Below are 57,671 nucleotides of genomic sequence, written 5' to 3'. Positions count from 1 at the left end.
TGTTTCGCAGAACGGTCAGCGCATGGCGGATCTGGACAGCCGATATGCCAATGTCAGCAAAATGCTGGAGCAAATCCCGGACACTCTGAAGACGCTGGCCTCGGCCCCTGAGCGTCCCGTACCGGATCTCAAACCGCTCCAGGTCTCCCTGGATCAGCTGAACCATGCCGCCGCAAGCATTCGTGAAGCACTCTGCGCCAGGCAAGAAGCCGAGGTCCTGGAGCAAGCATGAAGGACAAACCAAACGAATGGGTATCCATCTCTGACCTGATGGCCGGAGTGATGGCGGTGGTCATGCTGCTGCTGGTGGTGTCGGTACTGCAGAACCAATTTGCGGAACTCAAGCGCCAGGAGGAAAAGAACAAGAGCCTGGTGACCGACCAGGAGCGGCTTAGCGGTCTTTTGCAGGAGATGCAAAAGGCACTTGCCGACCAGGGGGACGCCGGGTTGGTTTCATTCGACCTGGCGGGCGGCAAGATCACCCTGGGTGACAAGATGTTCGCTCGCAGCAGCGCCTGTGTCACCGATGAAGCTCATCGTGAACTCAAACTCTTGAGCCCGAAAATCGCCGCTTTCATCGACACTTCCAGTCAGGCCCAGATTTTGGTCGAAGGCCATACCGACAACATCCAGGTGGGTCGGCCAGTGACTGACTTCGCGAAATACTGCACGGTGTATGACGATAACTTCACCCTCTCCGCCGCTCGGGCACGCGAGGCGCGTAAGTTGTTGATCGAGATGCTGGGAGAGCAACAGGCCAAACGGGTGATCGTTGCCGGCTACGGAGACTCACAGCCCTTGCCGAACATCGATCCTTCAGACGAGAAGAATCGCCGGGTTGAAGTTCAGTTTGTGAATAAACCCGAACATCAGGCCAGACTCTAGTGGCGGTTGTACGGGCTCAACCCCGGTGAGAGATATCTGAACGAAGAGTGCGAATCGCAAATCAGGCAGCGCACACACCCGTCGATGGCCCCCTTCAGGGCACCGTTCAATATCCCTGTTGAACGGTATCCTGCCCCCCCGACTTCACTGGGATTCTTTAACGCCACGGGCGCAGCTCCGCCCATTTCCCCTCCAGCCACCCTGCCCTGCGCACGCTCAATGTTTGGTTGCCGCATTTCGGGCACCGCTCGTACCAATCACCTGGCCCCAGGCAATCGCTCTGGGGCGCCGTGACTTTCTTCCAGCCGCATTTGCCGCATGCAAAAGTGAACGGCTTGGGCTTTATTGGCATCCTCTGTCCCTCAAATAGTCATTTCATTCCAGCGCTCGACTCAGCAGCGAGCGCCATGATCCCCAGGCAACGCCTGCGCCCTTACGTCTGCGGGACCAGCGCCTGCAACAGCACCAGCTTTCGCGTCAGTTGCTCGACGTGCGCTTTTTCTGCGCGCAGGGCGGAGCGAAGCTCCTTGTTTTCCATTTCCTGGATCCGCGCCCAGCGCATCGAACTGCGGCAATCGAGCATCATCTTCCAGATGCCGCGCAGTCTCAGATACTGTAGAGACAAGGCCAACAGGATCATCCCGAGTAACGCCAGAGCCAGCAGCGAAAACATGTCCAACATGTCCATATCCATTTCCTTCATGAGTCCAATCAACGTCAAAGACAGGAACAAGATATGTAGTGTTTGGCGACAGGTCTAGAATGTAGACTTATACAGGTAAACAATTCGAGCAGATGAGGTGACCATGAAACGCATGCAAGACATCAAGCAGGTTCGCTGGGACCTGGCACTTCGCTATCGCTTGATCGAGACGGTTGCCTGGTGGGAAGGCCGGCTGACCACGGGGCACTTGATTCAGAGCTTCGGGATCAGTCGTCAGCAGGCATCGAAGGACATCAATACCTACATCACCGAACATGCGCCCAAAAACCTTACATATGACAAGCACCTCAAGGGCTACGTACCGAGCAAGCAGTTCAAGCCGCGGTTCATCGACGACAGTGCCAATGCCTATCTGCATCTGCTGAACCAGACCCATTCCCGAGCGCCGCATATAGAAGGGCTCGCCCTGGCGTATGCCCACACGCTGGTCCTGGAGGTGCCCGACCGCACGATTCGTCCCGAAGTGTTGCGCCCATTGCTCAAGGCTTGCCGCGACAGCGAGGTGATTGCAGTCGAATACGTGTCCCTGGCCAACCCGGAACCGGAAACTCGCCTGATTGCACCTCACACCCTGATTTACACCGGCATGCGCTGGCATGTCCGGGCCTATTGCGAGAAAAATCGTGAGTACCGGGATTTTGTGTTGAGTCGCCTGCGTGGCCAACCGGAGTTCGAACGCAAGACCGACAATCTCATCGACGAAGACGAGGACTGGAACACGGAAATCGCTGTAGTCATCGAACCCGACTCACGTCTCAAGCCGGCCCAGAAAGCAATCATCGAAGCGGACTTCGGGATGGCGGAGGGCGTGCTGGTCATTCCCACACGCCGGGCCTTGGTCAAATACGTGTTGCAACGGTTCCAGATCGACCCGAAAAAACACGACCCCAAGGCAGCGGCCCAGCAGATCGTGGTGAAGAACCTGGATGAGTTGAAGCCATGGCTTTACGAGTGAGTCATCCTTGCCGGGCTCGCGACGCATTCTGACCACGGCTGCATTCATCGTGTCCTTTCTCATGTGTCAGGACACCTTTTATGCGCTCCACATTCACTCCGTTCGCCCCCGACAACCAGCGTGCCGCCGATACGTGCCCGCTTTCCCTGAAGTGGTGCTTCCAGCTGCTGCTGGAGCTTGGCGGTCACCGGAATTTTCTCGGTCGGCACGGTTTCAACGATGACGACCTGGCGCTCGGGCTGGGCCTGGAGAAATGGGTCGACGATGATGAGTACAGCGCGGCCGAGGCATTGACCACGTTGCGTCAGGATGCGCGCAAGTTTCAGGCCGCTCATCCACAAGCCTCCTATCCTGATCGCCTGGCAAGCAATCTCGGCGAATTGGGGGCGTTGTTGAACCTGAGCGAGGCCGAGTTGCGAATACTCGGCTTCTGCGTACTGATGCACAACGACCCGGTGCTGAGTGACGCCACCGATCAATTGGGGATGCTGGGCTTCAAGCGCGCAGTGAAAGTGTTATCGGTACTGTTGGGCCTTACCCTGCCGGAGGTGGAGGCAGGCCTGGGGCTTGATAGCCCGCTGATCCGGGCTGGCTTGCTGGAAATCGGTACCGGCCACCGCGTATCCATGGTATTGAGCTCCATACTCCTGGTGAGCAACACCCAACTGCCCGCGATGCTGCGATACAGCAAGGGCACCCCGCTGGAGTTTTTTTCTTATGCATTCCGCTTGAGCCCGCCGGGCAGCTTGAGCCGAGAGCACTACAGCCATGTCAAACGCCCCCTGGATATCGCTCAACGCTACCTCGCCAAGGCCCTGGTGCAAGGCAAAGCGGGTGTGAATATCTTGCTCTACGGGCCACCGGGCACCGGCAAGACGCAACTGACCCGCTTGCTCGCCAAGAGCCTGGACAGCGCGCTGTATGAAGTGGCCTGTACCGACCGCGATGGCGATCCGGTGTTTGCCAAGCAACGATTGTGCTCCCTGCGCGCGGCCAATAGCGTATTGCGCTCACAACGGGCGCTGTTGGTACTCGATGAGATCGAAGACATTTTCCTGACTGTCGGCGCAGACGCCAATGCCCGCTCCCATAAGGGTTGGATCAACCGCATGCTCGAAGAGAATTCGCTGCCGTGCTTCTGGTTGAGCAACAGCATCGAGGCCATCGACGCCGCCCACATCCGTCGCTTCGACTTGGTGATCGAGGTGTCTAACCCGCCACAGGCGCAGCGCAAACGGATGTTGCGTGAGTGTGTCGCCGGCAAACTCAGCGACGAGTTGGTCGAACACCTTGCGGCCAATGAACAGGTCACCCCGGCGGTCCTGGAACGCGCAGTACGGGTGGGCCACAGCGTCTCGAAACGCGCGGGCACCATGCTCGACAGCACGATCCGCTGCATCATCGACGGTACCTTGAAAGCCCAGGGTTTTGACAAGCTGCAGCAGGGCGATGGCAACGGCCTGCCGGCCTTCTATTCACCGCAATGGATCAATGCCGACCTGCCCCTCGCCGGACTGGTCGATGGTTTGCGCACCCACCCCCATGCACGGCTGTGTTTCTACGGGCCGCCAGGAACCGGCAAGACCGCTTTTGGCCGCTGGTTGGCGCGAGAGCTGGGCAAGCCATTGATGGTCAAGCGCGTGTCCGATCTGGTCTCTCCCTACGTAGGGATGACCGAACAGAATCTTGCCGGAGCCTTCGAACGCGCGCAGCAGGAAGACGCGGTCCTGCTGCTCGATGAAGTCGACAGCTTTCTGCAAGACCGCCGCAATGCACGCCAGAGCTGGGAGATCACCGCGGTGAATGAAATGCTCACACAGATGGAGAGCTATCGCGGGCTTTTCATCGCCTCCACCAACCTGATCCAGGACTTGGACGAGGCTTCCTTGCGGCGTTTCGATCTGAAGGTGCATTTTGGTTATCTGAACCAGGTCCAGGCCCTGGCCTTGTTTGCAGCGCATCTGAAGGCGCTGAACCTTGAAGACCCGGAACACTCCGCCGGCCAGCGGCTACGCGGTGAAGGGCGTTTGACGCCTGGGGATTTTGCCAGCGTGGCACGACGGGCACGGTTCAAGCCATTTTCGAACGCTGAGGAAATGGCACAGGCGTTGCTGGCCGAGTGTCGACTGAAGTCTGCCAGCCTGCAGCGCCCCATCGGGTTCATCCAATGAGTGCGCCTTGAAGGGTCACGCCGCAGTCCGGGTGCTATCCGAACGCCTGTTCGAGCAGGCGTGGCAGAACCTCTGCCGCCCTGCCGGTGAGGCTGAATTCGCGATCCCCTGCCACAGCCTCCGGTTGCAGATTGATGTGTACGACCTGTGCGCCCTGTTGCAAGGCCATGCGGGGAATCTCCGCCGCCGGCTGCACCAGTGCGGACGTCCCGACCGACAGCAGCACATCACAATCCTTCGCTGCCGACACGGCCTTGCGCCACACGTCATCCGGCAGCGACTCGCCGAACCAGACGACGCCAGGCCTGACCTTGCCGTTGCAATGCCGGCAACGCGGCGGCTCGATGCGACGCCCCTCTTGCGCTTCAACGGGTTGATCGGCACCGAAGCTGTACGATCGCGCGCAAGCAAAACAACGCGGTGAACCCAGGCTGCCATGCAAATGCAGAACGTCGGCACAACCGGCGCGCTCCAGCAAGTCATCAACGTTCTGGGTGACAACGGTCAGCCTGGGAATGTATTGAGCAAGGGTGGCTATCGCCCGATGCGCGGCGTTCGGTTGCGCCGCAAGCACCTTGGCCCGCCGCCACTCGTACCAGCTCCACACCAGGGCGGGGTCGTTGCGGAAGGCTTGGGCAGTGGCCAGCGCTGCGGGATCGAAATGCTCCCACAGCCCGGTCAGGGCATCACGAAATGTCGCGATGCCGCTCTCGGCGCTGAGGCCTGCACCGGAGAAAACCACGACGTGGCGTGCGTTGCGCAACCGTTGAGTCTGGAACTCCATCACGACCTCTTGCGGGCCATCGGCATGGCCGAATCAAGCACTCGGCCAGGACCCGGCTTCTTCGGGTGGGTGTTTGACCGCTGCCGGCAGGCAACGCACGTCATAGCCAACCATAAACAATGCACGTTCCAGCGCCAGCAAGGTCACACTCTGCTGCGCTTGGGCTCGCAGGCGGATCACCTCGCGCAAAAGGCGATTGGTCATCCGTACGAGCTCGGCCCAAGTCTGAGTCGGGTTCGGTTCCCGGGCAGTGCTTCGATACAGCTGGATAAACTGGAAGCCACCCCGGGAGGGATCGCGGGTTTCGACCTTGTTGCTCGGTGTCTTGGTATTGGGGCCCCAGCGAAACGCCAGGTCCGCCGGTACAACGCTCTCTCCAGCGGCTTCGAGCCACTGACGCGCCAACAACCCCAAGGCAGCCCCTACCCGCCCATCGTAGATGATGATGTTCTTCGGGTCAGCGGCGGCGTAGATCTTGGTCATCGCCGAGTTCATCAGCAGGTCCTTGCCATCGAACGCCTTCAACGACTGCGTGCATCCAGGCCGGAGCAATTCGACCGCGGCGAGGATCGAGCCGCACAGGGTCTTGGCCGCCGCTTGCGCCTTGACCCAGACCAGGGAAGCATCGTCCTCCTTTCGCGCGACGCCGCCCCAATCGAATATGTCCAGACAAGCCTGCAGCGCAGCCGCGTGATCGTTTTCGGCCAAAGCGGTGCGAAGTCGGGCCGCGATGCTGGCGAAGTCATGCGGTGCAGCGCTCTCAGGCCAGGAGTAATGCGCTTGCGCCTGAGACAGGGTCAGGCACCACCAATCGTCGCCTTGGCTTCGCGCTTTCCAGGGTTTCCAGGAGTGATGCGTGGTGGTGAGATAACGGTGCTTGAAAGAGCCTGGCGCGCCTGACCACAACGTCGCCAAATGACGGGCGAAGGCCTGCTGGACTGCACTCAGGCTTCCCGCCGGCGTGACGTCAGCGGCGGCCAGTATGGGCAGCGGATTGACCGAAGCCGTCCCCGCAACCGTGGTCAACCAGACAGCTGTGGGCCGACTAGGTCGGATCCCCACAACGCCCAGTTGCTCAAGAATCGGCAGCAAATAGGTGATATTTCGCGGACCGTACCCCCCTGCCGGCAATCGTCGGGCGATTTTGCACAAGGGGCCAGCCTTGCCATGATCATTGTCAGACTCAATCGTGCAGGGATTGCCCGCATGGTGGCCATTGTCGTGCAGATACTCCACCACCGCTTCGAAGGCTGCCTTGGGAATCACGATCCCTGATTGGCCGGCAAGCACCTTGACCCGCTCCGGCGTCACGCTATCGATATCGAATGTTGAGCGCCGGGAAGGCGTTCGAAGGGCTCCCAACGTCCCCATCATTGGCCACAGCGACGAGATTGTCTGGGCTGCCGATTGAATCATGCTGACTTCCTTGCCGAATACGGAATTGAGAAAAATGAGCGGGTGACATTAAGCCTCCCCGCGCCCCTTGCGCAAGAATTCGACCTGCGCCTCCATCGTCTTGTACTGCCGGAACAACTCATACCCTTTCCTGGCGATCACCGCGACGCCCACAGCAGCCAGAATGTTTTTCAGCATGACAGATCCTCCCTTGTTCGATGACGCGAGCATGCGGGTGCGGTGCGACAGATTGAGTCGTACCTTCAAAAGCATTGACGACCTGATCACCGCCAGGCCTTCATGCCTGGCGGCCCCTTCCCTCAATGCAACCCGCTGTTGCCCAGTTTCACCCGGGCATAAAAGGTGATGGCCACCGCCGGAATCAATGCCGAATAACCAGGTTTCAGAGCCGTCTTGAAATTGGTGATGACCCGCCCGACGGAGCTCCCCAACAGTTTGGGCACCATCGACAACACGTTGAAGGAGGCGGCACCGGCAATGGTTCCCATCGTCATTCCTGTGCTCACCCGGCCAGCGACCTGCGCGCCGCCGTCAGAGGTCGGCGACTTGAAATAGGAGGTCAACGTCAAGCGCTCCGCCAGCGCATCGACGTGCTTGAAGTAGTGCTCCGCCGAAAGGGTTTCCAGGACTTTCTCAGGTGAATGGCACAACACATGCCCATCCGCGAAAGCGTTACTGAAAAACGTGCGAACCAAGGCGGCCTCGAGTTCCAGGATCGTCGCACAGTCATGCAGGTCGTCACCCAACTCGAAATGCGCTACCAACATTTCAAGCACTTCGGCATAAGGCAAACCACGGCGTCGCGTCATGTTCGCCAGGCAATGTCCGCCCAATAGCTGAAACTCCCGTGTGAAGGCGTAGAGCTTATCGCTTTCGTTGTCGTCCAGATCTGTCCAACTGCTGGTTTTGAGGTGTTTGATCGCTTCACCCAACAAGGCGGGATGCGACTGCTCGATCTGTTCAAAGAGGTCGTAGAGCAAATAGTCATCACGCACGTGATCCTCCTGCGAGGCCACTTCCTTGCCCATGGGCGCGGGGTAATGCTGGCCCTGGAATCCGGCGAAACCGGTGCTGGCCAATACTTTATGCAGCTTCGGCCAGTAATCCTGGTGGCCGAAGCCGTCCATCTCAACGTTGTCGAAGTTCGCAACCTCGTGGCGACCCAGGCACTTCTCGTCTGCGTTCATCAACAGGATCCGGTCATTCCTGGAGAAGGCATTGATCAACCGGCCATTGATGCAGGCCTTGAGTCCTCGTGCTTCTTCGGCACCGACTTCGACGGCCGCCGCCATCAGCAACACATCGCCGATGGTGAGACTGCAACCACCCGGTTGGCGAACCAGTTTTCTTAGCGCGCTGACCAGCACGCGACCGCCCAACGAGTGACCGATCAGATTGATTTCGGTCACGTAGGGGTGCCTGGCCAACAGGTAATCGTCCAGCTCACTGAGCAGCACCTCGCCCATCTCCACCGCCCGACGTCGGCTGCGCGCAAAATGTGCCACCCGCTCCGCGGCGAATGCCGCCACGGCGAAATAGGGATGGACCCGGCTGGCACCCGCGATCAACTGCCGGGAGGCATTTGACATCTGCAAGAAATGACCCGAGCGCCAGAAGCCGAGGATATTGATGCCACTGTGCAGCGTCGAAGGAATTTGCTTGGACAACAACCGACGATCCCTTAGATCGTGCCCGGCGGAATAACCATGAACGAACACATTCGCCACCTCACTGGCACCGTGTGGCAAGGTCAGGAACTTGAAGTGTTTAACCAAGTATAAAAACTCCATTTGAATCAGGACGGATCTACATCAGAGGCAGACTCGGGTTGCATGATTTCGATCAGCGCGCAGTCGTCGATACGACGAGGGTGAAACAACTTCTTTTGCGTTTTCCCGAACTTCAATAAGTGATAGCTTATCGCCATTCCGCGACAGAATGCATCCGGGAAATATCTCTGGAGAGGCTCAAGCACGGGCGCTTTGCGCCGACATCAGCTTGACGTTCACCGCCAGGCAGTGTCCTCCGCTGCCGCACTCTGCCCCCCCTGCACAAGGAAAACACTGTGCCGTCAGCCAAATCCCATTCCACTGTCAGTCGCCAGTGGGAACTGCTCAAGCACTTGCCCAAACGCGAATCGGGCATCACGGTGACCGAGCTTCTGGGGCGACTCGAGGCGTCCGGCTACATCATCAGCCGGCGCACCGTCGAGCGAGACTTGAATGATTTGTCCCTGGTGTTCCCCTTGCAGTGCAGCGAGGACACGCCGCAAGCCTGGTACTGGACGCCCGGGGTTAACGTCGAATTGCAAGGCATCACGTTGACCGAAGCCTTGAGCCTGGCGCTGGTTGAAGATGCCATCCGCCCCCTGCTGCCCGCCAGCATGCTGAGCGTGCTGGAACCTCGTTTTGTGCATGCCCGGCGCAAGCTCAAGGGACTGGAGGACGACAACCCCGCCGCCCGTTGGCTGGAAAAGGTTGCCAGTGTGCGACCGGACCTGAACCTGCAGGCGCCGGACATTGATCCGCAGCGGCTCGAATCCCTGCAAAAGGCACTGATCAATGAGTGTCAGGTGCAGTGCCAGTACTACTCCGCCCATACCGACAAGCTCAGCGAAATGACGCTCAACCCCTTCGCGATGGTGCAGCGCGGGCTGGTGACCTATTTGATTGCCACGGCGCATCCGTACACCGATGTGCGTCAGTTCGCAGTGCATCGTTTTCGATCTGTCGATCAATTGGACAAGCCTGCCGAGGGCCTGCACGAGTTCGACCTGCGCGCCTACCTGGGCAGCGATGCGCTGCAATTCGGATCGCCGGAAAAAATCCGCTTCCAGGCTTGGGTAAGTGAACGCAAGGCACGCCTGATTCGCGAGACGCCCTTGAGTCCGGACATGACGCTGGAACCCTTGGAGGACGGCTATCGGGTGCATGCGACGCTGAGCAACACCTGGCAGTTGCACTGGTGGATTCTGTCCCAGGGCGACGCAATGATCGTGGAGCGGCCAGTCGAACTGCGGGCGCAAATCGGCGAGACGCTGCAACGGGCGGCAGCGGCCTATCAACCGCTGGATGAGGTCGAGGCAACCGTGGGTTCGCACACCCATGGGCTGGCAGCCACGCTGTAACAAACGCACGCGGGGCCGTCCTCCGAGGACAGGCCCTGCGTCACGCGTTGTTCAGTTTGCCTTGAGCAGCGCAGCGACTTTTAACAAGGCCTCGTCGATCTCGCCCAATGGGCATTCAGCGGTCAGGTATTCCGGGCGCGGTTGAAAACCGATGGCTTGGCACAATTGAGCCTGTAGCGCCTCCCGTCCTTGAAGCTCGGAATTTTCGATCTGCAGCTGGAATTGACCCTGCTTGTAACTGACGTAAAGGTGTATCTCCCTGCCAGCGTGTTCGTGATGGAAATACAGGTAAGGCTCATCCGCTTCCCCCGATACGGATTCGTAGTACGGAAGCGAGAGTGGTTGTAACGCTGCACCACCTTCTCGCTGTAACCGGGCATGCAGGGCATACGTGTTGAGTTCGGCATGCGCACCGCTCATGCGTTCTCTGGCGAGCAAATAGATGTCCTGCACATCGTCATTGACGAAGCGCATCTGGCGCCTGCTGCAATAGTTGAATGCCTCGGGGGTTTCGATCAGCAGTTTTTGCCAAGGCACCTCTGGATGGGCCGAAGTGATGATACGCTGCAGTTGAGGCTCCAGCGGCTGCTCAGCGTCCAATTGGTCCCAGAGTTTGAACAGGATATTGCGCGCATCACGCGCTCCGCCGAGCAGTCGCTTCCAACTGCCCTGCTCCGTCGCGCCATTGACCAGAAAGGACCAGTTACTGCCATTGCGCAAGAAGTAATTGCCGAGGGTGAGCAAGGCCCTCTCCCATAGAAAATCCTTGAAGCTCGCGAGACCGCGTGGGGTAAACGTCTTCTGGGCCATATCGAAACTGCGCTGGAATGCCAGTTGCGCGCTGGCATGGTCCACAGACTGAGCGTCCTCACTGTCGTCGAACAAGCGAAGTGCTTCGCTGCGCTCCAGGAGAAAATCGATCTGCCCACGGAAATACAAATGAGATTCCGCTTGTTCTATCAGCCCTCGCCAATTGTGCTCTGCCAGGATCAGTTTCGCCTTCTGCACCTCTTCCGACGCCTGCGCGCCATTGAATCCAGTCACCGGGCCAGGGGTTGAAGCGATGTATTCAAGAATCTGCACGGCATGAGGAATCAACTCACGCAGGCCATTGATGCTGCGTCGCACATCCTCGGGCCTGACGTAAGTAGTGTTGACGGCAAGGTTCACCACCACACGCATCCATTCCTGAAACGCTTGCGGCTGGCTGTCACCATGCGCTCTGAGAAATTCGATGTAGGCGACGAACTCAACGATCTGCGGATAGCTGATCGACAACGGTTCGGCAATGGCCGTCTTGAAGAATGCCTTTTCGTCGAAGACTCGGTCGTCCGGTAGCTTCAGGGCGAAACCTGTTTGCCCTGCGCTCCACCCTTCAAACAGCATCAGGACCGTTTCCGAAAAGGCCCGGTCGAGCCAGCCATTTTCCTCATACGTCTGATAGGTGTTGCGCTGATCCGCAGCCCTCAGCTTGACGAATTCATCGTTGTAGCGAGATTGACTGCTGTCGCGGGTCGCAATGGCAATCAGGCGCAACATGTTCATCACCGCATCGTCAAACAGGTGCATCGCGGTGGGTGATGGATCGCGATTGTCCTGGTTACAAATGTTCCAGAAAAAATCGGCCCACTGGGTGTCCAGACGCCAGGCGAAAAACTTCGCCACGCTCGTCTGAACGCTGCCCATGTTGCGCGTTTCACCCTCGAACTGTTTTTCCAGAACCTGTTCATAACGGGCCTTGAATGTTTCGAATGGCGTGAGCGGCATCCCCGCGGGCGTTCATTTTGATATAGAGATCATCGGCCAGGCCAAAATCACGCAGGTCGAGTTTCTGAAAGCTGATGACGGGGCGCTCGCGATCCACCAGGCGAGCGAACGTTGCCGTCGGTGTTTCGAAGAAAAGCTCGTGGATGGCCTGCACCATCGTGAGGGCGGACTGGATGGTAGGGTCCAGTCTCCAATGGCGGAAATACCAGGGCTGGTCGCAAATCAGCGCAGCGATGGACGCTTCGGCGGTAATGGCGTGGTCCGGTTTGAATTGGCTGAGCGCATCAAAGAATTCCGTACTGCTCGGGCGAACACTGTAGGTGAAGCGTGAGGCCTGATCGTCGCAGAAAAGCGTTCTGAACAGCTCCAACTGATCGTCCCGCAGCGCGATGTACCAGTGAAGGAGGAACAGTGTGGTCAGACGCTGCTGACCGTCCAACGGTTGAAACTGCCCCGCCTCATTGAGGGTGCCGTAAATGAAATCCAGGTTGAGGGGGAGTTCCGGGGCGTCCTCCGGCAACTGGAATGCCTTGTTCAGTGCAACGAGGAAATCGTTGCGCACATCGATGCTGTCGGATCGTCCTTGCGCGTAATCACGCTGAATCAGCGGGATGCGAATGCTTTGACCGCCCTGGAACAGATCAGCGAACACCATCTGGCTTCCTGCGCCGCTCATACGCTTGGCTCCTGCTTGTCCAGAAAGAAATTGACGAGGGTATTGCACATGGCTTCCAGGTAACCCTGACTGTCCTTGACGCTCCAGAAAAGCAGGTGGTCCACGCCCTGGCTGTAGCATTTGAGGAACAGGTTTCGCGTACACAGCGGTACAAAAATGCCACGTTGATCAAGTTCCAGTATCCGCTCCCGTTTCACGGCAAACACTGCATTGCCGTAACCACGATTCGTTTGAGCATCAAGCAGCGTAAGGTTGCCGATACTGTCATCAACTTCGCTGTCCTCTTTGAAGGCCGCCAGGACGCGAGTGTGCAAATCGTGAAACTGCGTGTCGGTAGCGGACTCGGTTTGCGCGAAGTACGCCGCGATGGCCTGGCAAAGATCCCGTTGATCGTCTGCGCCCGTCAGTTGCTTCCGAGCCAGTTGCAGCCATCTGTCTCGTTCAGTTTTACCTTTGGGAATAGAGGTGGTCACCGACCGGACGTGCTCGATGTCCCAGCTGTTCGCCTTGAAACTGTCGAACTGAAAACGAATGTTCGAAGCCGGGTTTTGCAGCAGGCTGGTCAGGTTGAAGAGCAACAGCGTTGTCCGGATTTTGAGCGCATGCTTTTGGCCGTACTCCAGGTCGCCGAGGAACTGTTTAATCGTTGCCCTCAGAATGTCGGCCGTTGCTGTTTCCGGCATCGCCGTGCCGGTTAACTTCAGGAATGCAAGGCTACGAAGCTTCTGTTCGAATTGTCTTTTTGGAATGCCTTGCGACAGTCGGAAAATGGCATCGACCGTTGTGCCCGATTGCACCAGAAAGCCGATGATATGGTACAGACGCCGGTCTTCGAACCACTCCTCCAGCAGCATGTATACCTGCTTTACCCTCAACCATTCGCTCGCGGTCGTGGCGCCTGCTGCCGAAAGCCTGCGGTTGTAAGTGTGGAAAACCGAGTATCGCTCGTCCGGGTCAAAAGAGGGCTCTGCGTCGAGGCGGGCAATCAGCGTGAACAGGAAGCCGATGCGGTTGTGGCCGCCGCTGGTCTTGTTATTGAGGAAATACCAGAACGCGTCGTTCTGTAGCGCTTTTTCCAACTGATCCCATTCATGGGCAATCTGCAACTGCTGGAGGCTAACAGCACCCTCGGCATCGTCCCGTTGGCGCAAAAACAACGCCCGGATAAGCTCGTCGTTGGTCAAGGCTATCTTGCCCACATTCAGCCGGGTAAAGGCGTCCACGGCATTTTCCCGGTCGGAGAGCTCGTACCAGATCACACGGGTCTTGTTGAGCAGTGTCGATTTGATCTCTTCGAATTCGTGGTCCCGCGATTCGAACCATTGTTCGATGGTCTGGATCGCCTGGTACAGATAGAAATAGTCAACGTTTCGAGTGGCGATGTCCTCAGAAGGGTCGTCCAGAAACTCCCGCAACTCGGGTCGGGTTTCGTATGCCAGGCTGAACAGCTTTGATCGATATTTGACGGCCATCCGCTCATTGAAATGACGAAGTATCAGTAGCAGCGTTGTCAGCCGCTGTTGACCATCGACCACCTCGTATTGACCCTGGCGTGTGTCTTTGAGCACTAACGGTTGCAGGCAGTAGTACTCGTGGGGCTGAGCATTTTCACGCTTGGCAAACTCCCGGACATCCTCGAGCAATTGCGTGACTTGCATCGGCTTCCATCGATAACCGCGCTGGTAGGCGGGTATCCAGAACTGGTTTGGCTGTCCATTTGCGTGGGTGATGAGGTCGTGTACCGACTTGGTATCGAAAACGGCGCGCGTCATTGCGAGAACATCCCTTTTTAACCCATGTAAAACGTCTGCGTGAAGGTGCGAGAGTTGCCAGGCTTACAGCATGATGGCGCAAAGATATCATTCATTGACTGGCGTCGCGACCAACATGATTCGGCAAGCGTATTCAGACTTTTGATCGTCGCTCAGACGCTCCCCTGCCTTGCGCGACTGCGCGGCTCAATTCAGCAGCTCAGTGATCCACCGGGCGTGCCGGGCGATTTCCTCGGCCTTCTCTTCGGGCACTGCCTGTCGCGCCCGGGCGAAGTGGGTCAGGGTCTGCTGTTTATGGCGCAGCAGGCGCTGCCACTTGGTCAGGAACGCCGGGCTGCGTGCCTGCATCTGCAGCGGGCCGAAGTACAGTTCCTCGGCGGTATAGGTCACCGGCCCGTCGCGCTCGGCGACGATGATTTCGTAGTCGAAGCGGTTTTCCCGCAGTACTTCCTCGCAAAGGATTCGGTAGCCATTGTCCATCAGCCATTGACGCAGCGGCTGCTCGCCGCCGTTGGGTTGCAGGATCAGGCGTTCCCGGCCGCTCAGGCGCGCCTTGCCGCTGTCGAGGATGTCGCGGATCGTCTCGCCACCCATGCCACAGAGGCTGATCGCCGTGATGCCGTCTCCCGGCTCGATCGCCGCCAGGCCATTGGCCAGGCGCACGGTGATCCACTGCTCCAGGCCGTTCTCGCGCACGGTGCGTTCGGCCGAGCGCAGCGGCGTCACTGCCACCTCGCCGGCCACCGCCGCCGCGATGGCGCCACGACGCATTAATGCCACCGGCAAGTAGGCGTGATCCGAGCCGATATCGGCCAGGCGTGCATCCGCTGGCACATGCGCCGCCACGCGCTCCAGGCGCATGGACAATGTCTGTTGGTTCAACTGCAGCCCCTTTTCACCACGAACGTCCAGCACCGCAGGCCGGATCGGGACGCAATTCTGTCGAGCAACGCCATAGATTTCAAATCCCGGCGACCAGGACCATGGTTTGCCCCCCGTCCGTCCCTTCCCCCGACAGGTCACCACGGTCAGGCACAACACCGTCCAGCCCGAGTGCAGTATGATCGCAAACACGCTTTGAGCCGTTTGATACGGGGGCAACGGGATGACCACAAACACCACACGACAAGGCTGGTCATGGGTCTTGCCCTCATTGCTCGCCCTCAACCTGGTGCTGACAGCGGGATGTTCAGGCAAAGCCGCCAAGGCTCGCTATTCGACGTCGAGCGCCGGCTCGAACTGTTACGCAAAAGCGCTGCCCACTTCCGGTGAAGGCGGTCTGGCATGGGGCGACACCTTGAACATGGCTCGCAAAAAATCCCTGGATAATTGCATACGCTATGCCGGCCGGTCCGGTGGCACGCCGGACACCTGCCAAGTGGTGTTGGCGCAATGCAGAAAGTAATGGCGCGGCAGCAAAAAAAGGTTCTTCACGGAATCCCGGGATACAAAGCTAATGCAGTACTTGTAGGAGTCAGCTTGCTGGCGATGGTCGTGAACGATAACGCGGGGAACCTGACGCCCCGCGCTGTCCTCCAGCTCATCGCGAGCAGGCTCGCTCCTACAGAGGACGGTGCCCACGTTGCAATGCCCCTTAAAAAAACGCTTCTACCGCTCTGAGTCGCGGTTTCTCCAGATGCCAAACGCCGGCAAGCCCTAGCGACCGATCAGCGAACTGGCCAGCAACGCCTCCAGTCCCATTGGCTTGGCAAAATGATATCCCTGGGCCTGCCCGGCGCCCATTTCGCGCAGCAAATCCAGCGTCGCTTGATCCTCGACACCTTCGGCCACCACGCTGAGGTCGAGCGATTCGGCCATCCGCACGATCGCCCGGACGATCGCGCGACTGCGGGCACTGGTGGTCAGTTCGAGGATGAACGACTTGTCGATCTTCAAGCCGCTGAAACGGTATTGATGCACATAGCTCAGGGATGAGAACCCGGCGCCGAAGTCATCGAGCACCACCGACATACCGTTGTCGGCCAATTGCTGCATGGTCAGCCGGGCAATCGCCGGCTCGGCGACCAGCGCACCTTCGGTCAACTCAAGGCAAATGCGTGACGGCTCGACCCCGTGCCGCGCCAGCAGCGCCAGCACTTCATTGGCGAAGTCCGGGCGCGTCATGCTGTAGCTGGAGCAATTGACGTGCACCGCAGGCCAATTGGCGTGCTCGGGTTGTGCGAGGATCGTTGCAACGCTGGTGAGCATGTAAAGATCCAGCCGGCCGATCAGGCGCAAACCCTCGACATCCGGCAGGAACTCGCCCGGCGCGATCACCCGGCCGCCCGGTTGATGCCAGCGGACCAGCGCCTCAAGGGCCAGCAATTCGCCGCTTTCGACGCTGACGATCGGCTGGAAATACGGCAGCAGTTCGTCCGTACGCTTGAGTGCGTTGCGCAAGGCCCCTTCGCGCTCCACCTGGTCCGAGACTTCCCGGCGCACTTCCTGATTGAACACCGCGTAACTGTCGCGCCCGGCGCTCTTGACCCGGTACATCGCCGCGTCGGCATCGCGCAGCAAATCCGCCGGTTCGTGATGGAACTGACTGTCGGCACTGACAATACCGATACTGCAGGACGAAAACACTTCATAGCCATTGATGAAAAACGGCAGGTCAAACGCCACCAGGATCCGTTCGGCGATTTCGATCACCACGTCCAGCGGCGCTTCGGGCGCGAGGACCGAAAACTCATCGCCGCCCAGGCGCGCCAGCATGTCGGCGTCGCGCAGGCATCCGCGCAGGCGATGGGCGGCCTGCATCAACAGCAGGTCGCCAAAATGGTGGCCGAGGCTGTCGTTGACCATCTTGAAACGGTCCAGGTCGATGAACATGACCGCCAGGTGCCCGCCTTCCCTGCCGAACTGCGACCAGGCCGAATTGAGGCGCTGTTGCAGGTAAGTGCGATTCGGCAGCCCGGTCAGCGCATCGTGGGAGTTTTCGTGTTGCAATTTGGCATTGGCGTGATCGAGTTCGCGGGTGCGGTTCTGCACCCGCGCTTCCAGCTTGAGGTTGGCGGCGTGGATCGCTTCGGCGGCCGTGCGCCGCGACAACGCCGTATCAATGTGCCGCGACACGAACGTCAGCAGATCCTGATCCCGCAGGGTATAGCGCACCTGCGAGGTGTAGCTTTGCACCGCCAGCACGCCACGCACCACGTCGCCATCGAACAAGGGAATGCCCAGCCAGGAATGGGATCGGACGGACTCGTCGGCCAGTTCGATTTCACCCTCGGCCGCCAGTCGCTCGGCTTTGTCAGAGTCAATCAGGCAAGGTCGGCGCTGACGGATAACGTATTCAGTCAAGCCCCGGCACCCACGCCGCGCTGCCGGGCTGGTCGTCTGCCGCTCATCGACGTAATAGGGAAAGGTCACTTCACTGGTCGCGTCGTCGAACAGCGCGATGTAGAAGTTTTGCGCGAACAGCAAGTCACCGACGATGCCATGCAAGGTTTGAAACAACTCAGCCATGTCGCCCGGTTGACTCGATAGCTCCGCGATCTGGAACAACGCGCTCTGCAGGTGTTCGGCGCGCTCCCGATCCGCCACTTCCTGCCTCAAGGCCTCGTTGAGTGCCGAAAGCTCCAGGGTGCGACGCATCACGGTTTCTTCCAGGTCCTCGCGGTGCAGAATCCGGTCCAGGGCCATGGCGACGTGGCGGGCCACCACAAGGAACAACGCGCGATCTTCAGCACTGTAGATACGAGAAACGTCGTAGACCTGCATCGCGAGCATGCCGAACACGTCATCCGAGGCATTTTTCAACGGGGCGCCCATCCAGAACTCGGGACGGTCACCCACACAGTAGAAACGGCCTTCGGCTTCAGCCGCGAGGATACCGGCGGCGTCGATCAGCAACGGCTGGGCAGTGGTCAATACCTGCCCGGTCAACGACAGGTGCGATGGGTCAAGGTATTCGTAGTTTTCGGACTCCAGGGCATCGACGTCGATGATGTCGACGTAATACGGGTAGTCGATCTTGCCGCTATGGGGGTCATACAGCGCGAGATAGAAGTTCTCGGCATCGATCAGGCTGGCCAGCAGCCGGTGAACCCCCACCAGAAACACCGAGCGGTCGCGGGTCGAACTGGCCAGGTAGGTGATCTCATACAGCACTCGCTGAGTGATCTGCGCACGGGCAAGGGTATTGGTCTGGACCTGAATGCCCAGCCGCAGGGCAAAGTCGGCGAGCGCCGGGTCTGCGGCTTCGCTGACCGGCGCGAGTAGCCAACCCAATTCACTTTCGCCCTTGCCGGTGGGCCAGCGGTGCAATCGCCGGGTCCGGCAGAACGTGTCGAACTCTTCGTTCGGGATGCTGGACGGCCACTGCATCCAGGCGTCGCCCTGACCGACCCGATGCAATTGTTCACCGGCGCGGTAAACCGCCCACGCGGAGGTATGGGCCCAGTTGCGCGCTGAGTCCAGCATTTGCTGGATCATGTTCTCGTTGCCAGCGTAAGCCATGCCGACAGTACCCGACGTCCCTTTTGGTTGAGATGCGACAACGTCGCAGTCGTTCGATTGCCGCGGGGAGTCGGTCAATTGACGAACACTCATCAGCGCTCCCTGAGCCAAAAACTGGCGATGCTCACTTACTGATTGCTAGCAATATGCCAGTGAGCTTTTTGTTTATAGCTTATGGCGATTTTTTTCAATGGTTTTATTTGCTTTGACGCCAACAATGAGACAGACAACAAATTGCTCGCCGAAAGTTGTCGATTATTACCCGAAACTCTTTACTCGCTGTCTTTGGTCTCAGCGTCTGTGCCACCCGACCAGTCACCGTTGCAGTCACTATCGCCATGCACGGAAGACAGATCCCGTCTTCCATGCACCTGAGCGGTTACTGCCCGATGGCGGGATATTCGTCGTTACGATCGGGCCAGGGCGTCAAAATCTGAAAGCCATCGTCAGTGACGGCCACCATGTGCTCCCACTGGGCCGATAGCGACTGATCCTTGGTGACCACCGTCCAGCCATCGGCCAGGGTTTTCACATGACGTTTGCCCGCGTTGAGCATGGGCTCAATGGTGAAAATCATCCCGGCTTTCAATTTCAGCCCCTGGCCCGGATAACCGTAATGAAGGACCTGCGGCTCGTCGTGATAGATCTTGCCGATACCATGACCGCAGTATTCGCGCACAACGCTGAACCCATCCTTTTCCGCGACCGCCTGGATGGCATGACCAATGTCGCCCAACGTGGCACCGGGGCGGACGAGTCGAATGCCGGCACACATGGCTTCATAGGTCGTCTTGACCAAATGCCGAGCCTGCGCACTGGGCTCGCCAACGAAGTACATGCGGCTGGTGTCGCCATACCAGCCATCCTTGATGACAGCGATATCGATGTTCACGATGTCGCCATCCTTCAACGTCCTGTTCGAAGGGATGCCATGGCAGACCACTTCGTTGACGGATGCGCACACGGTCTTCGGAAAACCGTGATAGCCAATGTTGCCCGGAATGGCTTTCTGCACGTTGACGATGTGGTCGTGACAGAGTCGATCGAGTTCGTTGGTGGTGACCCCGGCTTTCACGTGGGGAGTGATCATGGCCAGCACTTCGGCGGCCAGCGTGCCTGCTGCGCGTGACTGGGCGATTTCCGCGAGGCTGTTGATCCTGACGTTCGCCTTCATTGACTGGCTCCTGAGCTTGCTTGGGGCTGGGAGCCTTGAGCGATATCCGCAGCAGCGCAGAGCTGTTTCAGATCCAGTCCGCCCGCCGATTCGGCACGAATCAGCAAGCGGCAAATATCGCTGTGATCGAGGTTTGGATGTAATTCGGCGAGCATCCCGATGCGCATCCAGTGTTCGGCCTGCGCATTGATCGAGCGACTCAACGCGTCGCTGGCGACACGCAGGTTCTCATGCATGTGTTCTGAAATTTTGACGATACCCATGGCTTCAACTATATGAAATGCATACGAACCGTATATTAACCGGTTCGAGCGTGGAATCAAATCAACCTCATGAAATGGGAGCGCGCCCCGCTCCCCCGGGGTGATAAAGCGTTCGATACAAATGGAAACGCCCCAATCAAGGGGCGCCATGACCAGCATTCAGGTGTGTCGGGAAGCACCACTGCCCTTTACCTGTTCGGTAACGCCAGGCGATCAATGGCCTTCGGATGCATTGAACATGGTTTTGGCATAGATCAGTCCCAAACCATAGGCGCCACCATTGGCGATGGAAGTTTTCACGGTGGCATCGTAGGTGTCGGTACGAGCCCAGTCACGTTGCAACTCGAGCAGGTATTGCAGGGAAGTCATCGGGCGCGCGCCAAGCTGGATCATGCGCTGAATGGCCATTTCATGAGCCTCGACCGACACATCACCGCACGCGTCCGCAATGAAATACACCTCGAACCCCTGATCCAGGGCGGAAAGCGCCGGGCCCACGATGCACACAGATGTCCAGAGGCCCGCCAGCACGATCTTGGCCTTGTCGTGACGGTTCACCTCCACCGCAATGCGCGGATCTTCCCAGGTGTTCATGCTGGTGCGGTCGATGACGGACTTCTCGGGGAAGACCGATTTGATTTCATCGAAGATGGGCCCGGAAAAGCTTTTCTCTGCGACCGTGGTCAGGATGGTCGCGACCCCGAACTCTTTTGCAGCCTTGGCCACCAGGGCAGCGTTGTTGCGCAGATTCACAGCGTCGATGGACTTGGTCGCAAAGGACATTTGCGACTGATGATCGATCATGATGAGGGTGTGATCGTCAGGGTTCAGCAGGGTCTTGCCGGGCACGGCGGATGCGGTAGGCATGGGAGTCGCTCCATTATTGAATGAAAAACCACCCTTCAACTATGGAGTGCCCGACGACGCCGTACTTGTATCCCTGTGCTTTGTTTTGGCCGTGACCGGCTCACTGGATCGACAGGACGAACGGATGCCAGGCACCGACAGCAAAATCGGACAAATAGCCCGCAATGTGCTCGGCGACACCCGGCAATGAATAAAACGCAGGATCGCGCGCATCAATATGGGATTCAAACCAGGCGCGGTTATGGCGTTCAAAGGCCAGCAGTGCTTCGGTATCCGTACTTTCAAGCTCGCGAATGCTGAATGATTTCATTCGTTCAATCCCTTGACTGAGCGGCGTCAGGCAATCGTCACACCGGCCCGCGCCGTGTGCAGTTTTTTATAGCTTTCGATCAGACGCAAATGTCGATCGAGCCCTTCCAGCTTCGTGCTCGTCGGGGTCAGGCCGTAGAAACGCACACTGCCGTCGACCGAGCCGATCGCAGCGTCCATGCGCTCATTGCCGAACATCCGGCGGAAATTGACTTCGTAGTCGGCCAGTTCCAGATCGTCGTCCAACTGCATTTCCAGCACCACGTTCACGGCTTGATAGAACAGGCCGCGCTCGACGGTGTTGTCGTTGTACTGCAGGAAGGCTTCCACCAGATCCTTCGCCTGTTCAAACTTCTGCAAGGCCAGATAAATCAGCAGCCTCAACTCCAGGATCGTCAACTTGCCCCACGGCGTGTTGTCGTCGAATTCGATGCCGATCAAGGTGGTGATATCGGTGTAGTCGTCCAGCTCGCTGTCTTCCAGGCGCTTGGCCAGGGTTCTCAGCCCGACTTTGCTCAGGTTGTGCAGGTTGAGAATGTCGGCGCGGAACGTCAGCGCCTTGTTGGTGTTGTCCCAGACCAGATCGTCGACCGGATAGATTTCCGAGTAGTCCGGCACCAGAATGCGGCAGGCCTTGGCGCCGATGTGCTCATAGACCGCCATGTACACTTCCTTGCCCATGTCCTGAAGGATGCCGAACAAGGTGGCGGCTTCTTCGGCATTGGAGTTTTCCCCTTGCCCGGAGAAGTCCCACTCAACGAATTCGAAATCGGCCTTGGCACTGAAGAAGCGCCAGGACACCACACCGCTGGAGTCGATGAAGTGCTCGACGAAGTTATTCGGCTCCGTCACGGCCTGTCCTTCAAAGGTCGGCTGAGGGAGATCGTTCAGACCTTCAAAGCTGCGCCCCTGCAGCAACTCGGTGAGGCTGCGTTCCAGTGCCACTTCAAAGCTTGGGTGCGCGCCGAACGAGGCAAACACGCCACCGGTACGCGGGTTCATCAGGGTGACGCACATCACCGGGAACTCCCCACCCAGCGACGCATCCTTGACCAGCACCGGGAAGCCCTGCTCTTCCAGCCCTTGAATGCCGGCCAGAATGCTCGGGTATTTTGCCAGCACGTGCTGCGGCACATCCGGCAGTGCCATTTCACCTTCGAGAATTTCGCGCTTGACCGCGCGTTCGAAGATTTCAGAAAGGCACTGCACCTGGGCTTCTGCCAGGGTGTTACCGGCACTCATGCCATTGCTGAGGAACAGGTTCTCGATCAGGTTGGACGGGAAATACACCACCTCGCCATCCGACTGGCGCACAAACGGCAGCGAACAGATGCCACGCTGTGTATTGCCGGAGTTGGTGTCGTACAGGTGCGAGCCCCGCAACTCGTCATCGGGGTTGTAGATCGCCAGGCAGTACTCGTCGAGAATTTCCGCCGGCAGCGCATCCTGGGGGCCAGGCTTGAACCAGCGCTCATCCGGGTAATGCACGAACGCCGCGTTGGCGATGTCTTCTCCCCAGAACTGATCGTTGTAGAAGAAGTTGCAATTGAGTCGCTCGATAAACTCGCCCAATGCCGACGCCAACGCGCCTTCCTTGGTCGCGCCCTTGCCATTGGTAAAGCACATGGGCGAGTGCGCATCGCGAATGTGCAGCGACCACACATTGGGCACGATATTGCGCCACGAAGCGATTTCGATCTTCATGCCCAGGTCAGCCAGGATCCCCGACATATTGGCGATGGTCTGCTCCAGCGGCAGATCCTTGCCCGCAATATAGGTGCCCTCTTGCGAGCCCGACTGGGGCATCAACAACGCCTGGGCATCGGCATCGAGGTTTTCCACTTCTTCGATCACGAACTCAGGCCCGGTCTGCACCACTTTTTTCACGGTGCAACGGTCGATGGAACGCAAAATGCCCTGGCGGTCCTTGGCGGAGATATCGGCTGGCAGCTCGACCTGGATCTTGAAAATCTGGTTGTAGCGGTTTTCCGGGTCAACAATGTTGTTCTGTGACAGGCGGATATTTTCCGTGGGAATACCGCGAGTGTCGCAGTACAGCTTCACAAAATAAGCCGCACACAAAGCCGAAGAAGCCAAGAAGTAATCGAACGGACCAGGTGCCGAGCCATCGCCCTTATAGCGAATAGGCTGGTCGGCCACGACAGTGAAGTCATCGAACTTGGCTTCAAGTCGAAGGTTGTCGAGAAAGTTGACCTTGATTTCCATGCGGGATTACCAAAATGACGAGCTAAACGAAATGGCCGCCATTATCCGGCTTTTCGGCCGGAAGTCTTGTGCTTTGAACGGGAAGGTGACGGGCTGATGGAAGGACGCTCCCGCGCCGGCGAGCCCGTCGCCAGCCTCGTCAGCCGGTGACCGTCATGGGCAACGAAGCGCGTTCCGCAGAAAAAGATCAATAAATGACCAACACATTACAAGCCACACGTTTCCTGCTGCCTGGCGCGTTATCCACAGGTATACCCACGCAATTTGTGGATAGCTTCAGCGCATTCACCTGAGGTTAGAACGCACTCATCACTTTCGGTCCGGCCTGGAAATCCGCTAGGCTTGCCCCACACTTTTCGAGGATCCTCAAGGTATGTCCAGGCTCGACCTCTCCCTGCAAGACACCGCTGCGCCCGAGGGCGTTTGTTATGGTTGCGGCGGCAGCAACCCCCACGGGCTGCACATCAAAAGCTACTGGCATGAGGACGGCGTGCATGTCGTGGCCGAACATCTGCCCGACGCTCAATTTTGTGGCTGGCCTGATCTGGTTTACGGCGGAATGATCGCCATGCTGGTGGATTGCCATTCAAACTGGGCGGCAATGGCCTATCACTACCGCGCCGAACAGCGCGACGTCGCCAGCCTGCCCCGCATCAATTGCGTCACGGGCAACCTGGGCATCAAGTTCATCAAACCGACCCCCATGGGCGTTCCGTTGACCCTGCGGGCGAAAGTGGAAGGTGAAGTCGGACGCAAGAGTCGCGTGATCTGCGAGGTCTACGCCGGGGACGTACTCACGGCGATCGGAGACTCGATTTTCGTTCGTGTGGACGCCGCGCAGCTGGCGGCGGCCGCCCATGACCGGGACGCGTAGGCACTGCCATTCAAGGTGCGATGGCGGTGGGTGTTGAGGTGGGATGCCACCTCAACACCCAGGCGTCACAGATACCAGCGATATTCCCGGGCACTGATTTCCTGCATGAACGCCAGGTGATCCTGACGTTTGTTCTCGCAATACACATCGACGAATTCCGCCCCCAGGCCTTCGCGCAGTTGCGGCTGATGCTGCATCGCGCGCACGGCTTCGAGCATTTCCACCGGGAAATCGATGCCGCTGTTGCGGTCTTCGTTGAGTGGCGGGATCGGCTCCTTGCGTGCTTCCAGGCCATGCTCGAGCCCTACCAGAATCGCCGCCAGCACCAGATAAGGGTTGGCATCGGCACCGGCCAGGCGATATTCGATGCGCAGGTTTTTCGCGTCCGACTCCGGAATGCGCAAGCACGCATCGCGGTCTTCAAAACCCCAGCTCGCATGCGTGGCCACGTTGGTCGTGCCGCCAAGACGTCGATAGGCGTTCTGGTTCGGCGCGAAGATCGGCATGCTGTGGGGCAGCAACTCCAGGCAACCGGCCACGGCATGGCGCAGGGGTTGCTGCTGGTTGGCGGCCAGCAGGTTTTTACCCTCGGCATCGTACAGACTGACATGCACGTGCATGCCGCTGCCGGGGTGCTGCAAATAAGGCTTGGCCATGAAGCTGGCGCGGTAGCCGTGCTTGAGCGCGACGCCACGGGTGCTGCGGCAGAACAGCGCGGCCCAGTCGGCCGCACGCAAGCCGTCGTCGAGATGCCCGAAGTTGATCTCGAACTGACCTGGTCCCAGTTCCGCCGTAATCACCGTGGCATCGATACCCTGAGCCCGGGACGCCTCGACCATTTCATCGAGCACCGGGGCAAAGCGCGACAAGCGCTCGATGTGCATGTTCGGTTGATCGTCGGCATCGTCGGTCAGCGCATCGCGGGGAAACTGCGGCAAGCCGTCACGCAGCTTTTTATCGAACAGATAGAACTCCAGCTCGAACGCCACCACCGGATGAATGCCTTTGCGCGCCAGCCGATCCAGCACTTGCGCCAGCACCTCGCGCGGTTCGAAAACGATCGGTTTTTCGGTGCCGTCCGACGTGATCAACATCTGCCCCAGGGGCTGCTCTTCCCAGGTCACCGGTTTGAGTGTGCCAGGGACCAGGCGCCGCAGCGCGTCCGGGTCACCGTCGTTGAAGCAGTAGTCACCGATCTTGAACAACCCGCCCTGCACACCCAGCAACACACAGTTCTGTGGCAGCTTGAGCGCGCTGCCCGCCGCGACTTTTTCCAGCATCTCTACGGGATAACGCTTGCCGTAAAAGTGCCCCGGAATGTCCAGGGAAATCAGGTCGACATAACGCACCTCGGGGTAGCGTTGGCGAAAGGCACGCACTTCGGCGAGCAGATCAGAGCAGGCAGCATCCATCGTGGTTGTTCCTTGGGAAGTTCTTGGGGTGGCGATCATGTGTAGACCCAGAGCACGCGCGTCAGCTGCTCGGTCAGGTTGCCGTAGCGGCAACGGGTGTGACTGTCGAATTGAAAACTGTCGCCGGCGCGTAACGTGACCGGCTCGTCGTCGCCCAGCCACAACGTCAACTCGCCCTCGAGCACGTAGCCGCCCTGCTCCGAGCTGTCGGTCAGGTGCCTGTCACCACTGCTGGCGCCGGCTTCCAGATGGCTTTCGAGCATGGAGAACGAAGCGCGCATCTTCGGCGATACCAGGATGTCGGTAATCCCGTTGGCGTAATACACGGTGCGGCGCTCGTCCGGCCGGGTCACCCACGGCAGGACCTTGGGTTTGGGCAAGCTATAGAAATAGGTGGTCGGCACGCCGAGGGTTTCACTGATCGCCGTCAGATCGGCCACTGTCGGCCGGGACAAACCGCGCTCGACCTGAGACAAAAAACCCACCGAACGACCGATCCGGTCTGCCAGCTCCTTCAAGGTGAACTTCTTGTGCTTGCGTAAATCGTGAATCAGGATCGCCAGCGCGGCGATTTCTTCTTGCTTGTTCATGACCGGGATTCCGCTGAATGACTCATCAAATGCTGTCGCGCAGTCGATACCAGGCTTTGCCGATCGCCTCCAGCGGCGCTGCCAGGTACTTGCCGCCGGGAAAGCTGCCATTACTCAAACCTTGATACAACGCCAACTCATCCGCCTGGCCGAGAATCGCATCCGACACCGCGCGCGCCGCTGCCAGGGTTGGCAGCACGCCATGGCCGGAATAACCCTGTAGCCAGTAGCGATCCCCCTGGCGGCCAACATCCGGTGTGCGGTTCAGGGTCAGGTCGATGTGTCCGCCCCAGGCGAACGCCAGATCGACACCCTTGAGCTGTGGAAACACGCGCTCCAGGAATGGTCGCGTCGCCCTGGCGATGTCCTTGGGCATGCCCCCTAGATAGGTGCAGCCACCGCCGAACAGCAAGCGGTTGTCCGGTGTACGGCGGAAGTAATCGAGGACGAACTGGTTATCGGTGACGCACACATTGGTCGGCAGCAGCGAGGTAGCTTTCTCGGGCGTCAGGGGGGCGGTGGCGACCTGATAGGTCCCGACCGGCAACACACAACTGGCCAGCTTCGGGTCAAGACGATCCAGATAGGCATTGCACGCCAGGACCAGCACATCGGCCCGGATCGACCCACGCTCGGTGTTCACCTGAAACCGACCGCCCTCTTCCCGATAGTTCAACGCCTTGCTTTGTTCATGGATACGGCCGCCGGCACGCTCGATGGCGGCGGCCAGGCCCAGTGCCAGTTTCAGTGGGTTGAGGTGAGCCCCTTCGGGATCATAAAGGCCGGCCTGATAGCGCTCGCTGGCCACCCAATCGGGCAACTGCTCGCGGGGAATGAACTGCAAGCCGTCGTGACCCCACTTGTGACTGGCTTCGCGTTGCCATTCGGTCAACAGGCTGACCCGGCGCGGCATGACCGACGTCCACAGGTGCCCGGCCCGATAGTCGCAGTCGAAGCCGTGACGCCCGGGCAGTTCACGCAACTCCCTGGCGGCCCAGCGCATGCCATCCCACAGACGCCGGGCACGTTCATAACCCAGGGCTGCCTCCAGCGGCGGCATGTCGCACGACCAGCCGAGAATCGCCTGCCCGCCGTTGCGCCCAGAAGCCGCCCAGGCCACCCGACTGGCTTCCAGCAGCGTCACCCGTTTGCCGGCCAACGCCAGACGCAGCGCCGTGTGCAGCCCGCTGAAGCCAGCGCCGATGATCACGATTTCAGTGTCGTGTTCGCCCACCAGCGCAGGTCGAGTGGTCAGGCGATTGGCGCAACTGTAGGCGTAATAGCTCGCAACATGCTGGGTGGACTGCTGAAACATACGGGCCTCATGAAATTAATTTCTTATAATTTCATGAAAAAATACATCGTAAATTTCACGAACGCAATACGAACCGCTGGGATCGTTATCCGACGCAGGTTGCCAATACACAAAACAGGTGTTCACCGCGCAGTACCGAACCTGCGAAAAATCCGCCCAAACGCTTACAATCGCCCCCTTCAACGCAAATCAGCAGGCCACAAGGCTATGGCGCTCGACCCTCCCACAATGTTGGCCCTCTCGATCGCCCTCGCGGCGGCCGCCGCCCTGTATCTGGCGGTCGAGTGGCGCAGCATCCGTGAATCTTCGCTGCTGTTCTGGAGCGCGGGTTTTGCCACGATCAGCGTGGGATCGACGCTCGCCTTGCTGCGCATGAGTGGCCTTGTGTTGATTGGCATCTGGTTTGCCAACGGCCTGCTGGTCATGGCCCACTGGTTGTTCCTGATGGGGGTGGCACGCTTCACCCGCATACGCCTGTCTCGCGCCTGGTGGCTGATCGTCGTCGCCTGGTTTGCGCTGCTGGCACTGCCGGATGACCCCTCGTGGTCGAAGATCATGCTGGTGGCCAATTCGTTGCTGGTGGCGCTGCCGACGCTTTGGGCCAGTTTGCTTTTGCGTCCCCATGGCAAGTCATTGAGCGTGGGCGCGGCACAGCTGCGCTTTGTGCTGTTGATCCATGGGCTGTTCTATGTGGCCAAGGCCATCTCGGTGGTTATTCCGGGCACGCTGATTGATCTGGCGGCCTTGCGTGGCGAGATCATCCAGATTTCGCTGGTCGAAGGCGCCATGGCGATCATGCTGATCGCCCTCTCGATGACCGGGACCGAACGCCACCGGCGGGAGGAGCGGATTGCCCGGCTGGCCGAACGCGATCCGTTGACCGCCCTGTACAACCGCCGCGCCCTGGAAGTACGGGCACCCCGCCTGTTGGCTGAAGTCTCGAGCGCTCGCCCCGGTGCCCTGCTGTTGATCGATATCGACAACTTCAAACTGGTCAACGACCTCTACGGCCACACCGCAGGCGACCGCCTGCTCGTCGCCCTGAGCGAGATGATTCGTACGGTATTGCCGGAGGGGGCACTGGCGGCCCGGCTGGGCGGAGACGAGTTCGTCATCCTGCTGAACGACGCTTCGAATGCGCGCATCGTGGAATTGGGCAACACCCTGCGCGACCGCTTTCACAGCACGGCCTCACAAACCTTCGCCACGCCCGAAGCGGTGACCCTGAGCATCGGCGCCGACCTGTTCGACCATCCGCCCTCCAGCCTGGCGGCATTGATCGAACAAGGCGATGCGGCGCTTTACGAGTCCAAGCGTGGCGGACGCAACAGCATCCGCCTGGTGGATCGAACCCTGCAAGCTACGAGCCCGGCATCAGGCCCGTGACTGCCGGGCTCAAGCCACTTGCATCAGCTTCGCATAAGCCTGCAGGTGGTGATCATCGTCACCAAACTGGCGAGCAACCATCAGCAGATGCCTGAAGAACTCTTACCTGTTGGCAGCGGGCGTGGCCAAGGCGGCGAGATTCCTGCAGACCTTCGTCGAGTACCCACCGAGCCAGAAACCGGCCAGCTTCAGCATCGACCAGATTCGCGCGGCGGTGGATACCAAAATCGCTGAAAAAATGAAAACTGCACCGACTGCACAGTAAGACTGCTTGACCGCCGCTCGCCCTCACCGGCGAGCGGACTTCTTTTAAAAGTGTGAATGCAATCCCTGAACTGTCTGGTGCCACCCATACTTCAATTCACTTAACCACTGACCGACTTACCTTGGCTGCACATGATTTCGTTGTCGTTGGTCAGTGTTTGGTTAACGTTACGACCGGTGACCTCCAATACCTTTCCGTCTTGTGAATACATAACCTCGACATGCCCATCACCCAAAAAATCCACGCGATAAATCCGTCTCTGATCCTCAGTTCGCACTGCAAATGACTCGATCTCGGACAAATCCCGGATACCTACCGATTTGGCGACAAGATTTTCGATGGTTATTTCACCGTCAATCATGCTTATCGTTGCCCCGTCTGGACGAGTAACCCTCACTCCGCCCTCAATCCGCTCCACGAAGTTTCCATAAGAATGAGCTTCAATAAAATTGCCGTCGTGGTCTAACTGAATAATGCTTTCACCTACCAATTCAGGCTCTGGAGGGATTGAGTCAAACGCTATCGTCACATCGTCTTTTTTATTTTTGCTCATTGTGTTGCTCCATTTAATTGCCAGAATTGGCGGTTCCATTAATGAATTGTGCCGACGTATCGAAGTTGCTCAGATGGTGGATGCATCACACCCAATCAGCAACGAACTCAATACCAGGATCAAACAATGCTCAAGCTTCACCAAGTAGGCGCCATTCAATGTTTTCTTCCTCGACGGTGAATCGATCAGCGAGCAGGAATCGGCTATGCCGATGCCGGACGTTAAGGGTCGGCATGATCTCGCCCTTCTCGAAACGCCGGGGCTCGCCTTTTTCCAGGTACGACCCTTGGCCGGCAATGCGTTCCGCCTGCCAGTAACCGGTATGCGTACAGGCTTGCCCGCTGGTGCAGGTCGGTCGTTTGATGTAGTCGATCTCTATAAAGGCCGAGGAACCCGGCATGGGCCGGCCAGTGGCGGGTTCGAGGCCTTTGGCCTTGGCCAGTTGGCGAATCAGTGCTTCGCTGGGCTTCTCGGGCGGGACATTGGCCAGGCGTTCTTCGAGCCATTGCAGTTTGCCGTCCCAGGCGGGTAACGGGGCGGGTGGCAGCGGGAGGATCTCGTTGATCTCGGGCACTTTGGGATTGGCGTAGGAGTATCCATAGAGGATTTTCTGGATTTTTTCGTAGCGGTCGGCGCGTTCGAGGTCTTCCTGTTGGCCCAGGTAGTACAGCCGGTCATCCGGCTCCGGACCACGGAAGCCCTTGCTTAGAAAAGAAGTCGAAGTGCTGTCACCGGCCGCAGCGCCAAGTTGGAATGCTTCAAGTGCCCCCCGATAATGCCCATCTGTCGACAAGTCAACACCTAGGTCGGAGGCTGCATCACCGTGTCCCTGCTCGGCTGCACAGCGGCGCATCTGCCGGGCAATGTCCGGCGCAATGTCGATCGGCGCCAACTTGTCTGCGACATACGCTTGAGCCAGCGCACTACCTTCATCAGCGGCTTTGCGGTAGTAACGTAGCGCCATTTCGTGATCTTGCTGCAACCCAGCCACGCCGTGCTGCAGGTAGATGCCGACAAAGTAATAGCCCGTCGCCACGCCCGCGTTGATCAGTTGTTCACTCATGCGAAAACTCTCTTCACCGCGAAGTCCGAAATACCCGCGCATGGCACCGTTCTGCAGATTGATATTGGCCTTGTAATGCCCGTTCTCACTGGCGATGCGGTACAAGCGCTCGATCTCCGCATCAACGGTTTTGTCCTGCTTGAGCTGGTTATTCTTTTGCAACCAGCGTGCGTATTTGAACAGGACATCGGTCTCGGAGGATGGCGTGGGAATCTGCTCGTGCATACAGGTGAAGGCCATATTGGCCTTGGCTTCAGTTAAAGGATTCAAGGGCGTTTCCTTGGTCGAAGTAGAAGTTGGATTACTGGTATCGCAGGCGACCAGCAGTAGATATGAGAGCAACAAGACCCGACGCATTAGTCGAGGTCCGACAGATTGGATTCGCCGTAGTGGAACTCGACAAGCGGGGCGAAGGGAGTCGATTTGTCCGATTGAAATTTTTTATTTTTCTTGAGGATTTCTCCCCACGCTTCGAACGCCTTTTTCGGATCATCCTGCGCGCCCAATCCATTCGTATGCATCTCCCACAACCGCCGCCGCATCGCCTGCGTCACACTCGCCCATTCATGGGCAATGTTCAGTTCGCTATCCACCTGCATGCTGCGGGTGTTGATGTTGGCCGAGCCGTGAGTGGTGAACACATCGTCAACGATCATCAGCTTGGAATGGATGTACACCTCCATCCATTTTTTGCCTGCGGGTGAGTCGGGGGCGACCAGTGAGCACACGTGGACTTTCAGACCGGGTAGTTCCGAAAGTTGGACAAAAGTCTCTATCTCGATTGCCTCGATTTGGCTCTGGAGTGCGGCTTTGCGCGATTGGTTGTTCACGGCTTTGCGCCACTGATCGTCCTTGGCCTCGTCGCTGAGATGGGTTCCGCCCAATGCGTCAGTGAGTTTCGTCAGCGTGACCAAGGCATGCTGTTCAAGACGTTCGCTCAGACTGGATTCCAGTGCAGCGGCTTCAACTTTTGCCTTTTCAATCCGCCGTAACTTGGTGATTTCAGGCATGGTATGACCACGCCCGAGGCTCTCGAGCATGCGCTGGGTATTCACGGTGCCGGAGCCTATGCCAGCTGAGCTTGCATTGGTGACCACAAACAGGTGCAAGGGGCCGTGTATGGCGGGGTCGCGTCCGGCCTTGGTCTGGCCGGCGGCGACGGCCTTGATCAATTCGGCCAGGGGTGGCCAGCGGAAATACTGGTTTTCGATGTAAATGAATTGGGTCGCGTTGTTGACGGCTTGCAGGTAAAGCTTCTCGATATCGCGCTTGCCCTCCTGGGCCTGGGTGCGCAGGATCTGCGCGATCTGCCGGGTCGTGCCCGGCGTGCATTGCAGTTGCGGCCCTACCTCTTTGGCTTGGCGCACATCGAGCAAGTTCTCGCCGGTTTCCTTGCGCCAGGCGCTGGCAAAGTTGTGGTGCAGGTGTTCCAGGATCGGCCCGCTGACCTGGCTTGAGATGTCCTGGCGTGGGGTATCACCACGCGGCCCCTTGTTGGGGGCCGGCTTGGTGTCCTTGTCACGGTTCACCGCCAAATGGTCATTGGTGTCCCAGTACTCATCGAGCATGTTGTGACCCATCACGAAACCGACGGCACGGTCCGGCAGTTCATAATCGACGAGAACGGTTTTTTGATGATGGGTCGCTGTTGCGGCCAGGATGAATTGCGTGGTGGCGCTGACCTGCGGGTCGAGACTTTTGTACATCGCCTGATGGGCTATCTCGGCCCTTTCAAACACGCTGAAACCGCGACTGACGAACACTGGCGTGTTGCGAGCCGCCAGAATCGCAGGGGCCATGTTGTCGGCAAGTGCACAGTTGGCAAACCACTGGCGGTCGAAAGCATATTGCTCATCCGTTGAGGGTTGCATCTCCCGATCCTTGTATCGGAAGGGGCCTTTACCGGGCAGGTTGGCCTCTCCAGCTTTGCCTGCGGTATTGAATGGCATCTCCCACCCCAGTATCCGAACCTTGACGCCCTCTTTGGCCTTGGCCTTCAATAGCTCGCCGATGCACGGCGCTTTGCGATCGCGAATGAAATACATCGACGGCTGGAAGCCCCAGCAGATGATGTCGACCGTTGCCTTGGCCTTTGAAATGGCCAAATGCACGGCCCGAAACGCCTCCTCTCCGTTGATCAACGGTTGATAAGTCGCCATGGCGGGTGGGTATTCGGTATCGCGCACGTACCATGGCGGAGTACAGGTCACCTCTTGGGTGTGCTGGAATGCGACCGGTGTGACGATCTCGTATTGGCTCATGGTGTTTTCCCTTCCTGATCACTGGCGCCTTCCATCACCGTGGCATACAGGCCGCGGTGATCCGTGTGCGATGCGGGTTGGCTCACCTCGGCGTGGGCTTGCGAGGCGTGGTTGTGCAAACCGCGATTGGCCAGATGCGCCTGTTCAGCGTTGCGGTAGTCGGTAGGCACCGGAATCTGGTAGGTCACCCCGTTGGCCATGACCAACCGGTAGCCCCGTGTCACGACCTGATGATCGATCAGCAATTGCCCGGAAGCGTCCAGCACGCCTTGCTTGAGCTCGGCGCCGTCGGCGTACAGCGTGTAAGGCATGCCTGCCCAGACTTGGTGGTTGGCGTTGGGGGCTGGCGACAGGTTGAATCGCAGGGTTTGTTTGGACAGGCTTGCCGGATAGTCCGGGTGCGCGGCGGTCATACTGGCCGCACCGCTGTAGGCGAAATGCGCGGCCTTGACCTTGTGATCCCCCGCCGTACCCGATTCGATGCCGACCCCGTCCAGCGTGAAGTAACTGCCACCGCCATTCAGAACGATTTTTTTCTTCGCCGTGATGCGGATTTCGTCCTCGGCGCTGGTGATGTCCAGACCATGCCGCGCCATCAACTCCAACTTGTCGTTTTGCGCCTGGATCTGCACCGCGCCCTGGTTGGCGATCAGCTTGATGCCCAGCTTGCGCACGAACAGGCTCAAGCCCTGGCCCACGCCGATGAACAGGCGCTTGACCACGCTGAGGTCCGCTTGGCCGCCGGCGTTGAGCATCAGGTTGTGCTGCGCCGCCAGTTGCAGGTGCTGGCCGCTGGTGAGGGCGATGCCCTTGGGGGCGCTGAGCAGCAGGACCGAGGCTTTGAGTTCATCCAGTTGTTCGCGCAGCAGTTGTATTTGCGCGGCCACGTCCGCCGGTTCGGCGCTGGCGGCCTGGGCGTCGACCGAGAGTTGTTGCAGTTGTTCGCCGGCCTGTTGCAGACGGTCCACGGCGCTGGCCATTTCGAGCGCCGGGCCTTGCGCCTTGGGCTGTCCATCGGCACTGATAAAAATCCCCTTGCCTGCGCGAATCGCCCCCCAATCATCCGTCCTCAGCTCAAACCCTTCCCCGCGCTTGTGCTTCTTCGCATCCACCAGATGCCCCAGGTTCAGCTGGCTCTTGCCGCCATACTCAGTGCTGAGCTTGACGTGCTCCTGGCCGCGCCGATCCTCCATGCGCAGCTTGTTGTTGGCCGGGGTGCGCAGCACGTTGCGGGTGTAGTCGCGCTTGGCCAGGGTGACGTGATCGGGGTGCTGATTGTCGTGCAGGGCGTGGGCGATGTAGGGGCGGTCGGGGTCGCCTTGTTCGAAGGCGATGGCCACTTCGGTGCCGGCAATCAGCGGCAGGTGCAGGCCGTGGGTGTCGCCGGCGTAGGCGCGTGCCTGGCGCAGCCACATGCTTTCCTGACCGGGTTTCCAGGTGTCGCGGTCGAACAGGAAGTTGACCCGGTAACGCCCTTCGAGGTCGATTTCGGCGTAGGGGTCGTTGGCCTGGGGGTTGGTGACGCGCGCCGGGACGGTGCCGGCGATTTGCGGTTTGTCCATCAGCGGCGGCCGAAAGCAGATGGTCTCGGCATAGGGCATGGCCTCGAAGCGGGCTTCGAAGCTGCGGTCGCGGGCGGCGCGGGTGACCAGTCGGGTGATGACCGCACCGGGGGCGAAGGCCTGGGGCGCGCCGCCGGCGATTTTCAGGACCTGGCCGGGCGCCAGGGTGGCGCTGCTGCTGACGCCACTGAGCAGGGTCTGGTCGTTGAGGTAGCGTTCGTGGCGCAGGCGCGCATAGAAGTAGCCGCTTTCGCTTTGCAGGTCCTCGTCCTGGAGGTAGGCGTTGCCCAGTTCGCGGTAGCCTTCGGCGTAGAGGTAGGCCTCGCCGTAGGTGGTGGTGGCGCCACGGGTCTGGTCGACGTCGCCGTCGAGGTAGGCGTGGGCATCGCGGTGGTGATAGGCGCGGACGTTGACCTGCCGTTCCACCACCTGATGGCGGGTTTGCAGGTCCCAGACGCCGTCCTCGTCGCTGCTGCTCAGGCCGGCGGGCGGATGGTGCGGCAGGCGCACATCGAACTGGTAGCCGCGCTGGTCGTCGCAGAACTCCACCACGTCGATGCGCAGGCGCTCGTCGCTGGTGAAGCGGTACCAGATGCCGACGTCGGCCAGCAGCCGGCTGATGAAAGTCAGGTCGCTCTCGTTGTACTGCATCACCTGCTCGCGCCTGGGGTACTCGCGCACCAGACGAAAGATGAAATCCTGGCCCCGGAAGCCATGGCGGCTGCGCAGGATGCCCTCGACGATTTCCGGCACCGATTGCTGCTGGTAGATGCGGTACTGCCGGCCGCGATCGAGCAGGGCGAGGCGCGGTTGCAGGGTGATTTCGTAACGCGCTTCGTCCACCGACGCGGACAAGCGCTTGAAGCCACTGACCACGCCAAACACGGTGCGCAACGGCTTGACCTCGGGCAGGCTCAGCCCCGGCAAGGGCTTGATCGGCGGCGCGTGCAGGCTGAAACGCGCGTCCTGGCCGAGCAGTTGCGGGGCGCCGAGGTCGAGGTCGCTGCTGGTGAATTCGATGGTGTAGAGGAAGGGCTCGCTCAGGCGTTCCTGGCCTTCGAAGGCGAGCACATAGAGGGTGGCCTTGAGGTCGCGGACCTGGAGTTTGTGGCGGCTGTGGTCGAAGAAAATACGCGGGGCGATTTGCAAAATTCAGACCTCCCTGGCCTGTTTGAGGTGCACGGGGAGGCATTTTTTCCACCCTCGTTCAAGCGCGTGACAGCTTTCACGAAGGGGATACGGGTTGAAATAGGAGGTTTCCGAGGGTGGTGTAGGAGGCTTCCGTATCTAGATGCGCCGGGGCTGTAGGCGTTTTCCTAGCCTTGCCGGAAGGCAGCTTCTGACAGCGATAAGCCGTTCGGGCAGAGGGGCACTAACATCCGAGCCACCCCGCGCAAACAGAAAATCAAAAGACCGAAGCCTGCGGCAGCGTCTACAGGGGGAGTGCGTGATGAGTCACCCAATCACCCTGGCATACACCGCACGATCAACATTCCCGCCCGACAGCACCACGCCGACCTTTTTTCCCGCCATCGCTTCACGTTCCTGCATCAGCGCTGCCAGGGCCGCCGCGCCGGCGCCTTCTGCGAGGTTGTGGGTATCGGTGTAATACACGCGCATGGCCTCGGCGATCTCATCCTCGCTGACGGAGACGATTCGCGCCGCGGCCGCCCCGTAGATATCAAAGGCGGCGGGCACCGGTTTGCGCACGGCCAGGCCGTCGGCGAAGGTGTTGGCCGTGGCAGTTTCGAGGATTTCTCCGGCTTCAAAGGATAATTTGGCCGCCGCTGCCTCGGTGGACACCACGCCCACCACCCGGGTGTTGAGACCCAACGCATCACGGGCGGCGATCACCCCGCAGATCCCCGAGCCACAGCCAATTGGCACGTAAACCGTATCCAGATCCGGTGCGGCCTTGAACAGCTCCAGCGCATAAGTGGCCACGCCCTTGACCAGCTCGTCATGGAACGGCGGCACCAGGTACAGGCCATGCGCTTGCGCCAGGCGCGCGGCCTCTTCACGGGCCTCATCAAAATCGCGGCCATACTCGACCACTTCGCCGCCAAAGCCGCGCATCGCGTTGTTCTTCTCCAGCGAATTACCTTGCGGCACGACAATCAACGCCCGCAGACCCGACGCGCTGGCCGCCAGTGCCAGGCTCTGGCCATGGTTGCCGCGAGTCGCGCTGACAATCCCCCGCACGTCAGGGTGGATACGTTTGAGCCAGTGCATGAAGGTAATGCCACCACGCACCTTGAATGCACCGGTCGGCGTGTGATTTTCGTGCTTGACCCACACCGTGCAGCCCAGGCGTTCGGCCAGCAAGGGCCACGCGTACTGGGCGGTGGCCGGCATGACCTGGTACACGTGGCGTGCCGCCTGTTCGATATCGTCGCGAGTCAGTCTTTGCATGAGGGGTCTCCCTGAGGTTTTGCCCAGTCTAGACGTGGCTTGATCACCCCGGCTTTCAGAAAACTGACCTGACTTTTGCGCCCCCTGTTCATTACTATGGTGGGCATGAGCCATCGATACCGCCCTCCGCCCCCATCTGAACCGACCCGTCGTGTCGAGGCCGGGCCCTGGGCGATCGAGTTGCTGCCCGGCGCCGCTTACGCGACCCGGTATGTGGCCACCCAATCGGCGATCGGCTTTGCCTTCGACAGCCAGCGAGGACTGCACGCCATCGGCAGCGACCGGGTTTTGCCCTTCGACGCCATGCCCAATGGCCTGGCCTTTGTCCCCGCCGGTTGTGATGTCTTGTCCGAGTCGCCCAAGGGCGGTGAATACCTGCGGGTCATGCGCACCGATGGCCTGCCATTAGTGGGGGACCGCGCCTTCAACAATCGAATCGATCAACAGGCCATGACCCTGGCGCTGCGAATGCGCGCGGCGTTGTTACAGGCATCGGTTGAGGATGACTGGGAAGCCTGGGCGCTCGCCCTGGCTGAACGGACACGCGATCACCAGGCAGGGTCGACGCCCGCCCTGGGCGCCATCACCGCCAGTCGGATGCGGCTGCTCGACGAGTTCATTGACGCCGGTCTCGACGGTCCGCTGGGTGTACAGGCGATGGCGGACTTGCTGGGATTGTCCGAAGGCTATTTCATTCGAGCCTTCAAACACGCAACGGGCAAAAGCCCGCACAGTTACCTGATCGACCGGCGCCTGGCCAAGGCTCGCGCCCTGATGCGCGACTCGACCGCGACACTGGCAGAAATCGCCCACACCTGTGGCTTCAACTCCCAGGCGCACATGACGACCACGTTCAGGCAGCGCCTTGGCGTGAGTCCGGTGCAGTTGCGTCGATAACGCCCCCTCGACGGGCGTCGCGTCTCTTCAGTCAGCCCCTTCCCGCACCGATCGCCGGACCTCAGCCTGCATGGCATAAGCCGGCGCCTCCACCGCATTGAAATCTTGTGTATAGCGCTGGGCAAATCCGTCTACCCCCCATTGCTGAAACTGCTGCACGTGCTTCAGCTCGTGAGCCCAGAGCGCGAGGTTCTGTTCGGCGGATTGGGCATCCCGGAACAGGATGATGTCGATGAGCGTCACGGCCCCGACATCGGGGTTTTGCAGCATGGCAGTGGCGGTGCTGAACTGGCCGTTGTCGCTGACTTTGTAGCGCGCGGCATCGAGGACACCAGGGTCGTACCAGCGCAACAGTTGCTCCCGGATATGCGCTGGAATGGCCTGGACGCCAACGGCGGCTTCAGCGCGCGCTTGGGTCAGCCACAGCGCCAGGGCCGGTGCCGCGACCTGATGGATGTCTTCAGGCAAGGTGCCGAGCAACTGTTCCGGCAGGCAGATGCAGCCGTCCAGACACACTTGTTTTTCGCCCGCTGGGCAAGCGTCGGTCTGGGCTGCCGTTTCAAACGTCAGACATAGCAGCAACAGCGCCAGCAGGCGCGGGATGATGGGTGGCATCGGTGCTCCAGGGGCGGACGCAGCGCAAGCAATGAGTCGCCATCGATCACTGCCCCGCCGCAGACTCAGCGTAGTTGACCCACTCCCGCTCGTGCAAAAGCCGCTGCCAGGGTCAAAAGTTAAGTCTAGACTTCATCGAAGGCAGGTTGCAGCCAGGCTCCGCACCCATAACAAAAAGCCACCCGAAACCCAGGGAGCTCCGACTTTGAAAATGTCATCCATCTGCGCCATGGGGAGCCTGTTGGTTTCGTTCGCGGCTTGCGCCAACGGGATCGTTCCCGTGCTCGACCTGGACTTCACGAGGTCAGCGACTGAAACCCTGAAAAAAATGGGGATCAACGATGCTTGTGTTATCAGAGCCTCAAACCCTGTCTCGTTCACCTACTGCCGTGAAGGATCGTCAACGCTCTGGAAATATCAGGACCTGGACCTGACGCAACTGGCAGCGATCAACGGCGACAAAAAAATGTCCCCGGCGGCGGCCCAGCAAATCAGTGTCCTGGAATTCAATAGCGCGATCTGTGAACACGAGGGTGCCGCGACCCTTGTCAAACCGACGATGGCTCGCTGGCTTGCCTTCAGCCTGCTGGCCCTTTTCGTGCTGCTGGGTTTGCGCTACACCTACCAGACCCTCCGGCCTCGCCGCCATGACCTCAACGCTTGTTCGAATCCCGGCTTACTGCCATTGAACGGAACCCTGCCCCGGTTCAACCCATCGAAAAAAGCCGCAACGGCGCTGGGTATTGCCTTGGCGCTGGCACTCGTGTGCTTCAGCTACCTGGGATTTTGAGCAAGGCCAGCGGTTTTTCGCGCCCCCATAGCCGTCGCGAGCAATAGCCTCGATCCGGATCGGGCGCATGCCCCGAATGCGCACGGAACCGGTTGCCGCCGAGCCCTCTCGCGGTCGCGGCACGCCGGTTCATGAAACCCGAACCCATCGGGAAATGCCGCCTATACTGCAGCCCGGTGTCGATAGAGAAACGGTCAAAATCGCCAGCAATTCTGCCGGTTCCCCATCCTGCCGCCCTGATTGTCTGCCCCAAGGACCTGACAGATGAATGTGATCGACTATTTTGATCGAGCAAGAATCATCAATATCGCGTCGAGGAAGGATCGCCGTCTCGAAACGGAAGAAGAATTCGCTCGCAACGGCTTTCACATAGATGATGAAAAAGTGGGCTTTTTCAAGGCTGTTACGCCAACCGAGGGAGAAGGCTTCCCGAGCGTCGGGGTCAGAGGCTGCTTTTTGAGTCACCTGGGGGTGCTCGAAGAGGCCATGCGCCTGGATTTGAAAAACATCCTGATCCTGGAGGACGACATACAGTTTTCCAGACGCATTTCCCAGTATGGAAAACAGGCCATCGAGTCGCTGGAAGGCATGGACTGGGACATCATCTACTTTGGGCATCCGGTTGAAACGGACTCAAGCATGCCCTCCTGGAAAGTGGTCGACCAACCTATCCATTTGGCCCATTTCTACGCCGTGAACGGCAAGTGCTTCAGCACATTGAGGGATTTTTTATTGCAGATTCTGGAGCGACCGCCAGGACACCCTGACGGCGGTCCGATGCACTATGACGCGGCCCTCAATACCCTTATTCATCAGAACAACGCCATTCGGGCTTACTACTTCACCGCCAATCTCGGCTATCAAAGACCCTCGCGCACAGACCTGCATGAACTGTCCTTCTTTGACAGGGTGTCTGTGCTGCGGCCGGTCATCGGCTTGCTCAGGAAGTTGAAGGCCAGAAACCTGAGAAGGACTCGATAGTGTTCTCTTTCTTCAGCAAAACGCTGGCCCCTTGAGCCATTCGTAAGGACGCGCAAGGCATTGGTGGGGGTGGGAGACAGGTTTTCTCAAAAACTGAACAACCCCCTCTCGATTATTCATTTTTGCAAACACTCATTCAGGATTACCGTGGCGCCAAAGGCTGACAGACCGTCGGCCCGAATCGTAATCAGGCAGGTCGACTGCCTTTTTGTCCCCCACGAGGTAAGCCCCATGTCCGTACAAACCCTGACTGTGCACGCCCCTTACAACGGCGCCGTCGTCGGCCAGGTGGCGGTGTCCACCGAGGCGGATGTCGAACAGGCACTGAGCGTCGCCCACGGGATTTTTCGCGACCGCAGCCAGTGGTTGTCCAAGCCTCAACGCATTGAAATCCTGCAGCGGTCGGCCGAACTGATCGCCGCGCGCAAGCTGGAGATCGCGACCCAGGCGGCCAGCGAAGGCGGCAAGCCGCTGAAGGACTCGATCACCGAAGTCGAGCGTGGCATCGACGGCATCCTGAACTGCATCGAGGTGCTGCGCACCGAGGGCGGTCACGTGATTCCGATGGGATTGAACGCAACTTCGCAGAACCGTGTGGCCTTCACCCAATACGAGCCCATCGGTGTGGTCGCCGCCGTATCGGCGTTCAACCATCCGTTCAATCTGATCGTGCATCAGGTGGTGCCCGCCATCGCCGTCAGTGCCCCAGTGATCGTCAAGCCGGCGGCCAACACCCCGCTCAGTTGCCGGACGCTCCTGCAAATCCTGGCCGAGGCCGGCCTGCCGACTGGCTGGGCGCAGATGGTGCTGCCGACCGATAACGCCGTCACCGGCCGACTGGTCGCCGATCCGCGGGTGGGTTTCTTCAGTTTCATCGGCTCGGCGGCAGTGGGCTGGATGTTGCGCTCGACCCTGGCACCGGGCACTCGCTGCGCGCTGGAACACGGCGGCGTGGCGCCGGTGATCCTCGCGGCAGACGCCGATCTCGATGACGCCCTGCCGCGCATCGCCCGTGGCGGTTTCTGGCATGCCGGCCAGGCCTGCGTCAGCGTGCAACGGATCTTCTGCCATCGCAGCATCGCCGAACAGGTCGCCGGGCGCCTGGGCCAGTTGGGCGATGCCATGGTGGTCGGCGATCCGACCGATATCCGTACCGATGTCGGCCCGCTGATCGCTGAACGTGAAGTGCGTCGCGTGGACCAATGGGTCAATGAAGCCGTCGCCGGCGGGGCCCGTCTGATCTCGGGTGGTCGCGTTCTGGACTACAACGGCTATGCGCCGACCGTGCTGCTCAACCCGCCCATCGATTCGAATGTGATGCAAAAGGAAGTGTTCGGCCCGGTGGTGGCGGTTTACGCCTATGACGATCTGGCCGACGCGATCCAATTGGCCAACGCCCTGCCCTATGCCTTCCAGGCCGCAGTGTTCACCCGCGATCTGGACACCGCCATGCAGTGCTATCAGGACCTCGACGCCACGGCGGTGATGGTCAACGAGAACACGCTGTTCCGCGTCGACTGGATGCCGTTCGCCGGAGCGCGCCTGTCCGGGCATGGCGTGGGAGGCATTCCACACACCATGAAAGAGATGCAGATCGAAAAAATGATGGTCTGGCGCTCCCGGGCGGTTCGCGGCTGATCGAGTCTCGTCGGCCCAGGATTGCCTCTGGTCCGCCTATTCCCGGGCGGACCTGCGGGACGCTTGCAGGCGGGAGCCCGTCGCCGCCAGGCAAGATCAGCGAACGAATTTCGTATACCCTGTCGCTATCTATCAGTCCGAACGACCGCCGCCGTGAACCTACCCAAATTCAACGCTCCCGACCTTGGCAATACGCCTTCGACGTCGGAAATCATCACCCGTCATCTGCGGGACGCGATCGTCGCCGGTCATTTTGCCGAGGATGAGCCGATTCGCCAGGACGACATTGCCCGCCAGTTCAACGTCAGCAAGATCCCGGTGCGCGAGGCGCTCAAGCGGTTGGAGGCCGAAGGGCTGGTGATGTTCCAGCGCAATCGCGGGGCGATGGTCACGCGCATTTCCGACGCGGAACTGGCGCAGATGTTCGAAGTGCGCATGTTGCTCGAAGACAAGGTGTTGCGCCTGGCGATCCCCAACATGACCGAAGAAACCTTCGCCCGCGCCGAGCGTATCTGCCAGGAGTTCATCGGCGAGGACGACGTGGGGCGCTGGGCCGAGCTCAACTGGGAACTGCACGCTTGCCTCTACGAACCGGCGCAACGGCCGTTCCTGGTCAACCTGATTCGTTCGGTCAACGACAAACTGGAGCGTTACCTGCGCATGCAGATGAGCCTGTCGGCGGGCAAGGAACGCGCCGATCATGAGCACCGCGAGATTATCGCGGCGTGCCGTGCCAAGGATGTCGACCTGGCGGTGAAGCTGCTGGACGAACATATCGCCGGGGTCTGCGAAACCCTGTTCAAACACCTGCCTCACGCTCATTGACTGCGGCAATGACTGTGCCGATTTCGTCATCGGCATCGGTTAAATCCATCAAGCCGGCACCCCGCTGTACGGGCCACTCTTTCGGTCACTCAACCGAATGGACGTGGCCCTCCGATGAAACGCATCTCCGTGATCGACTCCCACACCGGCGGCGAACCGACTCGCCTGGTGACCGCCGGTTTTCCTGATCTGGGCACCGGCAGCATGGCTGAACGGCGCCAACGCCTGGCCGAGCAGCATGACCAGTGGCGTGCGGCCTGTGTGCTGGAGCCACGGGGCAGTGACGTGCTGGTGGGCGCCCTGCTCTGCGAACCCGTGGACCCGAGCGCCTGTGCCGGCGTGATTTTCTTCAACAACAGCGGCTATCTGGGCATGTGCGGCCACGGCACCATCGGCCTCGTCGCCTCACTGGCCCACCTGGGCAAAATCGGCCCCGGCGTGCACAGCATCGAAACGCCGGTCGGCACGGTGCAGGCCACCCTGCACGACGACCATTCGGTGAGTGTGCGCAACGTTCCGGCCTACCGTTATCGCCAGGCACTGCAAGTGCAGGTGCCGGGCATCGGTCAGGTGACCGGCGACATCGCCTGGGGCGGCAACTGGTTTTTCCTCATTGCCGATCACGGGCTGCGGGTGGCTGGCGACAACCTTGAGGCCCTGACCGCTTACACCTGCGCCGTTCAACAAGCGCTGCAAGACCAGGGCATTCGTGGCGAAGACGGCGGCCTGATCGACCATGTCGAACTGTTCGCCGCTGACGATCATGCCGACAGCCGCAACTTCGTGCTCTGCCCCGGCAAGGCCTACGACCGCTCACCCTGTGGCACCGGCACCAGCGCCAAACTGGCGTGCCTGGCGGCCGACGACAAGTTGCAGCCCGGCCAGATCTGGCGCCAGGCGAGTGTTATCGGCAGCGAGTTCGAAGGCTCTTTCGAGTGGCAAGGCGAGCGTATCGTGCCGACCATTCGTGGTCGCGCCTTCATCAGCGCCGAGGCCAGCCTGATCATCGAACAGGACGACCCGTTCGCCTGGGGCATCCGCCCGTGAATCGCAGCCATGTGGCCGATGTGATCGTGATCGGCGCCGGCATCATCGGCGCGGCCTGCGCCCAGGCGCTGGCGCGGCGTGGCTTGCAGGTGCTGGTGCTCGACGCCGGGCTGCACGGCGCGACGGCGGCGGGCATGGGCCATCTGCTGGTGCTCGACGACAACCCGGCGGAACTGGCCCTGAGCAATCATTCCCTGCAGCGCTGGCGCGAGCAGGCAGCAGACTTGCCCGACGCCTGCGCGTACCGCAGCAACGGCACCCTGTGGCTGGCGGCCAACGCCGAAGAGATGGCGGTGGCCCACAGTAAATACCTGAACCTGCAAGCCCAGGGCGTGGCTTGTGAACTGGTCGGCGCCAGTGCCTTGCGCCAGCGTGAACCGGAGCTGTCCGAGGGCCTTGAAGGGGGTCTGCTGATCAATGGCGACGGCATTCTGTACGCACCCGCGACGGCCAGCTGGATGCTCGACACACCGAACATCCGCCAGCGCCAGGCGCGGGTCATCGAGGTCGATGGCAACCGGGTTCGACTTGATGACGGTCAGTGGCTGAGTGCCGAAGCCGTGGTGCTGTCCAACGGTATCCAGGCCAATGAACTGTGCCCGGAGCTGCCCATCGAGCCGAAAAAAGGCCACTTGCTGATCACTGACCGCTACCCCGCCACGGTCACCCATACCCTGGTGGAACTGGGTTACGTCACCAGCGCCCATAACGCCAAGGGCCCCTCGACGGCCTGCAATATTCAGCCACGTCCGACCGGGCAATTGTTCATCGGCGCCTCGCGGCAGTTCGGTACCACCGACCCTCAGGTCGAAGGCTGGATGCTGGCGAAAATGCTCAAGCGCGCGGCCCAATACATGCCGGGGTTGGCGCGACTCAATGGCATCCGCGCCTGGACCGGCTTTCGCGCCGCCAGCCCGGATGGCCTGCCACTGGTAGGTCAGCACCCGCAACGCCAGGGCTTGTGGCTGGCAGTCGGTCACGAAGGCCTGGGGGTTACCACAGCCCCCGGCACCGCTGATTTGCTGGTCGCGCAACTGTTCAACGAAACCCCGCCATTGGCCGCTCAACCCTACCTGCCCCAGCGTTTCCTCGGAGAACCCGCCTATGCCTGAATTGATGCTCGACGGCCATGCCCTGAGAGTCGCCGAGGGCACCAGCGTCGCCGCGGCCCTGGCGTTGGGCGGTGACGGTTGCACACGCACTTCGGTCAGTGGTCAACGCCGCGCACCGCTATGCGGCATGGGCATCTGCCAGGAATGCCGGGTAACCATCGACGGTCGACGACGCTTGGCCTGCCAGACCCTTTGCCGTGACGGCATGCAGGTGGAGACACGCCCATGAATGAATATGCCGATCTGTTGATCGTCGGTGCCGGTCCCGCCGGCATGGCCGCCGCATTGGCCGCCGCGCCCAGTGGCGCCCGCATTGTCATGCTCGACGACAATCCGCTGGCGGGCGGACAAATCTGGCGCGACGGTCCACAGGCCAGCGTGCCGGTCCAGGCCCGCCGGTTGCGCGAGCGTGTGCAGTCCCACCGCAACATCCGCCATCACCCCAGCACCCGGGTGATCGCCAATCCCGGTCCGAAACAACTGCTGGTCGAAGACGACGAGCACGGCTGGCCGATCAGCTACGACAAACTGATTCTGTGCACCGGCGCCCGCGAATTGCTGCTGCCCTTCCCCGGCTGGACACTGCCGGGGGTCACCGGGGCCGGTGGTTTGCAGGCGCTGATCAAGGCCGGGCTGCCGGTGCAGGATCAGCGCGTGGTCATCGCCGGCAGCGGGCCGCTGTTACTGGCCAGTGCCGCCACCGCGAAAAAGCACGGGGCCACCCTGCAGTGCATCGCCGAACAAGCCTCGCTCAAGGCCGTCGCCGGTTTCGCGGCGCAACTGCCGCGCTGGCCGAACAAACTGCTGCAGTCGTTCACCCTGTTCGATCGCCACTACCGAACCGGCACCCATGTGCTGGCGGCCCTTGGCAACGACCGACTCGAAGGTGTACGCCTGCACCAGCAAGGCAAGATCGTCGAACTGGCGTGCGACCGGCTGGCCTGTGGTTTCGGTCTGATCCCCAACGTTCAATTAGGTCAGGCCCTGGGTTATGCCCTCGAAGGCCAGGCGTTGGCAGTGGATGCCTGGCAAGCCAGCCGCGTCGATCACTACGCGGCCGGTGAATGCACCGGGTTCGGCGGCAGTGAACTGGCCCTGGTCGAAGGTGCTATTGCCGGCCACGCCGCCATGGGTGACGTCGAAGCGGCCCGACAATTGTGGCCACGCCGGGCACGCTGGCAGGGGTTCGCCAAAGCACTGAACCGGGCATTCGCCCTCGACCCGCGACTCAAGTCGCTGGCCCGTCCCGACACCCTGGTCTGCCGCTGTGAAGACGTGCCCCATGGGGCATTGGCCGGGCACACCGATTGGCGCGCGGCCAAGCTGGCCAGCCGCTGCGGCATGGGCGCCTGCCAGGGGCGCGTGTGTGGCGGCGCGGTACAGCATCTGTTTGGCTGGCAACCCTCGACGCCGCGCCCGCCGTTCAGCCCGGCGCGCATCGAGACCCTGATGTCCCTGGACGATACCCCGCCAGCATCATGACCGCGCCAGGGGTTTCGGCCACGCGGCCGAGCCACTATGATCCCGGGGGTCGCCATCAGGCCCCCAACGCCATGTACCCCTCGCTCACCACCTTCAAGCCCTGCGATTTGCCGACGCTGCTGAACAGCCTCCAGCCGATCGCGCCGCTACTCGACACCCTGTCCGATGTGGTGTTTTTCATCAAGGATCGCGAGGCCCGCTACGCCTTCGTCAACCAGACCCTGGCCCGGCGCTGCGGCTTCAAACACAGCGAGGATCTGCTGGGACGCACCGCCGACATGGTCTTCCCGGAGCACTTCGGTCCGCTGTACACCGAACAGGATCGACGCGTGCTCTCCAGCGGCCGGGTACTGGCCGATCAACTGGAACTGCACCTGTATTTCGGCAACCAGCCGATCTGGTGCCTGACCCACAAACTCGCCCTGTACGATGAGCAGGGGCACATCGTCGGCCTGGCCGGCATTTCCCGCGACCTGCAATCGCCGCAGTCCAATCATCCGGCCTATCAGAAACTTGCCGCCGTGGATTTGCACATCCGCAATCACTTCGCCCAGCCCATCAGCCTCGCCGAATTGACCGCCATCGCCGGCTATTCCGTGGCGCAACTGGAGCGTCATTGCAAACGGGTGTTCCAGCTCACGCCACGGCAGATGATTCACAAGGCGCGCCTGGAAGAGGGATCGCGGTTGTTGCTGCACACCGACCTGCCGATTACCGAGATTGCCTTGCGCTGCGGGTATACCGACCACAGTGCGTTCAGCCGGCAGTTTCGGGCGTTGACCCGTTTGTCGCCGAGTCAGTATCGGGGGGATCGGGGTTAGAGGGTTTCGGGGTTGGAGTCGTGGGCAGATCCGTTTCTTCGGTGATGGCGACTGTTGGTTCCGCCCTGACGGCGGGTCACTTTCGAAGCGCGCGAAAGTAACCAAAGCGCTCTGCCCCTTTCGTTCGGTGCCTCGCTGTGGCTCGGCATGCCAACCCTGCAATCAGGTCGGCTGTCAGGCCGCCTCGCGTTTGCTTTTGATCTTCTTGCCCCCTCGAGAGGCTGAGCGCAGGTTTTGCGCAGTGGGCAACCCGGCATGAATGCCGGGTTAGCCGCCCCCGGCCATGGATGGCCGATGGCGGCGGGCTCACGGAGCAGGACCGGAGCGAAGGCATGCCGAGCCTGGGCGGGGCACCGAACGAAAGGGGCAAGAGCCCTTGGTTACTTGGGGCTTTTCCAAGTGACTCGCCGTCAGGGCGAAACCGCCAGCGGCCGTTACCGCAGAAACGGATAGGTACTCCATGTTTCTTAACGGGGCGTCAGCGCAACCGGTGCTCCCATATGTAACACCGGCCCGAGGGACAACGGCGCACCCCTCCCCACCGTCACGCCCCTGAAACGCCTCTAACCCAAGGCCCAAAAACAATTTCACGACTGAAACTGGAAACAGGCACATTGATTGCTATTGTTAATATCGTATACGAAATCCCCAATACGATATTCAACAGCACTTAACCCAACGAGGCCTCTATGAAAAACCCCGCATTTGCCGTAGCCCTCAGCGCTGTTCTCAGTACTTCCTTCATCGCCACCGCACAGGCCGACAAGCTCGACGACATCATCGGCTCGGGCAAGCTGCGCTGTGCCGTCACCCTGGACTTCCCGCCCATGGGTTTCCGCGATGGGGGCAACAACCCGGCCGGCTTCGATGTGGACTACTGCCGTGACCTGGCGAAGATCCTCGGGGTCGAGGCCGAAGTGGTCGAGACGCCGTTCCCGGACCGCATCCCGGCACTGGTCTCCGGAAGGGCCGATGTGATCGTCGCCTCCACGTCCGACACCCTCGAACGCGCCAAGACCGTCGGCCTCACTGTGCCGTACTTCGCCTTCCAGATGGTGGTGCTGACCCGCGACGATACCGGCATCAATGGCTTTGACGACCTCAAGGGCAAAGCGGTGGGCAATACCAGCGGTACCTATGAGGCCATCGCCCTGGAGAAAGACGTGAAGAACTGGGGCGCCGGCAGTTTCCGTGCTTATCAGTCGCAGAACGACACCTTGCTGGCTGTCGCCCAGGGCCACATCGACGCGACCGTGGTCACCAACACCGTCGCTGCCGCCACGCTCAAGTCGGGTAAATACAAAAATCTGAAAGTCGCCGGTAACGCCCCCTACGTCATCGACTATGTGTCCCTCGGCGCCAAGCGCAACGAGTATGGCCTGCTCAACTACCTCAACCTGTTCGTCAACCAGCAAGTGCGCACTGGTCGTTACAAGGAGCTGTTCGTCAAATGGGTCGGCACCGATATCGCGCCGACCAACCTGACTGTGCCACAGGTTTACTACTAAGGTGCCCGGTATGCCCAGGTCCACTTTTCTGACCGGTCGCAGCCTGGTCGCGGGCGCTGCTCAAGGCGCCCTGTTGTTTGCCGATGTCGGCCTGAGTTTCTGGGGCGGAGTGGACTCCGCCAGTGGCGAGGTCATCGATCGCCACCATCCTCTCAGCGGCGAATACCTGGCCGGTTGTGTGCTGGCGATTCCCAGCGGCCGTGGCTCGTGCACCGGCAGCAGCGTGTTGATGGAGCTGATCAGCAATGGCCATGCACCGGCGGCACTGGTGCTGGCCGAACCCGATGAGATCCTGACCCTGGGCGTGCTGGTGGCTCAGACCATTTTCGAGCGTTCCCTGCCGGTGCTGTGCATCGGCCAGGAGGCCTTCTCCGCCTTGCGCGGCGGGGCTTTCGCCCGGGTCGAGAACACCACGGTGAGCGTGTTCGATCAGCCGCCGGGCGATGCCTGGCAGGCCATCGACAGCCCGTTGCAGACAGATGCAACACACACCTTTGAACTGACCGAACAGGATCAGGCCCTGCTCGGCGGCGAGCAGGGCAAAGCCGCCCAGGTGGCCATGCAGATCGTCCTGCGCATGGCCGAGCTGCAAGGTGCCCGTAGCCTGGTGGATGTCACCCAGGCGCACATCGATGGCTGCATTTACACGGGACCGGCGAGCCTGCGCTTTGCCCGACAGTTAGTGCAATGGGGGGCGAAAGTCCGGGTGCCCACCACCCTCAATTCGATCTCCGTGGACCAGCGCCGTTGGCGCGAGTTGGGCGTCGACCCGGCCCTCGGCGAACCCGCGAGTGCCCTGGGCGATGCCTACATGGCGATGGGCGCACAGCTCAGCTACACCTGTGCGCCCTACTTGCTCGACTCGGCGCCCAAGGCAGGCGAGCAGATTGTCTGGGCCGAATCCAACGCCGTGGTCTACGCCAACAGCGTGCTGGGCGCACGTACCCTGAAGTATCCGGACTACCTCGACATCTGCATCGCCCTGACCGGCCGCGCCCCGCTGATCGGCTGCCATCTGGACGCGCAACGCAAGGCGAGGTTGCAGATCGAGTTGCCGGCCCTCGGTGAGCTGGACGATGCCTTTTACCCGCTGCTCGGTTATCACATCGGTGCGTTGGCCGGCAGCCGCGTGCCGTTGGTGCTGGGCCTGGAAAAGCGCAAGCCGAGCCTGGACGATCTGAAAGCCTTCGGTGCGGCTTTCGCCACCACCTCGGCGGCGCCGCTGTTTCACATCGCCGGGGTGACCCCGGAGGCCATCGACCCGGCACAGGTGCTGGACGCCGGCACACGCATTCCCGTGGAAAAAATCCGCCTGCAGGACTTGATGCTCAGTTGGCGCGAGCTCAACAGCGCCCGTGACCCGCGGGTGGATGTGGTGTCGCTGGGCAACCCGCATTTTTCCCTCGGCGAATTCGCTCACCTGGCGCGGCTGGGCCGGGGTCGGCACAAACACCCGGACGTGGTGCTCGCCATCACCTGCGGGCGTGCGGTACTGGAACAGGCGCGCGAGGCCGGGCATATCGCGGTGATCGAGGCCTTCGGCGCCACCCTGGTCACCGACACCTGCTGGTGCATGCTCGGCGAGCCGGTGATTCCGCCAGACGCGACCACCCTGATGACCAACTCCGGCAAGTACGCCCATTACGCCCCGGGCCTGGTGGGGCGCAAGGTGCATTTCGCCAGCCTGGCCGAATGCGTCGATGCCGCGTGCAGTGCCACGGCCAGCGGGCGACTGCCGGCCTGGCTGCAACCTGCTGCCCAACTGGAGAGCCCCGCGCATGTTTGATTACACCTTCCAATGGCGCTCGGCCCTGCGCGCCCTGCCCGATATGCTCAGCGGCGCCCTGGTCACCTTCGAGACCGCCGCCCTGTCGATGATCTTCGGCGTGCTGATCGCCCTGGCCCTGACGGTCATGCGTGAAGCCAGGCATCCGCTGTTGCGCGGCATCGGCAATGGCTGGGTATCGATTGCCCGCAACACCCCATCGCTGTTCCAGATCTACGTCCTGTACTTCGGCCTCGGCTCGCTGGGCTTGCATGTCAGTTCGTGGCTCGCGTTGCTGGCCGGGATCACCTTCAACAATGCCGGTTACCTGGCGGAAAACTTTCGCGGCGGGCTCAAGGCCGTGCCCCACACCCAGGTGCGTGCCGCACGTTCGCTGGGCATGAGCGCCTTCCAGACCTACCGCATGATCATCGTTCCGCAGTTGCTGCGCATCGTCTTCTACCCGCTGACCAATCAGATGGTCTGGGCGGTGCTGATGACGTCGCTGGGGGTGATCGTCGGGCTGAACAATGACCTGACCGGCGTGACCCAGGAATACAACGTCAAAACCTTCCGCACCTTCGAGTACTTCGCCATCGCGGCAGTGCTGTATTACGCGATTGCCAAGGCGATCGTCGCGACAGCCCGGCTGATGGCCTGGCGGTTGTTCCGTTACTGAGGAGCTGTCCATGTTTGCCACCGATTTTTCCTCGAATGACCTGCTGTTCCTGCTCAACGGGGCCTGGGTCACCCTGCAGCTGACGTTCTGGTCGATCATCCTCGGCTCCCTGGCGGGCCTGCTGTTCGGCCTGCTGCGGGCGCTGTTGCCACGGGCCAGCCTGCCGCTGGCCTGGGTGCTGGATGTGTTTCGCAGCGTGCCGTTGCTGATCCAGTTCGTGCTGTTCAACTCACTCAAAAGCATTGTCGGCCTGAACATCAGCGCCTTCAGCGTCGGGTGCATCGTGCTGGGGGTCTACACGGCTGCGTACTTCACCGAAATCGTGCGCGGCGGCGTGTTGGCCGTGCCGTTCACGGTGCGCCGCGCCAGTCGTTCATTGGGCCTGAGTTTTCTCCAGGACCTGCGCTGGATCGTCCTGCCGATGGCCACGCGGGTGGCCTTCCCCGGCTGGCTGAACCTGGTGCTCGGAGTGATGAAAGACACCGCGCTGGTGATGTGGATCGGCATCGTCGAACTGCTGCGCGCCTCGCAAACCATCGTGACCCGCATCCAGGAACCGCTGCTGGTGCTGTGCATCGCGGGCCTTATCTACTACGTCATGAGCCTGGTGGTCGCCCGCCTCGGCGCTCGTCTGGAAAGAAGGTGGCAAGAAAATGATTGAGATCGACAACGTACATAAATCCTTCGGCAACCTCGAAGTGGTCAAGGGCGTGAACCTGACGGTGAACAAGGGCGAGGTGGTGTCGATCATCGGCGGCTCCGGCTCCGGCAAATCGACCCTGTTGATGTGCATCAACGGCCTGGAACCGATCCAGAAAGGCAACATCCGTGTCGACGGCGTCGAGGTCCATCACAGCGCCACCGACCTCAACCGCCTGCGGCAGAAGATCGGCATCGTGTTCCAGCAATGGAACGCCTTCCCGCATTTGACGGTGCTGGAAAACGTCATGCTGGCGCCGCGCAAGGTACTGGGCAAAAGCAAGGCCGAAGCTGAAGAACTGGCGGTCAAGCAACTGACCCATGTGGGCCTGGGCGACAAGCTCAAGACCTTCCCCGGCAAGCTGTCCGGCGGTCAGCAGCAACGCATGGCCATCGCCCGTGCCCTGGCGATGTCGCCGGACTACATGCTGTTCGACGAAGCCACCTCGGCCCTCGACCCGCAACTGGTGGGCGAAGTGCTGGACACCATGCGCATGCTCGCCGAAGACGGCATGACCATGGTCCTGGTGACCCACGAGATCCGCTTCGCCCGCGACGTGTCCGACCGCGTGGCGTTCTTTCGCAATGGCCTGGTGCACGAGATCGGCTCGCCGGACCAGGTCATCGGCAATCCGGTGCATGCGGAGACGGCGGCGTTTCTCAAATCTGTGAAGTAATTGATGGCCCGCGATGAGGCCCTGACAGGCGAAACAAGGAGCACAGCATGCGTTCATCAAAAGTCATCCACGTCGTCAGCTGCCACGCCGAAGGCGAGGTCGGCGACGTGATTGTCGGCGGTGTTGCCCCGCCCCCTGGCGCCACCGTATGGGAGCAGTCGCGCTGGATCGCCAGGGATGAAACCCTGCGCAACTTCGTGCTCAACGAGCCGCGCGGCGGGGTATTCCGTCACGTCAACCTGCTGGTGCCGGCCAAGGACCCGCGGGCGCAAATGGCCTGGATCATCATGGAGCCGGCCGACACGCCGCCGATGTCCGGCTCGAACTCATTGTGCGTGGCCACGGTGTTGCTCGACAGCGGCATCCTGCCAATGACCGAGCCGCAAACCCGCTTGGTGCTGGAAGCCCCCGGTGGGTTGATCGAGGCCGTGGCCGACTGCCGTGACGGCAAGGTCGAACGGGTGGAAATCAAGAACGTGCCCTCCTTCGCCGATCGCCTGGATGCCTGGATCGAAGTCGAGGGCATCGGTTCGCTGCAGGTCGATACGGCTTACGGCGGCGACAGTTTCGTGATCGCCGATGCCAAGGGCCTGGGCTTTTCCATCCGCCCCGACGAGGCCGCCGATCTGGTAGCGGTCGGGCTGAAAATCACCCGAGCAGCCAACGAACAACTGGGCTTCGTTCATCCGCTGAACCCCGATTGGTCGCACATCTCGTTCTGCCAGATCGCCGCGCCCATCGTCCATGAGAACGGCATCGCCACCGGCGCCAATGCGGTGGTCATTCAACCGGGCAAAATCGACCGCTCGCCCACCGGCACCGGTTGCTCGGCACGCATGGCGGTGTTGCAGGCCAAGGGCTTGATGCAGGTGGGCGAGCGTTTTATCGGGCGTTCGATCATTGGTTCCGAGTTCCACTGCCGCATCGATTCGCTGACCGAAGTGGCCGGCCGCGCCGCCATCTACCCGTGCATTTCCGGGCGAGCCTGGATCACCGGCACCCACCAACTGTTGCTCGATCCGAGCGATCCATGGCCACAGGGCTATCGCCTTTCGGATACCTGGCCCGGTGCTTGATATCGATGCAAAGCGTTTGTGGCGAGGGTGCTTGCTCCCTCGCTACATGAGCTTCACCAGACCAACGGCCGGATAAACCCGAAAAAACCTGAAAAAAGCACTAGCCGAATGCTTTCACTTTAAATATCGTATACGAAATACAATCAACGAACCGGAGGCAACAATGAGCAAGCGAATTAACTGGAGTGGCGTCTTCCCCGCGGTGACCACGCAATTCAACGATGACTTCACCATTAACCTGGACAAAACCCACCAGGTGATTTCCAACGTCATCCGTGACGGTGTGTCGGGCCTGGTGGTCTGCGGTTCGGTCGGTGAAAACACCTCGCTGACCGCCGAAGAAAAAATCGCCGTGACTGAAGTGGCCGTGGACGCTTCTCGCGGCCGTGTACCGGTGATCTGCGGCGTCGCCGAATTCACCAGCGTGCAAGCGGCCAAGGTCGCCAACGCCGTGCGCAAGGTCGGCGTCGACGGTGTGATGCTGATGCCGGCGCTGGTCTACGGTTCCAAGCCGTTCGAGACCGCCGAGCACTACCGCTACGTGGCGAAAAACGCCGACGTGCCGCTGATGGTCTACAACAACCCGCCGATCTACAAAAACGACGTCACCCCGGACATCCTGATTTCCCTGGCCGACTGCGACAACGTGGTGTGCTTCAAGGATTCGTCGGGCGATACCCGTCGTTTCATCGACGTGCGCAATGAAGTCGGTGACCGCTTCGTGCTGTTCGCCGGTCTCGATGACGTGGTGCTGGAAAGCATCGCCGTCGGTGCCGAGGGCTGGGTGTCGGGCATGTCCAACGTGTTCCCGAAAGAAGGTGAAACCATCTTCCGCCTGGCCAAGGCCGGACGTTTTGCCGAAGCCATGCCGATCTACGAATGGCTGATGCCGATCCTGCACCTCGATGCCCGTGCCGACCTGGTGCAGTGCATCAAGCTGTGTGAAGCCATCGCCGGTCGCGGCAGCGCCCTGACCCGTCCACCGCGCCTGGCCCTGCCAGAAGCCGACCGGGTGTTCGTCGAACAGATCATGGCCAAGGCCCTGGCCAACCGTCCGCAGCTGCCGGACGTCGGTCTCTGAGTGATTGCCGGGCGGGCCCTTGCGGGTCTGGCCCGGCTGCCTGTTTTTTGCGCCTCTACAGGGAACGTCATCATGTCCAACGCTCAACACATTCAAAGCGCAACCACACCCTCGGGACTCAAGCGCGTCGTGGCCGCGGCCATGGCCGGCACTGTCGCCGAGTGGTACGAATTCTTTCTCTACGGTACGGCGTCGGCACTGGTGTTCGGCCAGTTGTTCTTTCGCCAGACCGACAGCCCGATCGACGGCATCATTGCCGCCTTCGCCCTCTATGCCGTGGGCTTTCTCGCCCGGCCGCTGGGTGGCCTGGTGTTCGGTCACTACGGTGACAAGTTCGGCCGCAAGCGCCTGCTGCAACTGAGCCTGGTGGTGGTCGGCATCACCACGTTCCTGATGGGCTGCCTGCCCGGTTTCGACCAGATCGGCTATGCCGCGCCGGTGTTGCTGGTGCTGCTGCGCCTGATCCAGGGCTTCGCCTTTGGCGGCGAATGGGGCGGTGCGATTCTGCTGGTGTCGGAACACTGCCCGGATAATCGCCGTGGCTTCTGGGCCAGTTGGCCGCAAGCCGGTGTGCCCGCCGGCAACCTGGTAGCCACGGTCGCCCTGCTGTTGTTGTCATCGAACCTGTCGGAGCAGCAATTCCTCGCCTGGGGCTGGCGCGTGGCGTTCTGGTTCTCGGCGGTGGTGGTGCTGATCGGCTACTGGATTCGAACCAGTGTCGATGACGCGCCGATCTTCAAGGAAGCCCAGGCACGCCAGGCACAAACCCGGCAGCAACAACTGGGGGTGGTGGAAGTGCTGCGCCATCACTGGCGTTCGGTGCTGGTGGGCATCGGCGCGCGGTTCGCCGAAAACATCCTCTACTACACCGTGGTGACGTTCTCGATCACCTACCTGAAGCTGGTGGTGCACAAGGACACCTCGGAAATCCTGCTGCTGATGTTCGGCGCTCACCTGCTGCACTTCTTCCTGATTCCGCTGATGGGCTACCTGTCGGACCTGGTCGGGCGCAAACCGGTGTACCTGGTCGGCGCGGTGCTCACCGCTTTCTGGGGCTTCGTCGGTTTCCCGATGATGGACACGGGCAACAACTGGCTGATCATGGCGGCCATCACCCTGGGCCTGGCCATCGAGTCGATGACCTACGCACCCTACTCGGCACTGATGGCCGAGATGTTCCCGACTCACGTGCGCTACACCGCGTTGTCGCTGTGCTACCAGGTGGCGCCGATCTTCGCCGGCTCCCTGGCTCCGCTGATCGCCATCACCCTGCTCAACAAGTATCACAGCTCGACACCGATCGCCTGGTACCTGGTCGGCGCCGCACTGATCTCCATCGTCGCCGTCGGCCTGACCCGCGAGACCCGTGGCAAGTCGCTGCGTTCGGTGGATGCCGAATCGGCGGCGCGCATTGCCGCGCTGGACCCGGCCTCGACTACCCCGCGTCGGGCTGATTCGCTGGCGTGAGCTCTTTACCTGTAGGAGCGAGCCCGCTCGCGAAGAACATAGGGACAACGCGTTAATTCAGAAAGCACGCGTAATCGTTGACGTCCATCGCGAGCAAGCTCGCTCCTACAAGGGTTCCATTCCTCATTTGCGACAGGAGTACTCAATGTCCGAGATCCTCGGCCACAACTACATCGGCGGTGCGCGCAGTGCCGCCGGCAGCATCACCTTGCACAGCCGTGACGCCAGTACAGGCGAAGCGCTGCCCTATTCGTTCATGCAAGCCACGGTGGAGGAAGTGGACGCCGCCGCCCAGGCCGCGGCGGTTGCCTACCCCGCTTTTCGCAGCCTGCCGGCCACGCGCCGGGCGGACTTTCTCGACGCCATCGCCGCGCAACTGGACGCACTGGATGACCGGTTCGTCGCCCTGGTCACTCGCGAAACCGCGTTGCCGGGCACACGCATTCAGGGTGAGCGCGCACGCACCAGTGGCCAGATGCGCCTGTTCGCCCAGGTCCTGCGTCGCGGCGATTTCTACGCTGCGCGCATCGACCGTGCCCTGCCCGACCGTCAACCGTTGCCACGGGTCGACCTGCGTCAGTACCGGATCGGTGTCGGCCCGGTCGCAGTGTTCGGCGCGAGCAATTTCCCGCTGGCCTTCTCCACCGCCGGCGGCGATACCGCAGCAGCCCTGGCCGCCGGGTGCCCGGTGGTGTTCAAGGCCCACAGCGGTCACATGGCGACCGCCGACATCGTCGCCGGTGCGATCATCCGCGCCGCCGAGCAGACCGGCATGCCCAAAGGCGTGTTCAACATGATCTACGGGGCCGGCGTTGGCGAAACGCTGGTCAAGCATCCGGCGATCCAGGCGGTCGGCTTCACCGGGTCGCTCAAGGGCGGCCGTGCGTTATGCGACATGGCGGCGGCGCGGCCACAACCGATTCCAGTGTTCGCCGAAATGAGCAGCATCAACCCGGTGGTGGTATTGCCCGAAGCCCTGCGGCGGCGCGGCGAAAGCATTGCCGGCGAACTGGTCGCTTCGGTGGTCCAGGGCTGCGGTCAGTTCTGTACCAATCCGGGGTTGGTGATCGGTATCCGTTCCCCGCAGTTCAGCGCGTTCAGCGCTCAGCTCGCGACCCTGATGGCCGGGCAGCCCGCGCAAACCATGCTCAACGCCGGCACCCTCGGCAGCTATGAGAAAGGTGTGCAGGCCTTGCTCAACCATTCAGGGGTGACGCACCTGGCCGGTCATGAGCAACACG

The 57,671-nt window shown here is 60.6% G+C and carries 51 protein-coding genes and 2 pseudogenes (2 of these 53 cut by a window edge); 28 read left to right on the top strand and 25 right to left on the bottom strand.

Annotation, left to right across the window (positions count from 1 at the left end; all coding sequences use genetic code 11):
• Window positions 1-232, top strand: partial view of a hypothetical protein gene (locus tag ACX3YF_RS21365; protein WP_458974217.1) — the 3' portion only. Its footprint begins 1,706 nt before the window's first position; only the last 232 of its 1,938 coding nucleotides appear in the window; its start codon lies beyond the left edge, outside the window; its stop codon occupies window positions 230-232.
• Window positions 229-885, top strand: a complete 657-nt coding sequence (locus ACX3YF_RS21360; RefSeq protein ID WP_130207220.1) for an OmpA/MotB family protein — start codon at window positions 229-231, stop codon at window positions 883-885. The genes ACX3YF_RS21365 and ACX3YF_RS21360 overlap by 4 nt, the downstream gene beginning before the upstream one ends.
• Before the next feature lie 433 nt (window positions 886-1,318).
• Here the strand turns inward: ACX3YF_RS21360 and ACX3YF_RS21355 are convergent, their stop codons facing one another.
• Window positions 1,319-1,573 carry a hypothetical protein gene (locus tag ACX3YF_RS21355; protein WP_130207216.1) on the bottom strand — a complete coding sequence of 85 codons (255 nt, stop codon included), beginning with the start codon at window positions 1,571-1,573 and terminating at the stop codon, window positions 1,319-1,321.
• A gap of 118 nt (window positions 1,574-1,691) precedes the next feature.
• Here ACX3YF_RS21355 and ACX3YF_RS21350 point away from each other — a divergent pair, with 118 nt between their 5' ends.
• Window positions 1,692-2,564 (top strand): WYL domain-containing protein, encoded by an 873-nt coding sequence (locus ACX3YF_RS21350; RefSeq protein WP_130207214.1) that lies wholly within the window; start codon window positions 1,692-1,694, stop codon window positions 2,562-2,564.
• Window positions 2,565-2,644: 80 nt separating this feature from the next.
• On the top strand, window positions 2,645-4,735 hold the full coding sequence (locus ACX3YF_RS21345) for an AAA family ATPase (protein WP_458974216.1): 2,091 nt from the start codon (window positions 2,645-2,647) through the stop codon (window positions 4,733-4,735).
• A gap of 34 nt (window positions 4,736-4,769) precedes the next feature.
• Here ACX3YF_RS21345 and ACX3YF_RS21340 read toward each other — a convergent pair whose 3' ends face one another.
• The 4 genes from ACX3YF_RS21340 to ACX3YF_RS21325 all read right to left on the bottom strand — a co-directional run bounded on the left by ACX3YF_RS21340 (window position 4,770) and on the right by ACX3YF_RS21325 (window position 8,710).
• Window positions 4,770-5,519 carry an SIR2 family NAD-dependent protein deacylase gene (locus ACX3YF_RS21340; RefSeq protein ID WP_458974215.1) on the bottom strand — a complete coding sequence of 250 codons (750 nt, stop codon included), beginning with the start codon at window positions 5,517-5,519 and terminating at the stop codon, window positions 4,770-4,772.
• 33 nt (window positions 5,520-5,552) lie between these two features.
• A complete protein-coding gene (locus tag ACX3YF_RS21335; protein WP_458974214.1) occupies window positions 5,553-6,935 on the bottom strand; it encodes a hypothetical protein in 1,383 nt (460 codons plus the stop codon).
• Window positions 6,936-6,983: 48 nt separating this feature from the next.
• Entirely contained in the window at window positions 6,984-7,112 is a 129-nt protein-coding gene (locus tag ACX3YF_RS21330; RefSeq protein ID WP_262984242.1) for a hypothetical protein, read from the bottom strand.
• Window positions 7,113-7,234: 122 nt separating this feature from the next.
• The gene (locus ACX3YF_RS21325) at window positions 7,235-8,710 is read right to left on the bottom strand and encodes a DUF726 domain-containing protein (protein ID WP_458974213.1); all 1,476 of its coding nucleotides are present in this window, start codon (window positions 8,708-8,710) and stop codon (window positions 7,235-7,237) included.
• Between the two features lie 290 nt (window positions 8,711-9,000).
• On the opposite strand from ACX3YF_RS21325, the gene ACX3YF_RS21320 reads away from it, so the two are divergent.
• Window positions 9,001-10,062 (top strand): helix-turn-helix transcriptional regulator, encoded by a 1,062-nt coding sequence (locus ACX3YF_RS21320; RefSeq protein ID WP_458974212.1) that lies wholly within the window; start codon window positions 9,001-9,003, stop codon window positions 10,060-10,062.
• Between the two features lie 51 nt (window positions 10,063-10,113).
• Here the strand turns inward: ACX3YF_RS21320 and ACX3YF_RS21315 are convergent, their stop codons facing one another.
• From ACX3YF_RS21315 to ACX3YF_RS21295, 5 genes are all read right to left on the bottom strand, one after another.
• Window positions 10,114-11,748 carry a hypothetical protein gene (locus ACX3YF_RS21315; RefSeq protein ID WP_458974211.1) on the bottom strand — a complete coding sequence of 545 codons (1,635 nt, stop codon included), beginning with the start codon at window positions 11,746-11,748 and terminating at the stop codon, window positions 10,114-10,116.
• Window positions 11,749-11,788: 40 nt separating this feature from the next.
• The gene (locus ACX3YF_RS21310; RefSeq protein ID WP_458974210.1) at window positions 11,789-12,505 is read right to left on the bottom strand and encodes a DUF262 domain-containing protein; all 717 of its coding nucleotides are present in this window, start codon (window positions 12,503-12,505) and stop codon (window positions 11,789-11,791) included.
• Entirely contained in the window at window positions 12,502-14,277 is a 1,776-nt protein-coding gene (locus ACX3YF_RS21305; protein WP_458974209.1) for a DUF262 domain-containing protein, read from the bottom strand. The genes ACX3YF_RS21310 and ACX3YF_RS21305 overlap by 4 nt, the downstream gene beginning before the upstream one ends.
• A 186-nt stretch (window positions 14,278-14,463) precedes the next feature.
• On the bottom strand, window positions 14,464-15,159 hold the full coding sequence (locus tag ACX3YF_RS21300) for a tRNA (adenine(22)-N(1))-methyltransferase (protein ID WP_321197569.1): 696 nt from the start codon (window positions 15,157-15,159) through the stop codon (window positions 14,464-14,466).
• A gap of 79 nt (window positions 15,160-15,238) precedes the next feature.
• Window positions 15,239-15,406, bottom strand: coding sequence for an NADH pyrophosphatase zinc ribbon domain-containing protein (locus tag ACX3YF_RS21295; RefSeq protein WP_448646862.1), 168 nt, complete (start codon window positions 15,404-15,406; stop codon window positions 15,239-15,241).
• On the opposite strand from ACX3YF_RS21295, the gene ACX3YF_RS21290 reads away from it, so the two are divergent.
• Window positions 15,383-15,682 (top strand): hypothetical protein, encoded by a 300-nt coding sequence (locus ACX3YF_RS21290; RefSeq protein ID WP_448646863.1) that lies wholly within the window; start codon window positions 15,383-15,385, stop codon window positions 15,680-15,682. The two genes, ACX3YF_RS21295 and ACX3YF_RS21290, sit on opposite strands and share 24 nt — an antisense overlap.
• A gap of 251 nt (window positions 15,683-15,933) precedes the next feature.
• On the opposite strand, the gene ACX3YF_RS21285 is transcribed toward ACX3YF_RS21290, so the two are convergent.
• The 6 genes and pseudogenes from ACX3YF_RS21285 to ACX3YF_RS21260 all read right to left on the bottom strand — a co-directional run bounded on the left by ACX3YF_RS21285 (window position 15,934) and on the right by ACX3YF_RS21260 (window position 23,577).
• Window positions 15,934-18,831 (bottom strand): sensor domain-containing phosphodiesterase, encoded by a 2,898-nt coding sequence (locus ACX3YF_RS21285; RefSeq protein WP_130207191.1) that lies wholly within the window; start codon window positions 18,829-18,831, stop codon window positions 15,934-15,936.
• A gap of 286 nt (window positions 18,832-19,117) precedes the next feature.
• Window positions 19,118-19,912 (bottom strand): type I methionyl aminopeptidase, encoded by a 795-nt coding sequence (gene map, locus ACX3YF_RS21280; protein WP_288097862.1) that lies wholly within the window; start codon window positions 19,910-19,912, stop codon window positions 19,118-19,120.
• A complete protein-coding gene (locus tag ACX3YF_RS21275; RefSeq protein WP_458974856.1) occupies window positions 19,909-20,175 on the bottom strand; it encodes a ParD-like family protein in 267 nt (88 codons plus the stop codon). Before ACX3YF_RS21275 ends, map begins: the two co-directional genes overlap by 4 nt.
• Before the next feature lie 213 nt (window positions 20,176-20,388).
• On the bottom strand, window positions 20,389-21,042 hold the full coding sequence (locus ACX3YF_RS21270; protein WP_130207185.1) for a hydrolase: 654 nt from the start codon (window positions 21,040-21,042) through the stop codon (window positions 20,389-20,391).
• Window positions 21,043-21,154: 112 nt separating this feature from the next.
• Window positions 21,155-21,352: pseudogene (locus ACX3YF_RS21265) on the bottom strand (GNAT family N-acetyltransferase); the annotation flags it as partial.
• Window positions 21,353-21,378: 26 nt separating this feature from the next.
• Window positions 21,379-23,577, bottom strand: a complete 2,199-nt coding sequence (locus tag ACX3YF_RS21260; protein WP_458974208.1) for an OsmC domain/YcaO domain-containing protein — start codon at window positions 23,575-23,577, stop codon at window positions 21,379-21,381.
• 373 nt (window positions 23,578-23,950) lie between these two features.
• Between ACX3YF_RS21260 and ACX3YF_RS21255 the strand changes: the two genes are divergently transcribed.
• Window positions 23,951-24,451, top strand: a complete 501-nt coding sequence (locus ACX3YF_RS21255) for a PaaI family thioesterase (protein ID WP_130207181.1) — start codon at window positions 23,951-23,953, stop codon at window positions 24,449-24,451.
• A gap of 65 nt (window positions 24,452-24,516) precedes the next feature.
• Here ACX3YF_RS21255 and ACX3YF_RS21250 read toward each other — a convergent pair whose 3' ends face one another.
• From ACX3YF_RS21250 to ACX3YF_RS21240, 3 genes are read right to left on the bottom strand one after another with little or no spacing between them, the layout of a single operon-like run.
• Window positions 24,517-25,863, bottom strand: coding sequence for a glutamine synthetase family protein (locus ACX3YF_RS21250; RefSeq protein WP_448646867.1), 1,347 nt, complete (start codon window positions 25,861-25,863; stop codon window positions 24,517-24,519).
• A gap of 35 nt (window positions 25,864-25,898) precedes the next feature.
• The gene (locus ACX3YF_RS21245; RefSeq protein WP_103404395.1) at window positions 25,899-26,453 is read right to left on the bottom strand and encodes a helix-turn-helix domain-containing protein; all 555 of its coding nucleotides are present in this window, start codon (window positions 26,451-26,453) and stop codon (window positions 25,899-25,901) included.
• A gap of 25 nt (window positions 26,454-26,478) precedes the next feature.
• Window positions 26,479-27,768: an NAD(P)/FAD-dependent oxidoreductase gene (locus ACX3YF_RS21240; RefSeq protein WP_130207177.1), complete on the bottom strand. Its 1,290-nt coding sequence runs from the start codon at window positions 27,766-27,768 to the stop codon at window positions 26,479-26,481.
• A 207-nt stretch (window positions 27,769-27,975) separates the two neighbouring features.
• On the opposite strand from ACX3YF_RS21240, the gene ACX3YF_RS21235 reads away from it, so the two are divergent.
• The gene (locus tag ACX3YF_RS21235) at window positions 27,976-29,154 is read left to right on the top strand and encodes a GGDEF domain-containing protein (RefSeq protein WP_458974207.1); all 1,179 of its coding nucleotides are present in this window, start codon (window positions 27,976-27,978) and stop codon (window positions 29,152-29,154) included.
• A 94-nt stretch (window positions 29,155-29,248) separates the two neighbouring features.
• Window positions 29,249-29,419 (top strand): annotated as a pseudogene (locus ACX3YF_RS21230) (arylsulfatase); the annotation flags it as partial.
• A gap of 100 nt (window positions 29,420-29,519) precedes the next feature.
• Here ACX3YF_RS21230 and ACX3YF_RS21225 read toward each other — a convergent pair.
• The 5 genes from ACX3YF_RS21225 to ACX3YF_RS21205 form a co-directional block, all read right to left on the bottom strand.
• Complete coding sequence (locus ACX3YF_RS21225; protein WP_458974206.1) at window positions 29,520-29,972, bottom strand: hypothetical protein; 453 nt, start codon at window positions 29,970-29,972, stop codon at window positions 29,520-29,522.
• Window positions 29,973-30,102: 130 nt separating this feature from the next.
• Window positions 30,103-31,305, bottom strand: coding sequence for an SEL1-like repeat protein (locus tag ACX3YF_RS21220; RefSeq protein ID WP_458974205.1), 1,203 nt, complete (start codon window positions 31,303-31,305; stop codon window positions 30,103-30,105).
• An 86-nt stretch (window positions 31,306-31,391) separates the two neighbouring features.
• Window positions 31,392-33,296, bottom strand: coding sequence for a phospholipase D-like domain-containing protein (locus ACX3YF_RS21215; protein WP_458974204.1), 1,905 nt, complete (start codon window positions 33,294-33,296; stop codon window positions 31,392-31,394).
• Entirely contained in the window at window positions 33,293-36,007 is a 2,715-nt protein-coding gene (locus tag ACX3YF_RS21210) for a type VI secretion system Vgr family protein (protein WP_458974203.1), read from the bottom strand. The genes ACX3YF_RS21215 and ACX3YF_RS21210 overlap by 4 nt, the downstream gene beginning before the upstream one ends.
• Before the next feature lie 306 nt (window positions 36,008-36,313).
• Window positions 36,314-37,270: a threonine dehydratase gene (locus tag ACX3YF_RS21205; RefSeq protein WP_448646869.1), complete on the bottom strand. Its 957-nt coding sequence runs from the start codon at window positions 37,268-37,270 to the stop codon at window positions 36,314-36,316.
• A gap of 105 nt (window positions 37,271-37,375) precedes the next feature.
• On the opposite strand from ACX3YF_RS21205, the gene ACX3YF_RS21200 reads away from it, so the two are divergent.
• Window positions 37,376-38,167, top strand: coding sequence for a helix-turn-helix transcriptional regulator (locus ACX3YF_RS21200; protein WP_458974202.1), 792 nt, complete (start codon window positions 37,376-37,378; stop codon window positions 38,165-38,167).
• Window positions 38,168-38,194: 27 nt separating this feature from the next.
• Here the strand turns inward: ACX3YF_RS21200 and ACX3YF_RS21195 are convergent, their stop codons facing one another.
• Window positions 38,195-38,782, bottom strand: a complete 588-nt coding sequence (locus ACX3YF_RS21195) for an eCIS core domain-containing protein (RefSeq protein WP_130207139.1) — start codon at window positions 38,780-38,782, stop codon at window positions 38,195-38,197.
• Window positions 38,783-39,062: 280 nt separating this feature from the next.
• Here ACX3YF_RS21195 and ACX3YF_RS21190 point away from each other — a divergent pair, with 280 nt between their 5' ends.
• The 18 genes from ACX3YF_RS21190 to ACX3YF_RS21105 all read left to right on the top strand — a co-directional run.
• Complete coding sequence (locus ACX3YF_RS21190) at window positions 39,063-39,572, top strand: hypothetical protein (protein WP_239142520.1); 510 nt, start codon at window positions 39,063-39,065, stop codon at window positions 39,570-39,572.
• 264 nt (window positions 39,573-39,836) lie between these two features.
• Window positions 39,837-40,553 carry a glycosyltransferase family 25 protein gene (locus ACX3YF_RS21185; protein WP_458974201.1) on the top strand — a complete coding sequence of 239 codons (717 nt, stop codon included), beginning with the start codon at window positions 39,837-39,839 and terminating at the stop codon, window positions 40,551-40,553.
• 231 nt (window positions 40,554-40,784) lie between these two features.
• Window positions 40,785-42,191: an aldehyde dehydrogenase family protein gene (locus ACX3YF_RS21180; protein WP_130207133.1), complete on the top strand. Its 1,407-nt coding sequence runs from the start codon at window positions 40,785-40,787 to the stop codon at window positions 42,189-42,191.
• Window positions 42,192-42,344: 153 nt separating this feature from the next.
• A complete protein-coding gene (locus ACX3YF_RS21175; RefSeq protein ID WP_458974200.1) occupies window positions 42,345-43,016 on the top strand; it encodes a GntR family transcriptional regulator in 672 nt (223 codons plus the stop codon).
• 114 nt (window positions 43,017-43,130) lie between these two features.
• Window positions 43,131-44,063, top strand: a complete 933-nt coding sequence (locus ACX3YF_RS21170) for a 4-hydroxyproline epimerase (protein WP_458944925.1) — start codon at window positions 43,131-43,133, stop codon at window positions 44,061-44,063.
• Window positions 44,060-45,175: an NAD(P)/FAD-dependent oxidoreductase gene (locus ACX3YF_RS21165; RefSeq protein ID WP_458974199.1), complete on the top strand. Its 1,116-nt coding sequence runs from the start codon at window positions 44,060-44,062 to the stop codon at window positions 45,173-45,175. Before ACX3YF_RS21170 ends, ACX3YF_RS21165 begins: the two co-directional genes overlap by 4 nt.
• Window positions 45,168-45,404: a (2Fe-2S)-binding protein gene (locus ACX3YF_RS21160; protein ID WP_130207127.1), complete on the top strand. Its 237-nt coding sequence runs from the start codon at window positions 45,168-45,170 to the stop codon at window positions 45,402-45,404. Before ACX3YF_RS21165 ends, ACX3YF_RS21160 begins: the two co-directional genes overlap by 8 nt.
• Complete coding sequence (locus ACX3YF_RS21155) at window positions 45,401-46,657, top strand: FAD-dependent oxidoreductase (RefSeq protein WP_458974198.1); 1,257 nt, start codon at window positions 45,401-45,403, stop codon at window positions 46,655-46,657. Before ACX3YF_RS21160 ends, ACX3YF_RS21155 begins: the two co-directional genes overlap by 4 nt.
• 71 nt (window positions 46,658-46,728) lie before the next feature.
• On the top strand, window positions 46,729-47,478 hold the full coding sequence (locus tag ACX3YF_RS21150; protein ID WP_458974197.1) for an AraC family transcriptional regulator: 750 nt from the start codon (window positions 46,729-46,731) through the stop codon (window positions 47,476-47,478).
• Window positions 47,479-48,167: 689 nt separating this feature from the next.
• Window positions 48,168-48,986 carry an ABC transporter substrate-binding protein gene (locus ACX3YF_RS21145; RefSeq protein WP_458974196.1) on the top strand — a complete coding sequence of 273 codons (819 nt, stop codon included), beginning with the start codon at window positions 48,168-48,170 and terminating at the stop codon, window positions 48,984-48,986.
• Between the two features lie 10 nt (window positions 48,987-48,996).
• Window positions 48,997-50,772 (top strand): cis-3-hydroxy-L-proline dehydratase, encoded by a 1,776-nt coding sequence (gene lhpI / locus ACX3YF_RS21140; protein WP_458974195.1) that lies wholly within the window; start codon window positions 48,997-48,999, stop codon window positions 50,770-50,772.
• Window positions 50,765-51,430 (top strand): amino acid ABC transporter permease, encoded by a 666-nt coding sequence (locus ACX3YF_RS21135; RefSeq protein ID WP_130207111.1) that lies wholly within the window; start codon window positions 50,765-50,767, stop codon window positions 51,428-51,430. The genes lhpI and ACX3YF_RS21135 overlap by 8 nt, the downstream gene beginning before the upstream one ends.
• Before the next feature lie 10 nt (window positions 51,431-51,440).
• The gene (locus ACX3YF_RS21130; protein WP_047530192.1) at window positions 51,441-52,091 is read left to right on the top strand and encodes an amino acid ABC transporter permease; all 651 of its coding nucleotides are present in this window, start codon (window positions 51,441-51,443) and stop codon (window positions 52,089-52,091) included.
• A complete protein-coding gene (locus tag ACX3YF_RS21125) occupies window positions 52,084-52,806 on the top strand; it encodes an amino acid ABC transporter ATP-binding protein (protein ID WP_047530195.1) in 723 nt (240 codons plus the stop codon). Before ACX3YF_RS21130 ends, ACX3YF_RS21125 begins: the two co-directional genes overlap by 8 nt.
• Before the next feature lie 47 nt (window positions 52,807-52,853).
• Window positions 52,854-53,882 carry a trans-3-hydroxy-L-proline dehydratase gene (locus ACX3YF_RS21120; RefSeq protein ID WP_090462589.1) on the top strand — a complete coding sequence of 343 codons (1,029 nt, stop codon included), beginning with the start codon at window positions 52,854-52,856 and terminating at the stop codon, window positions 53,880-53,882.
• 163 nt (window positions 53,883-54,045) lie between these two features.
• Window positions 54,046-54,963, top strand: a complete 918-nt coding sequence (locus ACX3YF_RS21115) for a dihydrodipicolinate synthase family protein (RefSeq protein ID WP_034150208.1) — start codon at window positions 54,046-54,048, stop codon at window positions 54,961-54,963.
• Between the two features lie 72 nt (window positions 54,964-55,035).
• The gene (gene abaF / locus ACX3YF_RS21110; protein WP_047530200.1) at window positions 55,036-56,430 is read left to right on the top strand and encodes a fosfomycin efflux MFS transporter AbaF; all 1,395 of its coding nucleotides are present in this window, start codon (window positions 55,036-55,038) and stop codon (window positions 56,428-56,430) included.
• A 145-nt stretch (window positions 56,431-56,575) separates the two neighbouring features.
• A protein-coding gene (locus ACX3YF_RS21105; protein ID WP_458974194.1) for an aldehyde dehydrogenase (NADP(+)) crosses the window boundary here: on the top strand, window positions 56,576-57,671 show its 5' portion. 485 nt of this gene lie beyond the right edge of the window; only the first 1,096 of its 1,581 coding nucleotides appear in the window; it begins with the start codon at window positions 56,576-56,578; its stop codon lies off the right edge, out of view.

The organism is Pseudomonas fluorescens group sp. PF-69 (assembly GCF_054481235.1).
This window is presented reverse-complemented; position numbering and strand designations above follow the sequence as displayed.

Bases quoted from the DNA above. Each gene is read 5' to 3' on its own strand.
- ACX3YF_RS21360 (WP_130207220.1), top strand. From the start codon at position 229: ATGAAGGACAAACCAAACGAATGGGTATCCATCTCTGACCTGATGGCC.
- ACX3YF_RS21355 (WP_130207216.1), bottom strand. From the start codon at position 1,573: ATGGACATGTTGGACATGTTTTCGCTGCTGGCTCTGGCGTTACTCGGG.
- ACX3YF_RS21350 (WP_130207214.1), top strand. From the start codon at position 1,692: ATGAAACGCATGCAAGACATCAAGCAGGTTCGCTGGGACCTGGCACTT.
- ACX3YF_RS21345 (WP_458974216.1), top strand. From the start codon at position 2,645: ATGCGCTCCACATTCACTCCGTTCGCCCCCGACAACCAGCGTGCCGCC.
- ACX3YF_RS21340 (WP_458974215.1), bottom strand. From the start codon at position 5,519: ATGGAGTTCCAGACTCAACGGTTGCGCAACGCACGCCACGTCGTGGTT.
- ACX3YF_RS21335 (WP_458974214.1), bottom strand. From the start codon at position 6,935: ATGATTCAATCGGCAGCCCAGACAATCTCGTCGCTGTGGCCAATGATG.
- ACX3YF_RS21330 (WP_262984242.1), bottom strand. From the start codon at position 7,112: ATGCTGAAAAACATTCTGGCTGCTGTGGGCGTCGCGGTGATCGCCAGG.
- ACX3YF_RS21315 (WP_458974211.1), bottom strand. From the start codon at position 11,748: ATGGGCAGCGTTCAGACGAGCGTGGCGAAGTTTTTCGCCTGGCGTCTG.
- ACX3YF_RS21310 (WP_458974210.1), bottom strand. From the start codon at position 12,505: ATGAGCGGCGCAGGAAGCCAGATGGTGTTCGCTGATCTGTTCCAGGGC.
- ACX3YF_RS21305 (WP_458974209.1), bottom strand. From the start codon at position 14,277: ATGACGCGCGCCGTTTTCGATACCAAGTCGGTACACGACCTCATCACC.
- ACX3YF_RS21290 (WP_448646863.1), top strand. From the start codon at position 15,383: ATGACCACAAACACCACACGACAAGGCTGGTCATGGGTCTTGCCCTCA.
- ACX3YF_RS21285 (WP_130207191.1), bottom strand. From the start codon at position 18,831: ATGAGTGTTCGTCAATTGACCGACTCCCCGCGGCAATCGAACGACTGC.
- map (WP_288097862.1), bottom strand. From the start codon at position 19,912: ATGAAGGCGAACGTCAGGATCAACAGCCTCGCGGAAATCGCCCAGTCA.
- ACX3YF_RS21275 (WP_458974856.1), bottom strand. From the start codon at position 20,175: ATGGGTATCGTCAAAATTTCAGAACACATGCATGAGAACCTGCGTGTC.
- ACX3YF_RS21270 (WP_130207185.1), bottom strand. From the start codon at position 21,042: ATGCCTACCGCATCCGCCGTGCCCGGCAAGACCCTGCTGAACCCTGAC.
- ACX3YF_RS21260 (WP_458974208.1), bottom strand. From the start codon at position 23,577: ATGGAAATCAAGGTCAACTTTCTCGACAACCTTCGACTTGAAGCCAAG.
- ACX3YF_RS21255 (WP_130207181.1), top strand. From the start codon at position 23,951: ATGTCCAGGCTCGACCTCTCCCTGCAAGACACCGCTGCGCCCGAGGGC.
- ACX3YF_RS21250 (WP_448646867.1), bottom strand. From the start codon at position 25,863: ATGGATGCTGCCTGCTCTGATCTGCTCGCCGAAGTGCGTGCCTTTCGC.
- ACX3YF_RS21245 (WP_103404395.1), bottom strand. From the start codon at position 26,453: ATGAACAAGCAAGAAGAAATCGCCGCGCTGGCGATCCTGATTCACGAT.
- ACX3YF_RS21240 (WP_130207177.1), bottom strand. From the start codon at position 27,768: ATGTTTCAGCAGTCCACCCAGCATGTTGCGAGCTATTACGCCTACAGT.
- ACX3YF_RS21235 (WP_458974207.1), top strand. From the start codon at position 27,976: ATGGCGCTCGACCCTCCCACAATGTTGGCCCTCTCGATCGCCCTCGCG.
- ACX3YF_RS21225 (WP_458974206.1), bottom strand. From the start codon at position 29,972: ATGAGCAAAAATAAAAAAGACGATGTGACGATAGCGTTTGACTCAATC.
- ACX3YF_RS21215 (WP_458974204.1), bottom strand. From the start codon at position 33,296: ATGAGCCAATACGAGATCGTCACACCGGTCGCATTCCAGCACACCCAA.
- ACX3YF_RS21205 (WP_448646869.1), bottom strand. From the start codon at position 37,270: ATGCAAAGACTGACTCGCGACGATATCGAACAGGCGGCACGCCACGTG.
- ACX3YF_RS21200 (WP_458974202.1), top strand. From the start codon at position 37,376: ATGAGCCATCGATACCGCCCTCCGCCCCCATCTGAACCGACCCGTCGT.
- ACX3YF_RS21195 (WP_130207139.1), bottom strand. From the start codon at position 38,782: ATGCCACCCATCATCCCGCGCCTGCTGGCGCTGTTGCTGCTATGTCTG.
- ACX3YF_RS21185 (WP_458974201.1), top strand. From the start codon at position 39,837: ATGAATGTGATCGACTATTTTGATCGAGCAAGAATCATCAATATCGCG.
- ACX3YF_RS21180 (WP_130207133.1), top strand. From the start codon at position 40,785: ATGTCCGTACAAACCCTGACTGTGCACGCCCCTTACAACGGCGCCGTC.
- ACX3YF_RS21170 (WP_458944925.1), top strand. From the start codon at position 43,131: ATGAAACGCATCTCCGTGATCGACTCCCACACCGGCGGCGAACCGACT.
- ACX3YF_RS21160 (WP_130207127.1), top strand. From the start codon at position 45,168: ATGCCTGAATTGATGCTCGACGGCCATGCCCTGAGAGTCGCCGAGGGC.
- ACX3YF_RS21155 (WP_458974198.1), top strand. From the start codon at position 45,401: ATGAATGAATATGCCGATCTGTTGATCGTCGGTGCCGGTCCCGCCGGC.
- ACX3YF_RS21150 (WP_458974197.1), top strand. From the start codon at position 46,729: ATGTACCCCTCGCTCACCACCTTCAAGCCCTGCGATTTGCCGACGCTG.
- ACX3YF_RS21145 (WP_458974196.1), top strand. From the start codon at position 48,168: ATGAAAAACCCCGCATTTGCCGTAGCCCTCAGCGCTGTTCTCAGTACT.
- lhpI (WP_458974195.1), top strand. From the start codon at position 48,997: ATGCCCAGGTCCACTTTTCTGACCGGTCGCAGCCTGGTCGCGGGCGCT.
- ACX3YF_RS21135 (WP_130207111.1), top strand. From the start codon at position 50,765: ATGTTTGATTACACCTTCCAATGGCGCTCGGCCCTGCGCGCCCTGCCC.
- ACX3YF_RS21130 (WP_047530192.1), top strand. From the start codon at position 51,441: ATGTTTGCCACCGATTTTTCCTCGAATGACCTGCTGTTCCTGCTCAAC.
- ACX3YF_RS21125 (WP_047530195.1), top strand. From the start codon at position 52,084: ATGATTGAGATCGACAACGTACATAAATCCTTCGGCAACCTCGAAGTG.
- ACX3YF_RS21120 (WP_090462589.1), top strand. From the start codon at position 52,854: ATGCGTTCATCAAAAGTCATCCACGTCGTCAGCTGCCACGCCGAAGGC.
- ACX3YF_RS21115 (WP_034150208.1), top strand. From the start codon at position 54,046: ATGAGCAAGCGAATTAACTGGAGTGGCGTCTTCCCCGCGGTGACCACG.
- abaF (WP_047530200.1), top strand. From the start codon at position 55,036: ATGTCCAACGCTCAACACATTCAAAGCGCAACCACACCCTCGGGACTC.